We start from the raw sequence: 57255 nt of genomic DNA on the forward strand, positions 1-57255 counted from the left end.
GCCTACAGGATAAAATACAATACCTATAGGCCGCATGAGGCGCTGGGATATGATATCCCGGCTAATTATTATAAACTTGAAAATCTGGTGGGACTAACTTTAAACTCGAAATAGTTGTTCCGAAAAAGTCGAGCAGGACATCTGCTTCAGGGATTTTATCCTGATTAAGATAACCAAACCCTAACTTGTTAAAAATCTTATCAATAAATCTTCTTTCGGTGTTGGCTTCGTTTCCTTTTCTCAAGCCGACTATATTCTTATTATATACTTCTTGAAAAGCTTTATATGCAGAGAGTACTTCTTCGTCAGAAGGCCAGTTTTTTGGCCCTGCTTGCGGCAGGCGTTCCAAGAGATAATGGCTTGAAAAGACGCCGGAGGTTATCCAGAGGTTTTCAGTCAGTCTTTTCATTTATTCATTATTCGGGATAAACAGTCCTTCTATCTCGCTGATGACATTGGATAATTTGACATTGCCGGACTCGGCAATAGTCCCATCCTTAAGATGCTTGTGGTATGGAAATGTTTTTATATCCTTTGCTTTGGGATCAGGAGCATTGTCATATCTGAAAATACTATCCGACCCCTTACGGTAATTATAGCCATATTTATATTTCTCTATTCTGCCTTCGGATTCTTCAACGAACTCTTTATAGTCAAGTATTGTCCCGTCCCTGAAGTCAATCTTCCCTGAGACAAAGGCGATATCTGCTGTTTTGCGGTCAATGGTTAAATTGTATGAAGATACTATTTGGGAGGAATTAATGAGAGCTTCTAATTCTGCAATATAATCACTTATATTCAAAAGTTATTTCCTCAAGAGATTTCAAGTTTGCCTTTAATCTTTTCAGTGTCTCAAGTTCGCCTTCCCATTCGACAAGCTCCATATCGTTTACCTTGCCATAGAGGGAATCTCTGTCGAATTTTCCGTATTTATTCTCAAATTCCTGCAATTTAGACTGAGTTCTCTGGACTGCCTTTCTGAGCAAATCGGTTTCCGTATGTATAGCGCCCGCTATCTTCTTCTTCGTCCAATTATCATTTGTTTCCACAACTAATCTTGTCATTTTTTCACCCCTTTCGCTTAAGCCTTCTTTTATGCGTATTTTAGCATATTAGATACCACAAGAGAAAAGATTCCAGAGGTTATCCGGAGGAAGTTTCCGTGGAAAGTTTTTGTAGGCTAAATTTTTGCAGCGAGTTTCTTTTTAGTCCATTCCACAAGCCCGCCAGACGCAATCAGTTCCTGCATGAATGGAGGGATTGGGTTGGACCTATATGATTCGCCGCTGGTGATATTTCTTATTGCCCCTTTGTCTGCATCTATCTCAATCTCATCGCCCTCTTTTATCTTTTCAGACGCCTCTTCAGACTCAAAGATGGGAAGGCCTATGTTAAATGCATTCCTATAAAATATCCTCGCAAAGCTCTTTGCTATCACAGCCTGAATGCCTGCTGCCTTTATCGCAATCGGAGCATGTTCCCTTGATGAGCCGCAGCCGAAATTCTTGCCTGCGACAATAACATCTCCTGCCTTTACCTTGTTCGGAAAGTTCTTGTCGGCATCCTCCATTATATGCTTTGCAAGTTCTGCGGGGTCGGATGTGTTAAGATGCCGCGCCGGTATAATTGCATCAGTGTCGATGTCATTGCCGAACTTCCAGTTTCTTCCCTTGATTATCATGCGTCTATATTTCCATATCCCACAGTCTTGGGTCAAGTGCATCCCTCAGCCCTTCACCCACAAGATTGTAACTAAGGACAGTAATCAGTATGGCAAGCCCCGGAAAAACAGAGAGCCACCATGCGATTTCTATGTTGTCCTTTCCCAATGTGAGGATATTGCCCCAGCTTGGCGCCGGAGGCTGAACGCCTATGCCTAAAAAACTGAGCGCAGACTCTACAAGCACAGCGCCTGCTATTCCAAGCACGGCAGAGACAAACACGGGAGCCATGCTGTTTATCATTATATGTCTGAAGATGATATTCATATCCCCTGTCCCCAATGCTCTTGCTGCAAGGACAAATTCCCTTTCTTTTAATGAAAGGACTTCTGCCCTTACAAGCCGCGCCACGCCCATCCATGACGTAAGTCCGATCACTATCATAATATTCATGATATTAGGGTCAATGAGTATTACCCTTAAGCTTTCCCGTATCCAGCCCGGTATCGCAGAAGAACTCCAGATGTTAGGGTCAATAAACGCAATGACAGCGAGGATAAGAAAAAAGGTTGGGATTGTGAGCATTATGTCAATGAATCTCATGATTATGCTGTCAACCCATCCGCTGTAATATCCTGATATCGCACCTAAAAAAATGCCTATGAGTGTTGCTATGCCTACAGAAACAAAACCCACAGACAATGATATTCGCGACCCCAAAATCATCCTGCTCAATACATCTCTGCCAAGGTCATCTGTGCCCAGAGGATGTTTGAGGCTTGGAGATTCAAGTATATGTTTTCTGTCAATGTCGTCAGGGTTATGCGGAGATATAAAAGGCGCAAAAACAGCAACAAAAAACATCAGAACCACAATAACCCCTCCTGCTGCTGCAAGCCTGTTTTTTCTGAACCTCCTCCAGAAAACGTCATTTAAAGAATGTAAAGAATGCCCTTTCATTGCCTTGCCCGTATCCTCGGATCTGCAAGCATATAACCGATATCAGCAAGGAGATTTCCTAATAGTGTCAGCATGCCTCCGATTGTTAGAATACACATCACCATCGGATAATCCCTTGTCATAACACTCATGAAAAACAACTGCCCCATGCCCGGAATGCCAAAAACACTCTCTAAGATTACGCTTCCGCCTATAAGCCCGGGGACAGATAAACCAATCAAAGTAATAAGCGGAAGCAGGGCATTTCTGAGCGCATGTTTGTAGATAACCTTTTTCTCAGGGAGTCCTTTTGCCCTTGCCACTGTGACATAATCCTGCCTTATAACCTCAAGCATACTGCTCCTCATGAATCTTGAATCTGCTGCAAGGCCTCCGAATGCAGAGATAAAAATAGGGATTATAAGATGACTGGCTCTGTCCCATATTTTGCCGGGCAAAGGCAGTGCATCATAATTCAGAGATTTCAGTCCGGAAATCGGAAGCCAGCCGAGATATACCCCGAAGAACATCATTAAAAGAAGCGCTAACCAGAATGACGGCACTGCAAACCCGATGAAAACAGTTGTTGTCATTAACTTGTCATAAAGAGAATTCTGATGGGTTGCCGATGAGACACCTATCGGTATCGCTATAATAAGGATAATTGCAAACGTTATCAGATTTATCATCAACGTGATAAAGAGTCTTCTGTCAAGCAAGGACTGTTTCTGGTCCCATATCTTTTGCATAACAGGCCTTCTGTCAGTTGAAAATGATTCTCCAAAATCGAGTTTTACAATTCTTTTCAGCCACAGGCCGTATTGGATTATCACCGGCTTGTCAAGGTTGTAGAGTTTTTCAAGCCTTTCCCTTGCCTCAGGCGTTATCTTCGGATTTAATTCCGTGAGAATATCCGTAGGTTTTCCCGGAGCAAGATGAATGATGAAAAATGAGATTAAAGTAATCCCAAAGAGTGTGGGAATCATCTCAAGAAGTCTCTTAAAAAGATAACTGATCATATTTAACTAATTCCTTAATTCGTCATTCCGTGCTTGACACGGAATCCAGTGATTTCTGGATTCCCGCTTTCGCGGGAATGACAAGTATTTTGTAATAGATCATCTATTGCTCCACCTTATGTTTTTGCATTTTTTGCGGCACATACCATTTCGGAAGATTATAGGTTATGCCGATAGGCGAGGGCTTTATGCCCTTGAATCTTGCATGGACAACCGGAGTTGCATCAGGCACATATAAAAAAAGATACGGCAGTTCTTCTGCGAGTATTTCCTGAATTCTGAAATACGCCTTTTTCCGTTCTTCCATATTAAATGTCCTTCTGCCTTTTTCAAGGAGCTCATCAACTTCAGGATTGCTGTAGCTTATGAAATTAAATTCCTTTTCTTTTGTCTTGGATGAATGCCAGATGTCATACTGGTCAGCGTCAAGACCGATGCTCCAGCCGAGAATTACGGCCTCGAAACGTTTTTTATCAATGAACTCATTAATGAATGTGGACCATTCAAGCGCCCGTATCTCAACCTTTATCCCTATCTTTGCAAGCCTCCACTGAATAATCGTTGCAGCATTTTTTCTCAGCGTATTGCCCATATTTGTGAAAATCGTAAACCTGAACGGATTTCCGTCCTTGTCCAGCAAACCATCGCCGTTGGTGTCTTCCCATCCTGCCTCTTTAAGGAGCTCTTTTGCTTTCTCGGGATTGTATTCATATTTTTTTACATTGGGATTATAAGGCCATGTATTCGGGACATAAGGCCCTGTTGCAGGGCTTCCAAGCCCGAAAAGCACAACATCAATAATCTCGCTCTTGTCTATTGCATAGGCAATTGCCTGCCTTACACGCTTATCCTGAAAAAAAGGATGTTTAAGGTTAAATCCCATATAGGTATATGCGAAAACCGGGAAGCGGAATTTCTGAAAGTTATTTTTGAAAAAATCCGTGTTTGTCTGCTTTGTATATTGTATCGGCGTAAGCCCCATCATATCTATGCTGCCTGCCTTAAGTTCAAGAAACATTGTTGAAAGGTCAGGGATCAACCTGTAAACATACCTGTCTATGTAAGGCCTGCCTTCAAAATACTCTCTGTAAGAATCAAGAATCAGTTCCTGCCCCGGAGTCCACCTTTTGAGTTTATACGGGCCGAGTCCTATGGGATTTCTTCCGAATTCAATCTTTGTTATATCCTTTCCTTCAAGAATGTGCTTAGGAAGAACAACAATGCCGCTCCATGACGTGAGCGCAGGCGCAAATGGTTTTTCATAGGTGACCCTGAATGTGTATTTATCAAGAACCTCTGCTTTTTTTACCTGTAAAAAATCTTCCTTATACGCCGTGGGTGTTTTTTCGTTAATAATCGTATCGTACCCGAATTTCACATCGTCTGCCGTGAATGCAGCGCCGTCAGCCCATTTCACGCCTTTTCTCAGATGGAATGTTATGACAAGCCCGTCCTTTGAAATATCCCATGATTCTGCAAGGTCTCCGATAACGCTGAGGTCCGTGTGGTATTTTACAAGCCCGTTGAACATTAACCCTGCAATATCATGGGAAGCGCTGTCGCTTGCAAGCATGTATATCAGATTGCTCGGCTCTCCTATGGATCCGACTATAAGCGCATCGCCGTATGCAGGCTCGTGAGAGTTGTTTCCTGAGATGGTTTTGATTGTCGCAGCAGGTTTCTCTTTACAGCCCATGATATTGACGGCAATTAAAAGACTTAGAAGAAAAAGAAATGCTTTTTTTGTTATACAAGAAAACATGAAGGTATTATACAAAAATACAGGTAAGGAATAACTACTCTACGCACAAGAAAAGTGGAATTATTGCCAGCCTATGGGTTCGTAGCCTTTTTCCCTGAGACAACGAGACACAAAATTTTTATAGGCTGGGCTGGGCTTTGATGATTTTGATATTCCCCTGACAAGCCCGCCGGCAGCTCCGGCTGCGCCTCCTACCCCTGCGCCTTTACCGATATTCCCTGTCACGGCTCCGACAGAGCCTCCAACAACTGCTCCGGCAGCGCCTCCTGCTGCCGCACTGCCAGCCGCATCACCGCCGGGATTTGTCTTGATATATTCATTGGCAAGACGTTCGCACTCCCCAATATCCATTTCTGCCTGTTCTTTGCCAACAGCCTTTAAATGAGCATTCGGATACAGCACCGGGTTTTCCTGCCCCGCGCACCCTGCAAGAAAGACAAAAATTATTGAAACCAGAAGCAAGATTCTAATCATGTTTTCACCTCTTCGTCTTACTTTTTCGCTATCCTCTGCCAATCTCGTTTACGCAAATATTATACTTGAGAAGAAAAATATATTTCACATCACCTTTGGCTTACAAATAATACTCTTTCAGATACTTTCCTGTATATGATGTTTTGGATTTTATTATCTCCTCGGGTTTTCCTTCAAATATTATCCTGCCTCCCCTTTCTCCGCCTTCGGGCCCCAAATCAATAATCCAGTCTGCTGCCCTGATGACATCAAGGTTATGCTCTATAACCAGCACAGTATTGCCTGCATCAACGAGCCTCTGAAGCACATCAAGCAAAGCCTTCACATCCGTGAAATGAAGCCCAACAGTGGGTTCGTCAAGGACGTAAAGCGTTGACGAGTGACGAGTGACGAGTGACGAGTTAAGTTCAGAGCAGATTTTTATTCTCTGTGACTCGCCTCCTGAAAATGTTGTTGCAGGCTGGCCAAGCCTGAGATAACCAAGCCCGATATCTTTCATCAATGACAGCCTGCCTGTTACCTGCGGAGTATCAGAAAAGAAATCCAAAGCCTCATCAACCGTCATATTAAGGATATCATTTACATTTTTGCCTTTGTATGAAATCCTCAAAACCTCAGGCTTATATCTCTTTCCTCCGCACTCTTCGCATGTTACATAAAGGTCTTCAAAGAAATACATCTCCATCTTCTGATACCCTTCGCCCCTGCATGTCTCACACCTGCCGCCGGTTACATTAAATGAAAAAAAGCCCGGGCCGTATCCGTGTGCCTTTGCCTCATGCTGTTCTGAAAAAAGCCTGCGTATGGGGTCAAACATTTTAAGATAGGTAAGCACATTTGAACGCGGGCTTTTGCCTATCGCAGTCTGGTCTATAAGTTTTATGTTTCTTATATGTTCCATTCCCAGAATATCTTTATATGGCAATGTCCCGACCAAGTCGGGATCAACCTTAATAAAATGTTTTGCCAACGCCCTGTAAAATGTCTCAACCACAAGACTGCTCTTTCCTGAGCCTGAAACTCCGGTTACTGCTGTAAGAGTCCCTGCGGGGATTCTAAAGTCAACGGACTTCAGGTTATTGCCGGCAGCGCCAGTCAGTGATATGAAGTATTTAGGAGTTAGGGATTGGGGTTTAGTTTTACTAACCCCTAATCCCCAATCCCCAATCCCCGTTTTGTTGATGTATTGTGCCGTCAATGTGTCAGCTTTTAAAAACTTTTCCATTGCTCCTGAAAATACAACCTCTCCCCCGTTGCGCCCGCCTCCGGGACCAAGTTCCACCACCCAGTCAGCAGTTTTGATAATATCTTTGTCGTGTTCGACAACGATTATCGTATTCCCAAGCCCTGAAAGTTCCGACATTATCTTTGCAATCCTCTCTGTGTCCCTTGGATGAAGCCCGACTGTAGGCTCATCAAGCACATAAAGCGTTCCTGTCAGCAGTGAACTGAGCTGGTTTGAAAGATTTACGCGCTGATATTCTCCTCCTGAAAGCGTCTTACCCTGCCTGTTGAGACTCAGATAGTCAAGGCCGACTCTGCTGAGAAATTGAAGTTTTAGGCTTATCTGTCTGAGAGGTTCTTTTGCAAGGCCTCTCTTGAATAGTGATATGTCAGCATCCGTGAAAAACTTTATAAGCCCTGAGACAGGCAGTTCGCATACCCCGGCAATATCAAGGCCGGAAATCTTATACGCAAGCGATTCCTTTTTTAGCCTTTTGCCCTTGCAGGCATGACAGATAGCAGCCTTTCTGTACCTGCTCAAAAATACCCTCACATGCAGTTTATATCTTTTTGCCTCAAGCTCCTCAAAAAAATTATCTATCCCGTAAAAATCCGTTGTGCCCTTAAAGAGCTTGTCTTTTTCTTCCTTTGAAAGTTCATTGAAAGGTTTCTTTATATCAATTCCGGCTTTTTTAGCCCCTGCAATCATCTGTTTTTTCCACCACTTATATCCTGACTTTTCCCATACGCCTATGGCGCCTTCTGCGAGGGAAAGATATTTATCCGGGATTATAAGTTCTTCATCGTAAACAAGAATATTCCCGAACCCTTTGCATTCAGGACATGCTCCAATAGGATGATTAAAGGAGAACAGCAGAGGCGAAGGCTCAGGAAGAGAGATATTGCACTCATCACATACATTCTCCCCTGAAAAACGCAGGGTGATTTTTTCAGTCTCATGCAGAATTACAATCACCACTTTTTCGTTTCCTTCTTTCCATGCCATCTCTACGGAATCCGAAAGCCTTGGCTCATCTTTTATCACAAGCCTGTCAATTACAATTGATATAAATCCCCCCTTGCCCCCCTTTACTAAAGGGGGGATGGGGGGATTTTCATCCTTCAGCATGTCTGATACATCAACAATTTCATTCTCAACCCACACCCTGTGAAAACCCCTTTGTTTGAGGGTTTCAAGCCCCGAGCTGCTCGGGGAAGAATTGAAGATGATTATTGCCTTGCTTCCTGTGTATTTTTCGATTAATTCCGTGACTACCTGCGAGGCATCCCATTTCCGTATCTCCTTTCCGCACTGCGGGCAAAATGGAGTTGATATTTTTGAATAAAGAAGCCTCAGAAGGTCATAGATCTCCGTGAGTGTTCCAACTGTTGAGCGCGAGCCCTTTACGGGATTTTTCTGCTCAAGGGCTATGGCAGGACGTATATTGTGGATTGCATCAACATCAGGCCTGTCCAGTTTTTCAAGGAAAAGCCGCGCATAAGTTGATAGAGACTCAATAAACCTCCACTGCCCTTCTGCAAAGATTGTGTCAAATGCAAGAGATGACTTGCCTGAGCCTGAAACTCCGGTTACTGCTATGACCCTGTCATGGGGAAGGCGGAGCGTGATGTTTTTGAGGTTGTTCTGCCGCGCGCCCTCAATTATAAGCTCCCTGTTTGACATCTTGATATTTTAACACGGAAGATGCCGTTCACCCATTTTTTGAAGTTCATTAGCAATGATTTTCTCAAAATTCCTTGCTCCTTTAACTGAAAGACTTCCTGATTCTATTTGAACAGCTAACGCTTCAATTTTCCCTATTGGATGGGCAGAGCGTGAAATGTTTTCTACCCTTACAGTAGAGCAGCCAAGCAAAGACATCGCAATTATTACAACAGTGAATTTAAATCTTTTTATTTTCTTCTCCCCTTTGAAAATAAGATTTTGAAGGCTGATAGCTCATGTGTCTTTAAAATTTGACAGAAAGATGTTGATTTGGTAAATTTTAAGTAGATTCGGTATCCTACAAGAGGAGGTGATAATCCGATGTCTCAGATAATAACTGCTGTTTTTGAGAATGGAGTTTTTAAACCCCTTGAGGAAGTAAAAATAAAAGAACATGAGAAAGTGGAGATAAAGATACTCTCTCCTGATGAGTGGCAGAACAGGTTTAACCGCATTATAGAAAAAATCCATAAAAAAGCCTCTCTGTATTCCGCTGAAGAGATAGAGACAGATATAGCCGAAACCATAAAAGAGGTCAGAGCAGAAAAGCGTGGTTGTTAAGGCAGTTATTGACACTAATATCTGGATTTCTGCCTTAATCAATCCTTTTGGACATCCTGCGAGATTGAAAAAACACTTTGAAAACGGAGACCTCATAGCTGTTATTTCAGAACCTATACTAAATGAGATTGCTGATGTCCTTAGCCGACCGAGAATTAAAGATAAGTATGATATTACATCTGAAGATATACAGGAACTTCTGTCTCTCATAGAAGAAAAAGCGGAGCATGTCCTTGTTTCTGGAAGCATTAATATTTGTCGCGATAAAGATGATGACCTTATCATTGAAACCGCAATAAAAGGTAATGCGAAGTATCTTATTACAAGAGATGACGATGTTAAATTTGATAAAAAAGTCTCTGCGTTTTTATCGCAATATGACATATCCGTCCTTACAGTGGCAAAATTCCTAAAACTCATTGGATAAGCGCCATTGTATCTTTATGCCGCTAATCATTTTGTTTTTAGTTGCTCAACAATTGCTTTGGCTATCTTTATTTGAACATCGGTAATTTCGTAATCATAAGCTTCTACAGAGAAGCTTAATAGAGCGTGAAATGTTTTCTACCCTTACAGTAGAGCAGCCAAGCAAAATCATCGCAACTATCCATAGCAATTTTTTCATTTCAAACCTCCTGAAAATAAGATTTTAAGGGCTAATGGCCCGTGCACATTGCATTGACCTGACCCCCAAAGCCCTTCCCATCAATTTAATCCCCGTTGGCTTATATTGCCTCTGAATACTTGACAGAGGTATCTTTGCAAATTCATAATAGGCTATGAAACTTGATGCTACTCTTTTAAAAAGCATGAAAACAGTTGGACTTACTGAGCCGGATAATGTGGTCAGGGAGTCTATAGCCCTCTTCCTCTTCCAAAAAAAACTTACATCTATAGGTAAGGCTGCTAAACTTGCAAATATGAGCCTCGCACAGTTTATGGAATTTTTGGAGTCTTTGAAAATACCGCAAGCAGAATACACACAGGATGACTTCTTAATGGATTTAGCAACGATAAAGAAGTTAAGACGAGGAAGATATAAGAGTTGATTATTGTATCCAATGCAAGCCCACTTATAAACATATCCAGACTTAAGCTCTTTCATCATCTTCCTGCTCTATATGAAAAATTAGTCATTCCCAATGCTGTATTTAGAGAAGTAGTTGAAAAAGGCGCTGGGAGACCTGGTGCTACTGAGGTCTCAGATGGTTTAAAGTCAAAATTTATTGAAATAAAACGGCTCAACAATACCCTTGCAGCGTCCGCCCTTTCTGAATTTTTTGGAGATGGTGAAGCAGAGGCTATAGTCCTGGCATCTGAAATATCCGCTGATGCCATTTTGCTTGATGACAATAAAGCAAGAATAGTGGCGCAGTCCATGAATCTCTACCCGATAGGAACAATAGGTGTTTTGTTAGAACTTAAAGATAGAGGCATTATTCCTGAAATTAAGCCGTATCTTGACAAGGTTATTAAATATGGGTTTAGAATAAGCCTTGACCTATATAATAAAGTCTTACAAAAAGCTGACGAATAAGCGTCTATGTAATACTACCATCTCCATCTCACCCCGTCAGAACCTCCTCCTCTTTTTGTTCATCTTTTACGGTGATAATGCCTTTATTTCCTTCTCCACCGCATCAAAGAACTTCTTGTAGAACTCCGCATCCTCAACTGTTCTTTCTTCCTGCTTAACCTTTGTGGCTTCGCTTCCAACAGGGATTAGCCCGAAAAAAGTTCGGTCGGTTTTTGTTCTGACTTTTTCAACATGCTGCACCGCGCTGATATAATATAAATAGTAGCCTTATCGCTGCCTGCGGCTATTACATTTGCGTTAACAGTAAGGACAGTGCTGTCTTTGCCGTCTTCAAAGTATCTTGCTGCTGTAAATGATTTTGCCTGAGAATCCTCTTTTTCAATCCTGAAATTCTGGGTTAATCTTGCTTTTTTAACTGCGAGATAGCAGGTATCAACAGAGGCTCTGAAAGTCCTTACATTCGGGCCGCCGTCTTTGTTAAAGACATCCTTGTAAACCTGCGGACTGCCGCAGGCGGAAAGCAGAAAGATAAGCAATAGAAAAACAATTCTCCTCATAAAATCCTCCAGCAGAAAAAGGAAGGACTATATTGCGTCCTTCCTTTCATAGAACTGTTTAGAATGAATAGGTTAAAGCTCCGCCCATAGAGAATTTGCTTTTCATCTGACCCTCAACCTCAAGGCTAAGCCCTTTGCCGAGCGGCACTCTGACTCCTGCAAAACCGCCGATGTTGTTTTTCTCTTTGTAGGTTGTGGAAGCGATACCACCGCTTCCGGTTGTAAAGTTTTTTATGTCCTCTTCTGCTTTTGCCTTATTCCAGAAGGCAGCCGGGCCGCCATAGAGGATAACCTCGCCAATCTTAGCTTGAGCGCTAATTCCAAGATTAATATCCCAAGGTTTTTTCCACTTTGCCTTTGCATATCCCGAATCACTCCAACCAAGCTCCCTCAAAGTCCATTCATCCTTATAGCTTGAATATACGCTTGTCTGAATAAAAGGGCCTATGCCAAAGGATTTGTTATCGCTTTCATAGATAACCCCTTTTATTCCCAGTGTACCGAATGGTTTTAGACTGTCTTTTAAATCAACAGGACCGACATTGGTAATTGTTCGATCATCAAAAAATTTTTTGACCTTGATATCAGCGCCTCCAACTCTTAAATATGCCTCCCAGTTTTTTATAATGCCATAGCTTAACTGAAGGTATGTCTGGTTCTGATTGGCTTCTCTTTCTTTAAAATCCACTGTATTCTTTGGTTTCAATTTAGCTGAAGAATAGAAATAGCCAACCCCCAATGCTACCTTTCCATCTTTTGCAGCAGGCTCAGGCGGGCCGAATTGTCCTGCATATACCATACTGCCTGTTGCAAATATCGCTGTGATTGCAATTACCAGTATCAGTTTCTTCATGATTTCCTCCTTCTTTTAAGAGTGTTTGAAATAAAAACTGTTTATTTTGTAATGCCTCCTTTCCCCTCTGGATTAACCTTTCCATAATTTATACACTTTTTACATTGTATTGTCAATAAGAATTTTTACAATCTAAAACATTGTGGTAAGCAGAAGGTGAGGGTTGTTATAGTGGTTTATGTATAAAAAGAAGCTAAAAACGAGCAGGGCGATTGGTGAGAAAATTAAAGGGCGGAGGAGGGAACTCGGGATTTCACAGGAAAGACTGGCAGAGATATTGGGTGTTACATATCAGCAGGTGCAAAGATATGAAAACGGCATGAACAAACTCAACGTGGAAAACATCCAGACGGTTGCAGATACCCTAAATATGCCTGTCTCTTATTTCTTTGAAGGTGAAAAGCCATCAATGGTTGCCGAAAAGTCAGCTTTTTATCTATCCGCCAATGAAAACAGGCTTTTAAGGTATTTCAGAAAAATCAAAAGCAGCGCTTCTAAAAAAACAGTCATTCAGGTCGCCAGAATTGCAGCAAAGACAAATTAAAACCGCAGTTGTTGTTTATAAAAAGACATTTCATAGCCAAATTTAAATAACTCATCGGTTCGTAGAGGTTTTGAGACGCACATGCCTGCCAAGAGAGTATGGATAAAATGTGATAGGAGGCTGTGTTTGGATTAAGGCAAGATTCACGGGTCTGTCAGAATAGGGGCTGAAGTCGCAACGAAGTGGAGCGGATAGCCCCGCATTAAAACTTGTAAAAGGCTGCTATATAGCACTAACACCTGCACTTTCGCAAAGGTGTAGTTTAAGATTGCCGAAAGACAGACACAGCCTCCTTACTGGTCTTTTTACATCCTCTCAGGCGCGCTGAGTCCCAGAATCTCAAAACCGTCTTTCAGGACAATCCTTACTGCCTCGCATAAAGCAAGCCTTGCCTTAGTAATGGCAGCATCATCCGTAACCACCTTATGTCTGTGATAGTAAGGGTGAAACATCCCTGCGAGTTCCTGAAGATAAAATGTTATCCTGTGCGGCTCATGCGCTATGACAGCCCCTTCAAATGCCATTTGATATGCAAGCAGTTTCTTTATTATCCTTATCTCCTCAGGAAGAGATAAAAGGCTGAGATCCGCTTCATCCGGTTTTTCAATATTTATCCCCTGCTCCTTTGCGTGAGAGAATATACTGTTTATGCGCGCATTTGCATACTGCACATAAAAAACAGGATTTTCCGCTGACTGTGCTTTTGCAATCTCGAGGTCAAATTCAAGATGGCTGTCAGGGCGCCGCGTGAGGAATATGAACTTTGTAGTATCTGCGCCAACTTCGTCAATTACTTCTTTCAGGGTCACAAATTCCCCTGCCCTCTTTGACATCTGAACAGGCTTGCCGCCTCTCAAAAGCGACACCATCTGAACGAGAAGTATTTTCAGTCTTTCCTTTGGATAGCCGAGCGCCTGAATCACCGCCTGCATCCTTGGAATGTATCCGTGATGGTCAGCGCCCCAAATGTCTATAAGCTCATCAAATTCTTTCTCTACCTTATTCCTGTGGTATGCAATGTCAGGCGCAAAATAGGTATACTCTCCGTCTTTTTTAATCACAACCCTGTCTTTGTCGTCTCCAAATGCGGTTGACCTGAACCACACTGCGCCGTCTTCTTCATAGATATAATCACGCTCTTTCAGGTCGCTTATAGACTGCACTACCTCTCCTCTTTCATAAAGCTCTCGCTCGCTCTGCCAGGTGTCAAAAGCAATGCCGAATTCCTTTAAGTCCTGCTTTATGCCCTCGAGCATCAGCCTGTAAGAAAAATCCGCAAAAAATTCTCCTGCCTCTTCAATGGATGCCTCTGCATATTTATTGCCATAATTCTTTATCACTGTATTTGCAATGTCTTCAATGTAAAAACCCTTATAACCGTCTTCGGGAGATGGATAATCTATGCCGAGCAGTTGGTTATATCGCGCAAACACTGAAAGCCCGAGCAGTTTCACCTGTCTTCCGGCATCATTTACATAGAATTCCTTTTCAACTTTATAACCTGCAGCGCTCAGCAGATTTGACAATGCAGAGCCAACAGCAGCGCCCCTGCCGTGTCCGAGGTGTAAGGGCCCCGTAGGATTTGCGCTGACGAATTCAATCTGAATTCTTTTACCTCTTCCAATATCAGCCCTCAAAAATCCGGAGCGGTCCTTTATCAGGCTTTTTAACTCTGAGTAAATGTATTGCTTTGAGAAGGTAAAATTGATAAATCCGGGACCTGCAATCTCTATTTTCTCAAAAACATCTTTTTCAGCAATGGCATTTACAATATCTTCAGCTACTTTCCTCGGCGGTTTTTTGAGAATTTTTGACAAAGACATTGCAACAGGGGTCGCAAGGTCGCCGAATGATTCTTCCTTCGGCAATTCTATAATTATCTCCGGAATGGAAATGCCAAATTGTTTAACTGCTCCCTCTATAATGTCATGCAGTTTCTTTTTCATCGAGATTAAGTTTACCCCGTTGCGACAAAAAACATCAATATTATGATAACTGGTAAACTTGACACTAACTGACAATTTAGGTTATTTTAATCACTCTGGTTTTGCTCTTTTAAAGTTATTTCAGGCCGGTAAGGTGGTTTTGTTTGGGCCTATAGCTCAGATGGTTAGAGCGCGCGCCTGATAAGCGCGAGGTCGATGGTTCGATTCCACCTAGGCCCACCACGGGGGTGTAGCTCAGCTGGGAGAGCGCCTGGTTTGCAACCAGGAGGTCATCGGTTCGATCCCGTTCACCTCCACTTGATTTTTTCTATTTTTAAGTGTTAAAGTATAACCGCTTCTCAGAAATAAACTTTCTGGTAGCGTTACCGGAGGGGCCACACCCGTTCCCATCTCGAACACGGAAGTTAAGTCCTCCATGGCCGATGATACTTTGACCGCGAGGTCATGGGAAAGTAGGTCGCTGCCAGATTAAAGAAAGCCCGGATTAACCTTCGGGCTTTTTTATTTTATTCCCTTAGAGCTGCACTTCTCGCAATAGCCTTTCATCTCAAGGGTATGGCTGACACATCTGAAGTTCTCTTTCTTGCAGAGCTGCTCCTGCAGCTTTTCAAGCTTCTCTGAAAAAAGCTGTATTACCTTTCCGCATCTCAGGCATATAAGATGGTCGTGATGTTTGTGGCCAAAGGTATGCTCATAATGAGCGTGTTTATCAACCCGTTCCACCTGCTCTACAAGCCCGCATTCAAGAAGAAGCTGAAGCGTTCTGTAAATGGAAGCCCTTGACGCCTTCATCCCCTTGTCTCTGATTTTAAAGAAAAGGTCTTCGGGGTCAAAATGACCGTGATTGGAAAATACCTCGTTTAGAATAGCTGCACGCTCTTTTGTGAGTTTACACCCTTTTTTCTCAAGAAATTCTCTGAAAATCTTCTCTTCCATCTGTTTCATTGCTTAGAACGTTACGTTAAATACCTTTAATATCCAGTTGAGCAAGCCTCCGCCAAGGAATGCAAATGGGAAAACAACCGCAACAATCCCGAGCGCAGTCCTCATCCCGCGTTCCTTAACAATCATAAAGAAGTTTGCAAGGCATGGGATAAAGAGAGTGATGGTAACAAGGCTTACAACAGACTGAACAGGCGTCAGCATTCCCTTTTCCGCCATTGCAAACAGGCCTGCAGCGCCATAATCCCTTCTCAGAAAACCAAGGATAAACGATTCTGTTGTCTTTTCAGGCAGTCCCAAAAGATTTACAACTACAGGAGAAGCTACTGTCTCAAGCACACGCAGGAGGTCGAGCTTGTGAAGAACAAAAAGTATTAATGTCCCGAGTATAAAAAGCGGCACCGCTTCCTTCAGATACCATTCAATTCTACCCGCTGTTTTTACAAGAATATTTATAATATTTGGCCTTCTTATCGGTGGTATTTCAAGGAAGAATTCTGTCTTTTCTCCTTTTATAACTTTTGATGCAAGGTATCCTGAAAAAAGAAGGGTTAATAAAATAGTCCCTGACCAGACAAGTGTTGCCTTAAAAGATAAAGCTCCGAGCATTCCAAGTATCACTCCAAGCTGCGCAGAGCAGGGCACGGCAAGCGCAAGGAGAAATGTTATTATCAGCCGCTCTTTTTTTGTCTCGAGTATTCTTGACGTCATAACTGCCATCGTGCCGCAGCCAAGTCCCAAAACCATCGGCAGCACAGCCTTTCCGTTAAGTCCCATCAGATTGAATATCCGATTGCTCATTATTGCAAGCCTCGGCAGATAGCCGCTGTCCTCAAGGATTGCAAAGGCAATAAAAAAAGTCGCCGTAATAGGCAGGATTATGGCTATGGCATAGGTAAGGGCAACAGTAATCAGCCCGTATTCTCCTACAAGCAATTCCTGAATAAAACCCTCCGGCGCTATTGTCTGGACAACCTTTATCGCCATCGGGTTAAGGTATTTGCCGAATATTGTCTTTTCAAAAAAATCAACGAGAGTCCCTGCGCCCAAAACGCCTACAAATTGATATAGTCCGTAAAGCACAATCAGCAAAAGAGGAATTCCCCATAGAGGATGCATACTTATTCTGCCGATGAAAGATAACAGCTTTCCGCCTTCCGCCGGGATTTTTTTTAGGACTTTGTCCACTATCTCCCCTGCAATATTAAGGCGCTGCTTGTTTATCAAAAGACTCAAAGGCTCTTTTACCTTTGACTGGCATTCATCTCTAAGGGCTTCTATCTCTTTTATAACTTCTGCTTTAAGATTTACAATCAGCCATTTTTTAAGGCTCTCATCGCCTGAGAGTATCATTATGGATAACGCTCTTTTTGAGATGCTGATCTGAGGCAGCAGTGATGATATCTTTTCAATGTATTCTTCTATTACATCTTCGTATCTGACCTTAATGCAAGGTTTTACGGCGTGCGGGATAGCGGATTTAATCTCCTTTATGCCTTTTCTCTGGGGCGCTATAGCGCTTATCACCTCAGCGCCTATCAGTGTTTTAAGGTGATTAATATCTACAACTATCCCCCTGTCCCTTGCCTCATCCTCCATATTAAGGACGAGAATTGCCGGCAGTTCCATCTCCGCTATCTGCAGGGTTATAAGCAGGGACCTTTTTAAATTTTTTGTGTCGGCGACCTGCACTACAGCTAACGGTTCCTCCTGCAAAAAAATATCCCGCGTAACTTTTTCATCCTCGCTCATCGGAACCAGGCTGTTTACTCCCGGAGTATCGACAACAAGATATCCTTTATTGTCAATTATCATGTCTCCGTAGGAAACTTCCACTGTGGTGCCCGGATAATTTGATACAGTCACATATTTATTTGTCAGGAGCCCGAACATCACGCTCTTGCCGACATTCGGGTTGCCTACAAGAACAATCTTCTTGCCTGCGCGCATAATCCCTCAGCTTTCTTTTTTATATTGAGATTGATTCTCAATTACAATTGTACTTTAGTTGCGCCGGTTTTGTCAAAAGCCCCTGATAAGCAGGCAAGCCTGCTTATCATAAATTAAATAAGCGAAAAGATTGTCCCCTCTTAACACATGTAAATAGTGCTATAATAACAACAGATTACCCTGTATTCAGGTATGGCAAGGAGGGATATTTGAAAAAGATACTCATAGCCGACTCCCTAAAGCATCTTGTGTCAGGGGAAAATATCTTAAGCAGAGCCAACACCCAGATACTTACCGCCGCTTCCTCTCAAGAAATTCTCTCTATACATAAAAACGAAAAGGCAGATTTAATAGTAATTGACCTTGATATGCCCGGTATGCCGGGCGACGAGTTCTGCTCCCTGCTGCGTAAAGAGCCTGACTCTAATCTTGTAAAGATTCTTATAGCAACAGAGCCCAAAGAGACGGATATTAAACGAGCCGAGCGATGCGGCGCCAATACCTACATCACAAAGCCAATTAATTCTGCTTTATTCTTCAGTAAAATCGCTTCCCTTCTTGATGTCCAGACCAGAAAGGCTTACAGGATGCCGGTGAAAGCAACAGTTGCGGGAGAAATGGGGAACGTTAAGTTTACTGCCAGCACTATTAATATAAGCTCTACCGGCATACTTATTGAGTCTGCCCAGCCTCTTAATGTAAGAGATATCATCAATTGTTCTTTCCATCTGCCGGGGACCCTTACCATCTTTGTTACGGGGGAGGTCGTCCGCATACTTAAAAAACCCGCCGGAAATATTCATCAGTACGGAATAAACTTCACATCAATCAGCGCTTCTGCACAGCGGATAATAGAAGACTTTGTAAAGAGCCCCGATAAAATCGGGGTATAATTTGTTCCAAATTATCGGAAAAAGCGAAGGCTCGGATATTATATGTTAGGCGACAAAGATATTAAAGGATATGAGAGGCATTTAAGGCTGAATTTCATGCGCTTAGTTCTTCTACCACTGAGTTTATACATTCAAGCCTGATTCCGCAGCTTTCTACCCGCCCGCCACAACTTATTATCCTCCCAAAAAAAGCACTTGACAAATGACCATAGGTCACTTATAATTGACCAAAGGTCAGTTGGAGAAGGTGATGGTCATCAAGCAACGTGCAATAAGTAGTGACGAAAAACTGGAAAGGAGGGAGGCTATTCTGAACGCAGCGGTAGAACTTTTGGCCGGAGACGATTATCATGACATCAGCATCACCAGCATTGCCCGCAAAGCGGGCTTGGCTAAAGGAACGATTTTTCTGTATTTCAGGACAAAAGAGGAATTGTTTCTGCAATTGCAGATGAGGGAATATAAATCCTGGTTTGAGGATATCAACAGGCTCTTAGATACTTCATTGCAACATAAAAAGGAAAGCAGTATTGACGAATTTGTGAAAAATATTATGGCTTCCTTCGGGGATCATCCTATGATGATTCGACTGACACCCATCCTTCATGTCATTTTAGAAAGAAACATCGACTATAAAACTGCGTTGGAGTTCAAGAGTTTTTTGCTAAGTGAAATTCACACCACTGGCCAGTTGATCGAGCGATGCCTTCGTTTTCTGCGGAAGAACGATGGAGCCCGGTTCTTGCTGCATTTGCAGGTGCTGCTTATCGGGCTCATCCAGTTGTCCCGCCCGGCGCCAATCGTCAAACAAGTCATCGAGACAGAAAGAATGGAGGTATTTCAACTGAATTTTGAAGAAAAATTACTGGAAATGCTGGCACTGCTCATCAACGGAATAAAGGCAACCGGCAAGAAGTAAAATTTTTTTATCATTTAAATGACCATTGGTCACTTAGAGGAGAGCAATATGAAAAACAAGGATCAGAATAAAATGAGAACGGTTCTTATTACCGGAACTACAAGCGGAATCGGATATGAACTTAGTAAAATTTTTGCAATGGAAGGATTCAATCTGATTTTGGTTTCCAGAAATGAGCAAAAGTTGAAAGCGCAAAAAGAAAATTTGGAAAAGAGGCATAGAATAGAGGTTTACACCATTGCAAAGGATCTTTCGGAAACTAAGGCACCAGCAGAAGTTTTTTTAGATGTTCAAAGCATAGGGATTCATGTCGATATATTGGTAAATAATGCCGGCTTCAATGAAAGCGGCCCGTTCTACGAAACGAGCCTTGATAAAGAGCTGCAGATGTTACAAGTGCATATCGCATCTCTTACACACCTGACAAAGCTCTTTTTGCCGGGGATGATGAAAAGTAATTACGGTAAGATATTGAATTTAGGCTCAACCGGTTCATTTGTCCCATGCCCTCTGGATGCCGTATATGGCGCGACGAAAGCATACGTGTTAAGCTTCTCAAGCGCTCTCAGGGCTGAACTTTCAGGAACAGGAGTGACAGTATCGACATTGTGCCCCGGCGCAACGAAAACGGAATTTGCCAAAAAAGCAAATATGGAAAATGCATTGCTCTTTAAAAGATTCGTGATGGAGCCGCAAGAAGTAGCCGGGATCGCTTATCGCGAGTTTATGAGAAACAAAAAAATAATTATACCCGGATTATATAATCAGATGTTGGTTTTATCATTTCCGATCACGCCAAGTAAGATTTTGGAGAAGATAGGAATATCACTTCTTAAGAGGAGATAATCGCGAATCCGTTGAGTGGTGTGTAGTGTGGAGAATGGGGGCGGCGAACATTAAATGGAACTATAAGAATGCCTAACAAGTCGCTACCTTTAGGCAAATAAAGTCAAGCCTCTCCTTTAAAATGTTATATAAACCCTCCTTTCAGTCTTTTGGTGATTGCTCCTCAACTGGAAATTCTACCCGATTTTGGTCCTTGCTTTAATAATAATAGGGACAATAGACACGATAGGGACACAATAATAGATAGGGACACTGAGCTTGTCTAAAAACTACCATTTCAATATAAAGTCGTCATTTTCGCGAAGGCGGGAATCCAGTCTTTTCAATATGTTCTATATTCCCCGGTCAAGCCGGGGAATGACAAAATCTGAGTTTTTAGACAAGCTCCACATCCCATATTCTCTTGTATGTCAAGAGGGATGCGGCATAAAACTGCCGGTATAAATTGTTCCACGTGGAACAATTAAGATTAAAGGGGTAATTCCGGAACTGCAAAATGCCTCAAATCTGCCATGCTGATTTTATTGTTTACCTTTCTTAATACCTAATTTTTATGCTATATTGTTTCAACTAAAATGATAAAATAAAACATGTCTATTGCGGAGACAATGATTTGATAATTAAGGGGCTTATCTGGTTTGATGATATTAGGGAAACTATATGAGAAAACATAAAAGTTCGGTATCAGAGGCAACATCTTACAAGGAAATCGGTGAGTTTTGGGATGCCCATGATTTATCGGAATTTTGGGATAAAACCAGAGAAGCATCATTTGAAGTAGATATTAAGTCAGAGGTTACTTATTACGCTGTTGACAAAATGCTTTCTGAAAAAATTCAGGCTATCGCTCAAAAGCGTGGTGTGCCTGCTGACACTCTGATTAATCTTTGGGTACAGGAAAAACTTCAGGAACAAAGAGCATCTTAAGAAGACATTTGGTTAAAAGATAGGGGCGCAACTTCACATGACAACACAGTGGCGCAAGCCTAAGGGGAAATCCTGATAAATCGGGGGTTCGCTTCTGCGCAGCGGATTATAGAGGACTTTGTAAGGAGCCGCTTCGAGCCATCGGTATAAATTGTTCCACGTGGAACAATTTTGTGCTATATTGTTCCAAATTATCGGAAAAAGCGAAGGCTCGGATGGTATATGTTAGAGATCATCATGATAAAGGCATTTTGGCACGCGGAGCCGCCGCAGCCAGCCTCTTGGGAATATAAAATCTAAATCACCTATCAAAATGAGATATAGCAAAAAAACAGCAAATAAGCCCCCGAAAAATATAAATGGAGCAACAAGACAGAGATGACCTACAGTAATTTTTTTTCCGGCCTTGTTGGTACACTCTTTGGCGTCATTGCCACTCTTGCCATCTACCTGCACAGTCGATACACCGCTTCCAGAAGAGCCCTCGCCGACAGGCTCATTATTCTTCGCTATGATGTTTGGTGGAACTGCACTGACACCGACGTGTTCAAAACGTGGGACGCAAGCCTTAAGGATATCTGGATTCTCTACAACGCTTATTACGACGTTGCTCCGCTGTGGCGAAGGCGCAGCATTAAAAAGGCATGGGATAAATACAAAGGAGTAAATCACTACATATTGGATCACCTTCCCAATGTTCCTGATGTTAAAATGTTTCCAAAATCTAAGGAAGAATTTATTCAAAATATCACATCCTTTCTAAAGGCATTATGAAAAAGTTCGCTAACAAAGCACTCGTGCCGATTCGCTCCGCTCCCGGCACAGTTTCATCGTACGAAAAAATATATTTCAGAGAAAATGACATCGTCGTCAATGACCGAATTAAATAAAAATTTGGGACTGAGAAGGAGTGAAGTGTGGCAATAGAACCAGCCCCTTTTAATTACCATAATTATCTTGGAGATAGATATGTGGTTAATGATATTAAAGAAGGCGGTGCTGGCATTGTCTATCTCTGCTATGATAAGTTTCTCAAGGCGCCTGTTGCTCTCAAAACATTCAAGTTTAATAGCGATAAAGATTGGAAAACTGTTCTTGCTCATTTTATTTCTGAGGCAAAGAAGTGGATACATATTGGGCAAGACATTTACGTTGTTCAGGCGTATTATATTCACAACATTGAGATGGAACATGGTATTGTTCCTTTTGTAGCTATTGAGTTCATAGAAGGGCATGAATTATATGGAAACTCTCTCAGGGGTTTTATCGCGAAGGCATCCTTTAACTTAGAACTAATTTTGAATATTGCCATTTCAATTTGTAACGGCATGCTTCATATTCAAAATAAATTCTTGAACGCCATATTTGTACACTGTGACCTCAAGCCTGAAAATATATTGCTTTCAAAAGAAGGTAGTATAAAAATCACCGACTTTGGGATATCTAAGACTCTCTACGATAATTCAGATAGGCTTAGCTCCCTGAATCAATCTTCTATAGGCAGTGACGGTAGATTTTCTGTCGGGTTGACAAACAATATCTGTGGAACACCTCCTTATATGTCACCAGAGCAATGTTTAGGCTTAAAATCAATAGATCAATGTTCAGACATATATTCATTTGGTTGCATTCTTTATGAAATGTGTACAAAAAGGTTTGTTTTTCAAACACATGTCCTAAGTGACTTTTTTATAAGCCATATTAGTGAAGTGCCAATCTCACCTGATTTGCTTAATCCAGATATCCCAAGTGAATTATCAAAATTAATTCAACAATGCTTATCGAAAGACCCTAAAAATCGCCCGCAACAATTTAAGGAAGTAAGAGACATTTTAATGAATATTTTAAATCAAGAATATGGACAAGGAAGTGGCGTTAGATTTTTTACTTTTGGCTTCTCGGGATTTACTGATAAACCCAGAGTCAAATCTGATTACAACATGAGCAGGGAGAATGAGGCACTTCTTCTTGGAAAAACAATGGGTGTTGAATATGTTATAGACCAGGGCTTAGTAAGCAGTAAGAATGAATTTGATATGCTTGATGCAGACTATGAAAAAAACAGAGATAGTCAAAGAAAATTATCGGAATATAACAGACAAGTTGAAAAGGCGGAAGAACAGCTTCTTGCAGGTGATTCATTTTTAAAGCTTTATGAAGCGGCTGAGCCCGATGAAGGCTTAGAACTCATCAGGTCTGCTTTAAATAATTACTACTTTGCACAAAAAGTTCTATCCCTTGAACCTGAATTAAGCTTTAGGATCGGCATTGCAAATTTCAATCTTGCAGGAATACTAAGAAATGAATATAACAAGGTTTTGTTAAGTGATGATTATATTGCCATTGCCATCGGAGAATTTAATAGTGTATTAACAATAATGGAAGAACCAGAGCTAATTTCCATAGGCTCACAATTCTATCTTTTACCCTATGCAGCCTTGTTTTATCGCGCCGGTGCAAATGCTTTAAAAAACGAAAAAGACAAGGCATCAAATGATTTTAATAAACTGATAGCATGGCTTGAAAAAAGTAACATACCCAAATATGAAGGAATAAAAAAATATTTGATAGAAACTGCATCTGAAGGCTTGGAGTTACCGAATGATTAGAAAGCCAGCGTACAACAACCAAATCGAGGCGACAGGGGATAGCCTCTGTGGTTTTTTGCAAGGGCTGGTTGCCCCTGCGCCTCATTTAGTGCGTTAAACATATTAACCATATATGATAAAAATAACCTATAAAAATTTTAGCGGTGCGTTATTGGTTGCATGGCTTGTGCCTGTTGAGGCGCAAGGAGCGCCTGCGGATGGCGCGAAACGCCCCCGCTGATTTGGGTCTTTAGGCGTGCTATAATATTAAAAAAGGAGGAGATTATGTCTGCATTGATGCAAGAAGTAATAAATAAAGCTTTTAATTTATCTCCAGAGGAACGCGCAGAATTGGCACATGAGTTGATTGTAAGCATAGATGATGCCATAGACAATGAAGTTGAAACAACTTGGGACACAGAGATTGAAAGGCGTGTAAAGGAAATTAAAAGCGGCAAGGCGAAAGGGAGACAGGCAGAGGATATACTCGCAGAGATACAAGCTAAATATTCATGAAGCGCATCATTGTTCACAGTGAAGCAGAACTGGAATTGTGGCAAGCGGTAGAGTATTACGAAACCAAAAGCGTTGGATTAGGGTTGGATTTTGAGCAAGAGGTAAGCCGCGCCCTCGTCGATATTCAGGAAGCACCCAATCGGTGGCCTACAAGAAAATATGGAACGAGATGTCGTTTGCTCCGTCGATTTCCATATGCTATTTACTATTTGGAACTTCAAGATATTATTTGGGTAGTAGCTGTAGCACACACCAGCCGTAGGCCTTACTATTGGCGTAAACGATAGAAAAGAAGAATTATAATGAGTATCAACTCACTTCAGCCGACTCCGTTTCACTGCGCCGCTGAATTTAAGGCGTTAATCATACAATGCTAAAACAAGCCCTAAAAATCTTAGCAATAGCTGCGTTATTGATTGTATGGCTTGCGCCTGTTGAGGCGCAAGGAGCGCTAGCGGATGGCGCCGGATTTATTGAGCGGCGCGAAGGAAAATTGTTCCACGTGGAACAATTGGATTAAACATACCCTGTTACAGGGCCAACTTCGTATATTTCCTGCGGCAGAGCGCCTTCTTCTTTGGCAACCTTCAATGCCGGTGTTGCTGCCTGATTAGACCTCGCTATTGCAACAAAATCTCCTGCTTTTGAAACAGCGCCTATGTCAACGATAAATGCCTTGTCAGGCCCCACGCCTATATAGCTGTCTCCTATTCTTCCGTAAACAGGAACGTCAAAAACCAGATTGGCATTTTTGCCGTCAAAATAGATTCCTGTAACATCATAGACTCTTAAAACAAGCGTTCCTTTAATCTTTGACAGTGTATTTTCCTTTACTTCCCAGTAGGCAAAAAGTTTCCACGGGCCAACTGTCATTAATGTAATCCTGTCCTCGCCATATTCAACAGGAAAAGCTTTTTTTCCTGTAACTGCAACTCCGTACTCTTGCGTGGAGGCAAATCCCTTAACTTCTCTCCTCAGCGAGTCGCCCGAGGCGACCCTTTCTATTTTTTCTATGGTTCTATGCGGTATGCGCGCTATCTTTTTCGCGGGGAGGGCGATTCTTTTAGGTTCTTTTTTTATTGCCTTTTCTGTTGCTTTCTTCCTGACGGCCGTTTTTTTCTCTTTCTCTGCTTTTCTGACCGCCGGTTTTTTTGCGACCGCTTTTTTCTGTTCTTTAATCTCTTTCTTTGATTTTATTGGCTTTTTTGCCCTTGTCTTCCCTTTTGTAACAGCCTTCTTCTCTGTTTTTTTAGGGGATTTTTTATCTTTTATTTTTTCCGTCTTTTTTGACGGTTTTACAGTCTTTTTGCTCTTGCTCTTAACCCTTATTTTCATATCCACCTCCTCTATATAGAATACATTGTAGCAGATTTGTAAAAAATCTCAATGCGCCTCTGCCCAATTTCTTCCATGCCCGATATCAACCCTCAAAGGAACCAGTAGTTTTGCAGCGCCTTCCATCTCTCTTTTAATCATATCCCTTACACTGTTAAGTTCAGATTCAGGGGCTTCAAATAGAAGTTCGTCGTGTACCTGCAGAATCATCCTTGCATCAAGATGTCCTTCCTTGAGTTTTTTCCTGATATTTATCATCGCTATTTTTATTATGTCTGCTGCGCTGCCCTGTATCGGTGAGTTTACAGCCAGCCGTTCAGCCTGTGCCCTTGCGTTTGAATTCTGGCTACGTATCTCAGGTATCGGCCTTCGTCTGCCCGCCAATGTCACTGTATATCCTTTCTGCCTTGCCTCAGCCATCGCCGCCTCTATGTATTGTTTCACGCCGGGATGCCTCTCAAAATATTTTTCTATGTATTTTTTAGCTTCTTCATGCGGTATAGACAGCGCCGCTGAAAGCCCGAATGGCGACATTCCGTAGATGACGCCGAAGTTCACTGTCTTTGCAGTGCGCCTCATTTCATCTGTAACTTTATCAACCGTCACCCCGAATATCTCTGATGCTGTTTTTGCATGAACATCAATCCCCTTGCTGAATGCGTCAACCAATACCTCGTCTTTGCTTAGATGTGCAAGTATCCTGAGTTCTACCTGCGAGTAATCAGCGGACAGAAGAATATTGTCTTTGTCTGCAATAAAAGTTTCCCTGATTCTCTTGCCCCATTCTCCCTTGATGGGTATATTCTGCATATTGGGGTCGCTGCTGCTCAGCCTGCCTGTTGCTGTGGCAGTTTGGTTAAATGAGGTATGCACACGGCCTGTTTTAGGGTTTATAAGTACCGGCAAGGCATCCACATAAGTCGCTTTGAGTTTGCTAAGGCTTCTCCAGTTCAATATCTCACGCGGAAGTTCATGCGACATTGCAAGCTCTTCAAGCACGCTGACATCCGTTGAAAAGCCGGTCTTTGTTTTTTTGCCGGGCTTAAGCCCGAGGCTGTGGAATAGAACCTTTGCAAGCTGTTTTGGCGAGTTTACATTGAACTCCTCGCCTGAAAGGAAAAAAATCCTTCTCTGTGTGGAGTCCAGTTCCCTTGCCAGCTCTTTTGATATATCGTTCAACTTATCCACATCTATTTTCACCCCTGTCTCTTCCATATCTGAAAGCACAGGAATCAGAGGCACCTCTATATCAAAATATACGCGTTCAAGCCCGGCCTCTTTTAGCTTTTCAAATAAAATATCTTTAAGCTCAAAAGCAAGCAAAGCGTCTTCTGCCGAATACTTTGTCGCTTCCTCAACAAACACATCTGCAAATGACTTCTTTTTATTCAGAACCTCTGCAAATGTCTTTTTCCTTCGGGAAAGATACTCAAAGCCGACATCTTCAAGACTGTGATTGGGTTTATTCGGATTTATAAGATATGACGCAAGCATTGTGTCGTAAAGCCTGCCTTTTGTAACAACGCCTTCCTGTTTGAGCATCATGGTGTCATATTTAAGATTATGCCCTATCTTTGCTATATCGGGATTTTCAAAAATCGGTGCAAGTACAGCCGTAGTCTCCTTCATACCAATTTGTTCAGGCGCCCCTAAATAAGAATGCCGTAGAGGAATATAGTATCCTGTTTCCTTATCAGCGCTGACAGAGAACCCTACGATGCTGTCAGCCATCGGATTTTTGCCTGTTGCCTCAACGTCAAACGCAAACTCATCTTTAATGGCAGACACTATTTCCTTTAGTTTATCCGTAGAAAGCACAGCCTCATAATTCTTCTCTGCAACAGCTACTGAAGGCACAAGTTTCTTCAGACTGGTGAATTCAAATTCACTGAACAAAGACAAAAGCTTCAGCCAATCAGGCTCTTTAAGCCTGAAATCCCTCAGGTCAAAATCAATAGGGACGGATGTGTCTATTGTTGCAAGCCTTTTGCTCAGTCTTGCAATATCGGCATTTTCTGAAACAAGGCTTCTCAGCCTTTCCTTTTTTATCATCTCAGGGTGAGCAAGGAGTTCATCGAGCCCCTTAAATGCTGTCAGCAGTTCTTTTGCCGTCTTTTCTCCAATGCCCTTAATGCCGGGGATGTTGTCAGCAGCGTCTCCAGTTAATGCCATAAATTCAGGGACTCTCTCAGGGTCAAGCCCGAATTTTTCTTTTACATATTTATCATCAAGTATGCGGTCTTTCACAGGGTCGTATATCTTTATATTCTCATCTACAAGCTGGAGCATGTCTTTGTCGGCAGTAACTATAAAAACAGTTGACCTCTTTTTGCCTGCTTCTTTTGCAACTGTGCCGATTAGGTCGTCTGCCTCATATCCCGGCATCTCAAAAATACTGATATTAAAAGCCTTTATCATTTCCCTTATGCGCGGTAACTGCTGTACAAGTTCATTGGGAGTCTCCGGCCGATGCGCCTTATATTCCTTAAAAATCCTGTGCCTTTCAGTCAGCTCAGGCGTGTCAAAAAAAACAGCAACACCGTCAGGCTTTTTCTCTCTTATGATTTTAAGCAGCGTGGTGGTAAACCCGTAGATTGCGTTTGTTGGAAAGCCCTTGGAATTCGTCAGCCCTTTAATCGCATAAAATGCGCGGTAGACATAAGAATTCCCGTCAATGAGATAAATATTCATGCAGGAATTATACATGTATGGTTAGAATCATGTAAATCATCAAGCCCTATATAATAAATACTGATTCGGTATAATCATTATTCCTGTTGACTAATCAATTAATCGCCTTCTATAATCACAACAAATGTCGCAGCAGTATAAAATATAATGTTAACCCCACCTCTCCCCCAGCAAATCCCTTCCTGAAAAATTTTAAGCCTTCAGCAGTCAAAGCAGTGCTATGTTTTCAGTTGAATTGCAAAATAAGGCGGGGTTAGCTCTTCATAAGCTCCTCAAAGATTTTCAGAAAGCCATTGTTATCAGCAGACGCGTCAAACTCCGAAAGCCATTTTCTTATATACGCTGTGTCTATTTCAGGGTTTTTAAGGATTATTGACCTTGCGTCTTCAATGTCCCGCGGTCTGCCGGCAAAAACTTTATGGATTATGACGTCTTCGGGAGAAGCAAATGAAACATCCTGACCAAGGATTGATATTTTACGCGACCTTTTTATCGCCTGCTCTTCGTATGGCGTAAATGAAAAAATGAAATCAATTCTAATGCCTGAAGCTTCTTCAATTGCGGGCAGTACCATTGTCTGTTTTACAAATGATTCCACATCGTCGGGAATTGGGTTTAGTCCGAGTTCAGCTATAATTCCGGCAATTGTGCCGAGATTATCAATATTAACCCCGAGAGTAATGTCTATATCCCTCGTCAGCCTTGGCTCTCCGTAAATAAGGACAGCTTGTCCGCCGATTATCATATACGGCAGGGCGTGATTATGAAGGCATAAGCCTATTTTTGACAGGATTTCTCTGAACATGAGTTGAGAATGCTTGCTATTCTTATGTCAATATCAATACCGATGGAGTGTTCCTTCGGAGGCAAGACGCCGAGCGCCACGCCTTCAGCCCACAAGGACTCAACGATATCAAGCGACTGCTGGTATGAGAGCCTTTCCCTTTTTATGAAATTGTCTTCAAATTTCTTTACTATTTCAGGGTTTGTTATCATGCTGCTATTTTACCAGAAAGCTCCCGGTTATTTTCATATTTTTATCGTCTATCTAACTTCTGCCCCGGCATGTGCAATCCCCCTTAAATTGACTAAGTTTCCATATTATTTTATATTAAATGAATCACATGATTTACCTAAGGAGGATATTTTGCTTAAAGCAGTAGAAGATCTCAGCACAACAAAGAAACGCCTGAAGATAGAAATACCGTCTGAGGCTATTGAAAAAAAGATTAAAAACTCTCTTGAAAAAGCCCGTCAGAAAGCAAAGACACCCGGGTTCAGGCCAGGAAAAACACCTATGAACATTATAGAGAAACACTTTGGAAAGAGCGCTGAGGCAGAGGCATTGGAAGAAGTAATCCCTGAGTTTTATGACAGTGCATTAAAAGAAGCTGCTATTGTGCCTGTTACAAGGCCTGAGATTGAGGGAGGAGTAAACTTCGAGCGCAACAATCCGCTTTCGCTGTCTTTCACCCTTGAGATACGGCCGAAGATTGAAAACCTGAAATACGAAGGCATCAAAACAAAAGATATTCCCGTGACTGTCTCTGATGAAGAGGTTGAGAACGCATTAAAAAGGCTTCAGGAAGGCAAGGCCACCTATGAGATTGCAGACAAAGCGATAGAGGCCGGAGATTTATTGACCATTGACTATGAAATGAAATATGACGGCCAGACAACCACTGCAAAAGATCAGGTTTTTATGGTAGGCTTCACAGGCCTGCCAAAGGAAATCTCAGAGAGCCTCATAGGCAAAAAGGCAGGCGACGTCGCTGAGGTTGAGGCGCAATTCCCTCAGGATTTCCACGCAAAGGCCATTGCAGGGAAAAAGGTTCTGATAAAAAATACAGTCAATGCCGTAAAGAAAAAAATCCTTCCTGCCATAGACGACGAGCTTGCAAAAGACCTCGGGTTTGAAAACCTCGATGCGCTGAAGGCAGGCGCGAAGGAAGAGATTGAAAAGGCAAAAAAAGAACAGACACAAAAAATACAGAAGGATGAGATACTTGAATCTCTCACGGGTTCGCATAATTTTGATATACCTGAATCAATGCTTGAAAGGGAGCTGACAGCAATGGTTCACGAGGCAAAGACATTAAAGAAATCCGACAAGGATGAAGCTGTGCTCCGTGACGAATTAAAGCCCGATGCCGCAAAAAACGTAAGGGCAATGATCCTTCTCTCTGTTATCGGAGAAAAGGAAGGAGTAACAGTAACAGACGAGGAGATTAAAGAAAAGATACTTGAACTTTCACAACAGCTTTCTATGACGCCTGAATCCCTTATAAAGATATATGCTCAGAGAGACGGTTCGCTGGAGGGGCTCAGAAATAACATATATGAACAAAAAGTCTTAGGCCTCCTGCTTTCAAGGGCAGTTGTAGAGAAAGGAGAATAATGTGAGCATAATCCCATTTGTAATTGAGCAGACAGGAAGAACAGAGCGGGCTTACGATATCTACTCAAGGCTTCTTAAGGACAGGATAATTTTCCTTGGAACGGCAATTGATGACAGCGTTGCAAATGCAGTGATAGCGCAGCTTCTCTTTCTTCAGTCTGATGACCCGGATAAGGATATTCACATTTATGTTAATTCTCCCGGCGGCATTGTATCCTCAGGCCTTGCAATCTACGATACAATGCAGTATGTGAAACCTGATATTGCAACTTACTGTATCGGACAGGCAGCAAGCATGGGCGCGCTTCTGCTTACGGCAGGCGCCAAAGGCAAGAGGTTTGCGCTTCCTCATTCAAGGATTATGCTTCATCAGCCCATGGGAGGATTTCACGGACAGGCAACAGACGTGGAAATACATGCAAGGGAAATCTTAAAGATGAAAGACACCCTTAACAGGATACTCACCGCTCATACAGGACAGCCTCTGGAAAAAATACAGACTGACACAGACAGGGATTTCTTCATGTCAGGAGCCGAGGCAAAAGAATACGGACTTGTTGATGAGGTTATACATACTATTAAAAGCAAGTGAAAAGTTAGAAGTTAAAAGTTAACAAACTTCTGAAACTTTTAACTCTTAATTCTTAACTGTTAACTTTTTTGTTTGGAGGTTTGATGTCTAAGAAAGATGAAAATATCCTGAAATGTTCATTCTGCGGCAAGGGACAGGATGAGGTAAAAAAACTTATTGCAGGCCCTGCTGTTTACATATGCAATGAATGCGTGGAACTCTGCAATGAGATAATGGCTGACGAGCTTTTTCCAACAGCAGAAACAGCCGCGCTTAAAAAACTGCCTGCGCCAAAAGAAATCTATCAGTTCCTTGATGACTATGTTATCGGACAGGAAAAGGCAAAAAAGATACTTTCAGTTGCAGTGCATAATCACTACAAGAGGATTTATCCCGTCAAAGCCGGGACAAAAACAGATGTTGAACTGCAAAAAAGCAACATACTTTTGATAGGGCCCACAGGAACAGGAAAGACGTTGTTTGCTCAGACGCTCGCAAGGTTTCTTGATGTGCCGTTTACAATGGCAGATGCAACAACACTCACAGAGGCAGGATATGTAGGAGAGGATGTTGAAAATATAATACTAAAACTCCTTCAGGCGGCAAGCTATGACGTTGAAAGGGCACAGAGAGGAATAGTTTACATAGATGAGATTGACAAGATAGGCAGAAAATCAGAAAACCCCTCAATAACACGCGACGTCTCCGGTGAAGGAGTGCAGCAGGCGCTGCTTAAAATAATTGAAGGCACAATTGCAAGCATACCCCCACAGGGCGGAAGGAAACATCCGCAGCAGGAGTTTATACAGGTCAACACCTCAAACATACTCTTTATCTGCGGCGGAGCATTTATCGGGCTGGAGGATATAATCAAACAGCGGACCGGCAAAAAGACCGTAGGCTTTGGCGCTAAGGTTCTAAAGACTTCAGAAAGAAAAATCGGTGATGTCTTAAGCATTGCAGAGCCTGAAGACCTGATAAAATACGGCATGATACCTGAATTTGTTGGAAGGCTTCCTGTTGTTGCAACCCTTGATGAGCTTGATGAGGCAGCGCTCGTAAAGATACTCACAGAGCCTAAAAATGCCTTGATAAAGCAGTATCAGAAACTGCTTTCTTTTGATAATGTGCATCTGCGGTTTACAGACACTGCCCTAAGTGCCATAGCAAAAAAGGCGACGGAGAGAAAAACAGGCGCGCGCGGCTTAAGGGCAATCCTTGAAGAGATAATGCTTGACGTGATGTATGAGATACCATCACAAAAAGACATAACAGAATGCCTTATAAACGAAGATACAATAATTAAAAAGGAAAAGCCCATCCTTCTATACGAAAAACAGGCAGAGTCAGCGTAAGCTGCATACGCTTCTGAGTTTCTGTTTTCCCTTTCTTGCTTTTCTCCTACTGTAATAAATATAATCTACAATGCTTTCCAAGATTCTGAGCGCAAGCGTTGTGGGGATTGATGCACATCCTGTTGATGTTGAGGTTGACATTGCATCAAGGGGACTGCCGCATTTCAATATGGTCGGGCTTCCTGACGCTGCCGTAAAAGAGAGCAGGGACAGGGTAAGGGCGTCTCTGAAAAACATCGGGTTTAATTTCCCGTTAAAGCAAATAACCGTTAATCTTGCGCCTGCTGATTTGAAAAAAGAAGGCTCATCATTTGACCTTCCGATTGCAATAGGAATAATAACGGCAGAGGGCGTCATTGAGATGAATTCAACACAGGGCTATCTCTTTACGGGTGAACTGTCGCTTGACGGAAAGATAAAGCCTGTGCGCGGCGCGCTCTCAATGGCTATCACGGCAAAAAGCCTTGGGCTGAAAGGAGTAATACTTCCCGAGGAGAACGCATCAGAGGCGGCGGTTGTGAAAGGCGTATCTGTATTCGGGATGAAGAGCCTTCCTGAAGTGATAGATTTTCTGAAAAACGGCTCTTCTGGAAAAATATTCACCCTTGACCTGGATAAAGCATTTGAAGAATATTCCCTGTATGAAGATGACTTTTCTGAAGTCAAGGGTCAGGAACATGCAAAGAGGGCGCTGGAGGTCGCAGCGGCAGGAGGGCACAATGTTTTAATGATAGGGCCTCCGGGTTCAGGAAAGACAATGCTTTCAAAAAGGCTTCCTACGATACTTCCAAAGATGACCTTTGACGAGGCATTGGAGGCAACAAAGATCCACAGCGTTGCAGGCTTGCTGAAAACAGGACAGTCTTTACTTGCCACACGCACATTCCGCTCGCCGCATCACACCATATCCGATGTTGCGCTGATCGGGGGCGGCACTATCCCAAAACCGGGCGAGGTCAGCCTTGCACATAACGGCGTTTTATTTTTGGATGAGCTTCCTGAATTCAAAAGGAATGTGCTTGAGGTCTTAAGACAGCCATTGGAAAACGGGGAAGTTACAGTCTCAAGGGCAGTGGCATCAATAACCTATCCTGCGAATTTTATGCTCGTTGCCGCAATGAACCCGTGCCCCTGCGGTTATCTTGGAGATTCAAGGCATCAATGCACATGCACGCCCGGACAGATACACAGGTACAGGCACAGGGTATCAGGCCCTCTGCTTGACAGGATTGATATTCATATAGAAGTGCCTGCTGTTCCGTACAAAGAACTCTCAACAGAATATTCAGGAGAAAAATCAGTATCGATAAGAGAGCGGGTTATAAAAGCAAGGGATGCCCAGCTGGAAAGATTTAAAAGCGATAAGGTCTACTCAAACGGACAGATGAAAACAAGGCATATCAAAAAACACTGCAAGCTTAAACCTGACGCCCAGTCTTTGCTTGACAATGCGATGCAGAAGCTCGGACTTTCGGCAAGGGCATATACGAGAACGCTCAAATTATCCAGAACAATCGCTGATCTGGATTCATCAGAGAGCATACAATCCCATCACGTCTCAGAGGCGATTCAGTACAGGACATTGGACAGGGGGCAGTTTTGAGGCTTCGCTTACTACTTATTCCACAAGTAGTTTAAATGAGATGAATTAAGCCTTAACTGTAGAGACTCTTTTATACTGTATCACGGCTGCATACTCAATACGCGCATGGTCACTCTCAATGGCATCAGCAGTCCCGCTGCAATCAAGAGACCCGCTCTTCATCTTCTTATGAGCTTTAATCATATTGGTAACCACGGAAGTGAGGTCAAACCCGCCTCCTTCGCAACCCTTTATCATACAGTCCATTTTAAAATAGGCATACGAGGTAGGGCAGATATTAACAGTGCGCACCATAAGAAGAGGAATTGCCGCTTTGCGATAATATGTTATCTGAATTACGATGCCGGAAACTGTAGGGAATCGGTCCGAAACTAAACCCGCGGCAATATTGTCCTGCTTTTTTAATTCCATCTTTAAGACATGATTTTGTCTGTGATGTTGTCTGTTTGCCATTGTCCCCCCGTAAAATAAAATCCCCCCTGCAAAAGCAAGGGGGATTTTGCTTGTCAATTACAGCTTTGCTACATTGATCGCCTTGGGGCCTTTCGGTCCCTTTTCGGTGTCAAAGCTGACTGAGTCACCCTCGGCAAGGCTCTTAAAGCCGTTGCCCTGGATTGAAGTGTGGTGTACAAAAACATCACTGCCGTCTTCGCTTGTGATAAAGCCAAAACCCTTTGAGTCATTGAACCACTTTACTGTTCCATTAGCCATTTCTTTTACCTCCTTTTTTTAAACTCAAATCTCAGAAGGTCTCAACAAATAAAAAAACCACAAAGTCGAAAAGTCTTTGTGGCCTCATAAACTGCAAAAACTTCTAAAATCCTGTTTGTAGGATAGCATTCCCTCGCACAGTTTGTCAAGGAACTTATATTTTTGCTTGACAGGGGGTTCCCGAAGTGTTAGTGTTAAGCATTAAAACAACTGCAGTACGCGGATGAAAACTACGTCATTGTAAGCCCCGGAATACACCCTGGTTTTTTCCCCAAACGCAGAAAAAAGGAGTCTATGGAATTTAACAAGTTTAATTTTCACCCCCAAATCGCTGCCGGGATTAAGGCAGCGGGCTTTGTAACGCCAACCCCGATTCAGGAGCAGGCGCTTCCCCCCGTACTTCAGGGGAAAGACGTCATGGGCCTTGCCCAGACCGGAACAGGCAAAACAGCAGTCTTCGTGCTGCCGATCCTGGAGCGCCTGATAAACAAAGCGCGCGGCCGTATCCGCGCCCTCGTCATTGCACCAACGCGCGAACTTGCTGAACAGATCAACACTACCTTCTCGGACCTCGGCGGCACAACGCACCTGCGCAACATCACGATCTACGGCGGCGTAGCCATAAACCCGCAGATACAGAAACTGCGCGCAGGTGTCGAGATCGTCGTCGCCTGCCCCGGCCGCCTGCTCGATCATATCAATCAGGGAACGATAAACCTTTCGGGTGTAGAAGTCCTCGTACTGGATGAAGCGGACCGGATGTTCGACATGGGCTTTCTTCCTGATATCAGGAAGATCATCAAGCATATACCGGTCAGGCGTCAGACACTGTTATTTTCGGCAACAATGCCCGATGATATCCGTCGGCTGGCACGCGAGATACTGCAATCCCCTGTCACGGTGCAGGTCAATCACGCCGCACCGGCAAGCACGGTCGCGCATGCCCTCTACCCTGTGGATCAACACCTTAAGACCGCTCTCCTCCTCGAACTGTTGCGCCATACCGACACGGAGTCGATACTAATCTTTACGCGCACCAAGCACCGCGCCAAGCGCGTGGGACAGCAACTGGAAAAGGCAGGCTACAAGGCTGCATCGCTTCAGGGGAACCTGTCGCAGAACAAGCGCCAGGCCGCACTGGACGGATTCCGTGACGGCTCGTATCAGATTCTTGTTGCGACCGATATTGCAGCCCGCGGCATCGACGTCTCAAGCATTTCCCACGTCATCAACTACGACATGCCCGACACCACCGACGCCTACACACACCGTATCGGCCGCACCGGCCGGGCTGCGAAGACCGGGGATGCCTTCACATTCGTTACCCGCGAAGACGAGGATACAGTGCGCGGCATTGAACGTGTTCTCGGCGAAAAGATAGAACGGCGCACGCTGAAAGGCTTTGATTACAAAAAACCAGCGCCGGCGCGGGACAGCGAGTTTGCCCGTCCGCCGCGCGAACCGCAGCGCCGTAGGGAGCAGAAGAAACCCGAACCATTCGGGACTCGTACAGCCGCCGTTGGACCGCAGAAACGTCACCAGGTCCAGCCGACACGCGGGGTTGCTCACCGGGGTTCCGCTCCTCAGCGCCCCTCTGATTCAGCAACACTCAAGGACAGGGGGCACAAACCCTTCACCGGCCGCTGAGACTCATTTACTGAAAGTCTCAAATAATGACCGTGCCATGCAAACTATTGTCTGATTGTCATTATTCACTAAACCCTCTATACTGAATAGTCCCGAGCTGCTCGGGATAAAAATGGGGCGCCAATACGCTGAGGTGACACACATGGCAATTGAAACAAAAATCGAAGGGAATAAGCTTATTATCACTTGCGACTTGGAAAAGCCTACGCCAAGCGCATCCGGGAAAACACTTGTAGTAGTCAGCACAAGAGGCAATATAAAAACATCCTGCATGGTAGAAGGGAAACCATTAACAATCGGGCTGAACGCCTATATCCACAAATAGCGAAAACTTTTACAATGGGTGTGGAGCTAATAATTCCACATTGTCTTTCAGAAAGGGGATGAGCTTGCCAGTCAGGGAATTAATCGCCAATGTAAGCGTCCCTGTCACTTATTTCCGTAAACATCAATCTTTTGGCAATATCGCGCTATAGGACAAGTTCCGCATTTTGGTAGCCGAGCCGAACATTTATCTCTTCCTAACGAAACCATATTTACATGCAAAGACGGGCGCAATTTAGAAGGTATCATTTCCTGCAAAAGATCCATATTCCTTGAAGAACAGAATTGGTGCTTGCTGGTCGATTTTATCCAACCCAGTCTTTTTGAAATACGCCAGCAGTGCGAATCGACAGGAAAGACTTTCATATTTAGGGAATATAGCATTACACAGCGAGCAACTTTTTTCCCGATGCCAGGGAGACTCGTGAGATAACTCTCGCATTCCTCGTCTGACATCTTTTTGAGCGGGGCCAAAGTCGGTTTTCCGAAACTCTCTATCAGGCGTTTGATAATTTCTTTTGCTATAGCCGCCTTTTGATTTTGCAGACCGCCCCAGGAGATAGTTCTGCTTATCTTCTTAGTGGACGAAGCGGTAAGCAGTTCATATCTAGGGAAGTTTCGCTTTAGAGACTTAAAGGCTTCGAGATAGACCTTCTTGCTCCTTTTTGTGCTGCACAGGACAAAGAATAGCTCATCCAATGGGTTCTTTTTATTATGGTGGGCAAAGTCCTGATATTCCTTCTTTAATTCGAGTGCCACCTTTTCAACGTCTGGAGCATATGCCTTACTCATCATTCTCAGCCGCGTCGCCGCGCATTATAGAGTTCAAGACTACGTAAATGCCTTTGCATTCCAGCCGCGAAGGACTTGCCCTAATATCAAATAGTCCCGGTCTGGATAAAACTCTTTTCGTTTAGGAAGATTGATCGCATCGCGGCAGGTCTTTTTGAACTCAGACTCTCCACCATCCCACCCAAGCGCTCTCAGACGGTCGAATCGCTCCTCATTAAAAATAATCGAGTAGTTCCGCTTGATCCCGATAAGTCCTTGATCAAAGGCCCGATGATGAAGTGCGCTCAAACACAGGCCATTCCTGGTCTCATCCGTTCCTTTGGGGTGTTCTACCGGAATAATGTGCGCAGCATCAAGCAAATCGAGTTGCATGTCACTCATGGCGCACCTGAAGCCGTAAGCGAAAAGGATATTCTTCGCTTAGATGACGCATTCAAGTAAAGACTGCCAAGGAGTGTGCATGCATCAAAAAATCCAATCTCGGCAAGATCGATACAGGCCACAACTTCTTTTTTGCCCCTTCGTACAGCCCAAACACGGTTTCTTCCGTCAAGCCATTGGTTTCCACAAATAATAACTGGCGGTAATTGCTGGCCAATCATCGCTTTTGCATAAGCTTCATTTCGGTAGTCAGTCCACATTTTCACTTTTGGGAAGGCAGTAATGGTTAAATCGTAAATATTAAATCGATGCTTCTTCAGTTTTCTTATGCCCGGCTCGCCAAGATATTTTTCAACAAAGTCGAAAACCAATACCTGTAAATCGTCCGGCAATCCAGAAAACTTACACGTCTGCGAGGACATCAGCGTGACGATGTCAAATCCCAGCGCTTCCCGTCGAAAACAATCTGGCCTGTACGTTTGAGGTACTGCTGGGCATTTCGGACCGCATGCTTCCATCGCTTTCCAAAGTATTGTCCGTCGATGACCAACTCTACGGAATCGTCACACAAGTCCGGCAAAAGCTTCTGGATTCGAGGGTAAAGTTCTGTGGTGGGCATTGCGGCTCTTGCCAATATATAAAGTATGGCCTCGGAGAAAAGGCTATGTGCTGAGCGCTTTCCGACCTGAGCCCGCAAAAACTGATAATTTGCGGCGCGTAGTTTCTGAGAGAAGCGGCGTTTAATTTCCGTAGCAGCCGAATTCTGAACCTTTTTAAAATCTGCGCTAAGCTCGTTTGCCACACCTTCCAACTCTGTCAATACAGCGCGGCTTAAGACGTTTCCAAGCCGCGAGTAGGAATCAAGGTCTTGCCGCACATTTTTCACAAGCCTTGCATCTCTGAACTCAACGCCGTACTCAAAGTTAAAATCCATACCGCTTGGTGTAAGATTTGCGGATGTCACCAGAGCTCAGCTATGGTCGGCAACATAGACCTTTGCGTGCAAGCGGGGAAGGTTTATGACGACACTATTCGGGATTCGCTCAGTGAAGATGTTAAGCGCCTTGATGTCCAGTGACCCGCTAAGAACGTTAGCACTACGCACATCTGTCAGAACATGCAATTGTATCGGTAAGCTGGACTTTCTCTTGTAGAGTTCGTCGCAGACCCACTCGGCTTCAGATGTTTTTATATATGGCGATGCAATAACAAGCTCTTTGCTGACTGCATTCAAAACCTCCCTAACACCATTCCGCAGGGTAGAATTGTAGAGCTTCAACATGTCCTCTCCGTATGGGCAAGAGCAAGCAGGTTAGGCGGAATAGCGGCGCCGTTATCGGTGCCGAACTTATTCGAAATATCGTGGCCCGAAGGTCTCATTTTCGGCTTGTACCCCTTGACCAGAAGTTCTTTCATGCTTTCGGAATAGGGCTGCAAGACTCGCCGATTGCTTGCCTTCGGCCAGGGTGTCGGAGAAAGCCACCATACACAATTAACGGCGTCTTTGACGCGAATCCTTCGGACGGTCACCCACTCCGCCGGGGTAGGCAGCCGGGCGGGATTCCACCAGAAAAACTCCTGTGCGAGATGAAAGCCAAATTCCCGGCACAGCATGACCATGAGCTCATAGTGATAAAGACTTCGTGTCGGCTGGCCCTGAATCCAGGAGCCTCCGATATCGATGACCAGCGATCCGTGGGGCTTTAAAACCCGACGAAACGCCTCGGCAAATGGTCGAAACCATTCAACATACTTGTCGGCGGCCACATTCCCGTAATCTTTTTTCCTAACCAAGCCAAAGGGCGGACTGGTCATAATAAGATCAACGGACTGAGGCTGGACTTCATCGCGTAAAATAGCCAAAGAATCGCCTAGGAAAATACGCCCATGTTGTGTACGATAAAATAATTTTGCTATATCTGCTACGACTTTTTTAGCTATCCCCATATTGCATATAAGTTTAGCAGCTCACTTTGAGACTAAGCAATATCATTTCAACTCAACTACATTTAGAATCAAACACCTTCACAGACATAGCCTAGCCGGAGGGTCAGGGCTGCATATTGCACCGGCCAACTTTTTTTCTTCACTAATTCCCCTGTATCTCAACCCCGTTAGAAGCCCCGTGCGAGACAATGCCTCTAACGGGGTCAACTAACACCACCTTATCAGTCTCCTATATGTACTAAACCAGTACACGGAATTAGACAGTTGCTGTCACGTATGCTAAAATGTGCGATATGGCAGAGAACCTATATAATCTTTTACATTGTCCTGTTGAAAACCATGGAGGCATAAACGATACTACTATCAATAAAGGAGGTATCCGATGAGTAAAGAAAAAGACAAGAAAAAAGCAAGCGAAAAGAAAAAACCACAGCACACACTTAAAGAGAAAAGACAATTGAAAAAAGAAAAAAAGTCTCGCTAACAAAACGCAACGGCGCGGGGTCAGGTTATTGACTATTGACACGTGTATCTACATTGTTTATACTTAACTTGTCATAGTATTCGGGAGGTGGACAATGTTGACAAAGACCATGAAATGGGGAAACAGTCTTGCTGTAAGAATTCCTAAAGTCATCGGTACGGGGTGCGGGATCGAAGAAAATTCAAGTGTAGAGATAAGCCTCAGAGATAAACAGATAATTATTATGCCGGTGAAAAAAGAATATTCCCTCAAAGAACTTCTTGCCGGAGTAACAAAGGATAACATTCATTCCGAATTTGACACCGGCCGGCCAGTCGGCAAGGAAGCTCTTTAATGAGCTTTATCCCTGATCGGGGTGATGTTGTATGGATTAACCTTGATCCGCAGGCGGGCCATGAACAAGCAGGAGTCCGCCCTGTTCTTGTCCTGTCGCCTTCAGCTTATAACGGCAGGGTTGGGCTCATGGTTTGCTGTCCCATAACTACCCAGTCAAAGGGGTATCCATTTGAAGTTCTGATTAAGAACAACCTGAAGGTCAGCGGCGTTATCCTTGCTGATCAGGTGAAAAGCCTTGATTGGAAGGCACGCGGCGCAAAAAAGAAAGCAAGGATTTCTGAAGATGAGCTTTCTGAAACATTAAATAAACTCAAAACAGTTATTGATTTTTAGTCCCTCCATGCAAAAGTCTTTCTTCTAAACTCAATTCCCCATCTCTACCCCGCTGAGTTTTTCTTCAAACTCTTTGGTCTTGTCCTCAATTTCGATTTGCAGGGGTTCCAGTTCGGAGAAGAGGGAATCGATCTTTGCTTGTGAAGCGTGGAGCGCCTTGGACAGTTTATTGATTGCTGTGCCGTCGCCTTTAAAGGAAGCCTCCACAATATCTTTGTTGCTCTGCTCGGCCATCGCTTCAAGGCTTACGATCTCGCGTTCAATTTCAGCGATACGTTTCTGCAACGCCCCGAGGGTCTTTGATTTCTCATTGACCAGTTCAGCGCGGAGGCGCCGGAGGAGTTTCCTGTCCACGGTTTTGCCTCCATTCACTTTGGGGCCGCGCTTCAACGGAGGAATTTCATTATTCCATCCTACTCTATCAAGGAAGTCCTGATACGTGCCTTCAAAAAGGGTTGCCTTCCCGTTGTCAAAGACAATGAGCCTTGTCGCAATGGCATGGAGTATCATTTCACTGTGGGTTACGATAACTACGCCGCCGGGGAAGGCGTCTATCGCCTCAAGCAGAGACTCGGCGGACTCCATGTCAAGATGGTTCGTAGGCTCATCTAACATCAGCATATTGGCAGGGCTGACAAGCAGTTTACCGAGAAGCACCCGGCTCTTCTCGCCGCCGGAGAGGACGCTGATCTTTTTTAATGCATTATCGCCCGGAAACATCATCACTCCGCATATCTTGCGCGCTGCGCCCCTGTTATGGTCAGGGTGTGCTTCCATGATCTCTTCTTCCACGGTTTTCTGCAGGTTAAGCCTGTTTATATTTGTCTGTCCGAAATACGCAAACTTCAGGTCATTGTGATGGCGTACCTCGCCGCTGAGAGGAGCCAATTCCCCGGACAGAAGGTTCAGGAGCGTTGTCTTGCCCTTGCCGTTTTTCCCTATTATCGCAATGCGGTCCTTCTTTCCCGCATAAAAGCTCAACCCGTCAATTAACGGAGCGCCGGGATCAAATCCAAAAGACAGGTCTTTCACTTCCATAAGCTGTTTGCTGTTAAAGGGCGCTGAGTTAAAGGTAAAGTCAAGATTTTTTGTATCAGACAATTTTTCAAGCCGTTCCTTTTTCTGCAATGCCTTGACCCTCGACTGAACCGCCTTTGCCTTGGTCGCCTTGGCCCTGAAGCGGTTTATGAACTGCTCTATCTCCTTCCGCTTTTTCTCGTCGTTTACCCGTGTCTTTTCATGTATCTCTTCTTTAAGCAGTAATTGCTGATACACATTTTCCGTAGGCCCCGCTATCTTTCGTATCCCGCAGCGATGAATCGCCATTGTATGCGTGGTAACACTGTCCATAAATGAGCGGTCATGCGTAATGATGATAAGTTCTTTTTTCCAGGCGCGCAAGAACCGGACTAACCAGCGGAGCGACACGATATCGAGATAGTTTGTGGGTTCGTCAAGGAGGAGGAGATTTGGATTGGAGACGAGCACCTTCGCCAGGTTCAGCCTCACCTGAAACCCGCCGGATAACTGCGCAGGATTGAGAACGAGCTCGTCAGCGGAAAACCCAAGGCCCATCAGGATGGCTTCTGCCTTGTAACTTTCGTCCCTGCCGTCTTCGCGGTGCGGCAGGCTCAGACATGCTTCTTTCAATACGCTCTCTTCAATAAACCTGATGTGCTGGGCGAGATGCCCGATCCTGTAGCCGGCAGGAATGCTGATAGTCCCCGAGTCCTGATGCTCCTGTCCTAATATCAGCCTGAACAGGGTGGTCTTGCCGTGGCCGTTTCTGCCCACGAGTCCCACGCGCTCTCCGGGGTTGATCGTGAAACCGACCTTGTCGAAGAGCGCCTGACGCCCGTATGATTTTTCTAAATTGCTTACCTGTATCATTCTGTTATTCTGGCGATCGTTCAGTCATTCCGATCTAATGCCTTGTCATGCTGCTGCCGATTAGCAGTTTCTCTGAAGCGGGATTTTTGTGCGTAGTTCTTGTTAAGCAAAAAAACAGTCCGCAGTTAGTATTATATGATTTATGACGGAGTTAATTCAATATCTCTAAACTCTCCAAAGAAAGCCGTAACATCTGAGCACGTTTGTTCAGGTCATGAACCGCGTACGGCGATCCAGATCGTGTGCCGTCCTCCGCCACGGGGACCGCGAGCGTGTACACAGACCTCATCTACTGCGAAGCCTGCCTGCTTCAGACGCCGGGTAAAAGAACTATCGGAACTGACTGACCATACTGCTAGCACGCCCTCAGTCCGCAGTGCTGCGAAGGCTGCTTCCAGTCCTTCCCGGGCATAGAGCCAGTCATTGCTTTTGCGGGTCAGGCCCTCAGGCCCGTTATCTATATCAAGCAGGATTACGTCGTAGTCACGGCGCTTCTCTTTCAGCACCTGGGCAACATCGGCCTCGCGAATAGTAACCCGTGTATCCTGAAGGGGATGACCTGCCAGATCTGCGAGGGGTTTCCTGTTCCACTCTATCACTGCCGGCACCAGTTCGGCCACCACAACACGGGCCTTGGGACCGAGCCGGTTCAGGGCTGCTGCCAGGGTGTACCCCATACCCAGCCCGCCGATCAAAACCCTGGGCTTGGGACGGCCTGCTATCTTTGCACAGGCAAGTTCGGCCAGAGCGTCCTCTGACCCATGCGCAGAACTGTTCATGAGTTCACAACCGTTCACCCTGATAGAGAACTCCCTGCCTCGCTTGTAGAGGCGAAGCTCTCCGCTGTTTCCGGGTACCTGCACGCTGTCGAGCAATTCCCACGGAATCATGGCTGCCTCATGCGTTGTTCTCTATAATATTTATAGCGGCCTTAATGCCGTCAGCACCGCTGGATATTATACCCCCTGCGCAACCGCTCCCTTCTCCGGCTATATAAAGATTTTTAAATCCGGTGCAGCGGCTGTCCTTTTCCCGCAGTACCTGAATGGGTGATGAAGTCTTGCTCTCAACCCCCATTATGCTGCCTGTTTCAAATCCCTTTATTTTTCTGCTGAAATCCTTGAGCCCTTCCCTGATAGAACTGCTTACTTCAGCAGGGAGCAGATTCCATAAAGCCGCTGGTTTCAATTCAAGGGGATAACTTGATTCAACAATTTCTGCCGGTTCTTTCCTGTTTATAAAATTCTGTATACTGCAAAACGGGGCCTTAAAGCCATCTGAATATTGGTAAAAACTCTGTTCAAGGGCTTCCAACCAGTCAAGGGCTTCCCCCGGCAATGTCTCCCTGCCGATGAGTTTGTCAGGATGAACCCCGGCTACACAAGCCGCGTTTGCGAACTTCCCATCCCTCATATACAGGCTCATTCCGTTTACGATATTTGTATCCTGATATGCAGCCGCAGGAACAACAGTTCCGCCGGGACACATGCAAAAGGTATACACCGGAAGATTGCCGTCTCCCTGTGATGTAAGACGGTATTCAGCAGCCTTTACTCCGGGAAGCCTTTCCCTGCCCCATTGCGCCTTGTTTATAATTTCCTGGGGGTGCTCCACTCTGCTGCCTATGGCAAAATTCTTTGTACGGAACTGAACGCCTCTCCTGATCAACATCCGGTAGGTCTCATAGGCGGAATGCCCCGGGGCAATAATAAAATAATCCGCCTCGATTCCGCCTGATGTAGTGATTGCTTCAATGACTTTCCCGTCTGCAATTTTCAAGTCTTCCAGCATGGTTTCAAATAACACGCTTCCGCCTATATTGCTGAATGCGTCTCTGAGATTTCTAACAATCTTCCTGAGATTATCACTCCCGAGATGAGGATGTGCCATATATCCTATTTCTTCCGGCGCGCCCGCCTGAATATAACTGGACAATATAAACTGTCTTTCTTTTGATATATGCTTGGACCTTGAAGTGAGCTTTCCATCGGAAAAGGTCCCTGCGCCGCCCTCACCAAAGGCGTAATTGCTGACAGGATTAAAAACACCGGTCTTTTCAAATTCCCTGATTCCTTCGGCCCTTTTATGAACATCTGTGCCACGTTCGATTATCGTTGTATGGAATCCTGCCTTCTGAAGAATAAACGCTGAGAAGAATCCTGCCGGACCGCTTCCGACAACAACCGCCTTCTCTCTTCTTTTCCGATACGGAATATCTAAAGATTGGGATTGAAGGGGAACATCGCCCTCAACTTCAACTGATAAAACTGAGACCCTGACCAGCCAGTGGATGTTCTCTTTTTTTCTCGCATCAAGGCTTTTATTTTCTATCTGCCAGGAGAATTCTTGTATCCCCAGTTCTTTCCCGATGCCTTTTCTCAGCTCGTCCTCATTGTAATCAGTGGGCAGCTTTAATGAAATTTCTCTGTATCCCATAATATTAGTTTAACTTTAAATAGCTTAAAAACAGAATATGTCCCCGCCGGTTGACTGAAACCTTCAAGACAGCAATCTGCTATAATGATGTAGATTGCAACGTGAACACCGATAGTGTTGAGCAACCCGACAAGGCCATTTCCCTTGTTGATGACCGTCAGGAACACTCTGTTGAGGTGAGGATACCTGTTACAGGAGGTTAGCATTTGGAAATAGGAGTTTTACCTGCATGGAAGGGGACATCCCGGTGACCTCGTCAAGGAACGCTTGACAGAGGAATGTTTTAATCAGCGGCTAATCTCTGATGCAGTTGATATCATGGGAGTTTCAGAATCCTTTCACTTCGCCATATGCGTACAATCCGCACCTTTTTTTTATCGCACCTATACACAATACGGAATGGAGGCTTAATGACTTCGCGCAGATATTCAATATTAAATTCAGGCACTACGCGCCCGCTTTTGGGATGATCCACAAGCCGCTCAATAGCTGAGACTAATTCTTCTATCAAACGCCTTCCTGTCGCTGCTGTGCCTTCGCTGTCGTAATATGCCTGAATACCCTCCAAATCAGAAACAGCAGATTCCGCAAATGAAACTGGTGTCTTTCCTGCCATTACTTTATTTCATCCCAAGCTTTTTCTTCACGTCTTTAAGGGATGCTTCCCGCCCCTCTTCCAGATCCATCAATCCCTTTACAACGCCCCGCATAAAAAGACGCTGTTCGCTCTCTTCCTCATAGTCTTTGAGCGCCTGCACAACCGCAATGCCGCGCCCCCTGCTTGTCAGCAGTATCGGGCGGTGAGTTTCAGCTACATGAGAGACGACCTTGCCGGGATTTACCTTCAAATCACTGAGAGGGACAATATCTTCAGAAAACTTGATGCCCATAATCCGACCTCCTAACTGGACTTGTTAACTGGTCTAATTATAGCACCTGTCACTTGATATGTCAATGCAGTGTATATATGCAGTGCAACCTTTTTCATTCGCTTGACTATATCCCTTCCCTTCACTATAATTCATCGTATTATTGAATCAACATAAAATATAATGTTAGGCTCATGCTTCTGGGGGAGGTGACACTTGACAGAGCGAGAACAAACCGCAGCGCAATTGTGTCGGATAGCTGCCGATGACTTCAGATACGGCGAAAAGGCGCAGATGCAGGCTATTGAGTCACTCGCCAACTTCACCGAATTCCCGTTCGTCCTAGCGACATTGCGCAGGATGGCTGGCGACGATTTCACTTATGGAGAGAGGGCTTCCCTCAAGGCAATGGAGATTCTTGGTCGTGTTCGATAGATCGAAAATTCTACTTCTGCGGTCATGCCCAAGCCTAACCCTGCATTCGAGAGGGACTGCGCAAAAGCGGCGCAGCCCCTCAATTTGAACGTTAGATACCTAAAATCTTTAATAGTCTTGCAAGTTGTGTAAATCTCAATTCCCGCATGTCTGAAATCCCTGTTATTGCTCCAGATTGGAATTCCCAATTGAAACAATCAGACATACTGTTTTCTTAAAAATGCGGAGTTCTGTGAGAAATCCTATTATAGAATGTGGCTCTTTTCTATAGGACACTTTCTGTTGATTCTTTGAGACGTGTTAAACAGCGCCTGTCGCTCTTCAAGAAATTGCAAATAACTATCAACATCTTCAGCACTGGGCAAATGGCGCTTATTCCGCCTCATCGTTTCGGTGGCAGTGTTAAATGCAGCTAATTCAGCTTCTGTAATATCACCTAAAACTAAGGATTTTCTCATATGCATTCTCCATATCGGTTATCTTACAATAGTGCCTGATTTTTTCCCAGTCAAGATCATCGCCAATAATCTCAACTATAGACTGAATATCCGCCCAGTCCTTCATTTCCCTTTTGGGATTGTTACGGATGCCATCAAGTTTCATCCCGATGATATCCTCGGGCAGTGCAACCTGCATGTCTACGCTACCGCTTTGAAATGTCCTGCTTGACTCTATTATCCCTTTTTCTCTACGTGTATAAAGAAAGTCTATTAACCCCATGTTTTTTAGACTATGTGAAAACTGGTCGGCAAATTTGGAACTTACCACATGGTCATAACCTAAAGACTTTATTAATGCTATAACTTTTTCTCTGTCTCTCTCTTTTACAAGTACATCCACATCTATCGTATCCCTTTGCACTCCCCAGAACCCCATTGCAACAGCTCCAATCAGCGCATAAGGGATATTATGTTTATCCAGTTCGAGAAGAATGGTTGTGATGACTTTTTTGAACTCCATTTTATGCGCAATCCCACACACACACAATTATATATCTATATTCCTTGCCTCTAAGGCGTGCTTGGTAATAAAATCCTTTCTCGGCTCAACCTGATCGCCCATGAGAATTGTGAATATCTCGTCTGACTGCACTGTGTCTTCTATCTTCACCTGAAGGAGCGTCCTTTTCTCGGCGTCCATTGTCGTTTCCCAGAGCTGTGTCGGATTCATCTCTCCAAGTCCTTTGTACCTCTGAATCGTGAGCCCTTTTTTGGCAACGATGAGCACATAGTCCTGAAGCTCAGAACTTGAGCCGAGTTCTTTTATCCCTTCTTTTGTCTCTGCCTTATACGGCAGCTCCCCAAGGTCCTTTACAATGCTGTAGCTGTTTTCAAGCTCTTTGAATTCAGGAGACATCAGGAAGTTCATGTCTATCAGGACTTTTTTGTTCTGCCTTTTTATCTCAACGCTGTATGCCTGATGTTCTTCATCAGAATTAATCTCGCCTATTGAAATGTCAGGCAGCGCTTTCTCTATTGCTTTTATAAGTTTCTCAAGCGCATTTTGATTTTTCAGCAGCTCTTTATTTATCCCCGCATTTAAGATAATCTTTAAAACATCTGCGTCCTTTCTCCTTCTGCTGAACCATTCCATGAGCCGTTCAAACTTGGAAAGCCTCTTTAGATGCGGAATCAGCGCCTTTCCTTTTACAGTCTGCCCTTTTATCGGAATCGCAAGGTCGTCTGCCGCAAGCTCAAAGAGCATATTCTGCATCTCTGCCTCGTTCTGGACGTATTTTTCTGTCCTTCCTTTCTTGACCTTAAACAGGGGCGGCTGTGCAATGTAAAGATAGCCGTTTTCTATAACCTGAGGCATCTGCCTGTAAAAAAACGTAAGCAGGAGCGTCCTTATATGTGCGCCGTCAACGTCAGCGTCTGTCATCAGGATTACCTTGTGATAGCGGATTTTTGATATGTCAAATTCTGTATCGATGCTTGTTCCAAGCGCTGTTATGAGAATTTTTATTTCCTCTGAGGCAATCATCTTGTCAAACCGCGCCTTTTCAACATTCAGTATCTTTCCTCTGAGAGGCAATATTGCCTGGGCGCGCCTGTCGCGTCCCTGCTTGGCAGAGCCGCCTGCAGAGTCGCCCTCAACAATGAATATCTCGGATAATGCCGGGTCTTTTTCAGAGCAGTCCGCAAGTTTGCCTGGCAGTCCTGTGTCGTCAAGAATCCCTTTTCTCCTTGCAAGTTCCCGTGCCTTTCTTGCAGCCTCTCTTGCCCTTGCCGCCTGCACAGCCTTTTCTATAATCTTCTTGGCAACAGAGGGGTTTTCCTCAAAATAGGCGCCGAGCGTATCATTGACTATTGACTCAACTATCCCTTTTACCTCGCTGTTTCCGAGCTTCATCTTTGTCTGGCCTTCAAACTGGGGATTGGGAAGCTTAACGCTTATAACCGCTGTGAGCCCCTCTCTTATATCATCTCCTGAGAGCCCTTCTTTGCCGTTCTTCAAAAGCCCTGAGGATGCAGAATAGCTGTTTGCTGTCCTTGTCAGTGCGGATTTGAATCCTATGAGGTGCGTTCCGCCTTCTTTTGTGTTTATATTGTTTGCAAAGGTGAAGATGCTCTCTGCATAACCGTCATTATACTGAAGCGCGATCTCTGCTGTGATTCCGTCTTTTTCTCCTGATATGTATACAGGCTTTGGATGAAGCGGCGCTTTGTTTTTATTAAGATGCTCAACAAAAGAAACAATCCCGCCTTTATAAAGAAACTCCTGTTTTTTGTCTGTGCTTTCATCCTGTATGGAAATCTTAAGCCCGCTGTTAAGAAATGCCATCTCTCTCAATCTCTGTGAAAGGACGTCATAGCTGAATTCTGTTGTTTCAAAAATCTCTCCGTCTGGTTTGAACGTGATCTTGGTTCCCCTGCCTTTTGTCTTTCCGACAACAGCGAGCGCTCCTGCCGGCACGCCTCTGTCAAAGTGCTGCTGAAACACCTTTCCGTTCTGCTTTATCTCAACGTCAAGCCATTCGGACAGGGCGTTTACAACAGAGACCCCGACGCCGTGGAGCCCTCCTGATATCTTGTAAGCCTTTGATTCAAACTTTCCTCCGGCATGAAGTTCTGTAAGCGCTATCTCAGCTGCCGTCCTTCCTTCAGGATCTCCGGGGTGCTGGTCTGTGGGTATGCCCCTTCCGTCATCTATTACAGTACAGCTTCCGTCGTGGTGGAGTATTACCTCTATGTCTTTACAAAAACCCGCAAGGGATTCGTCAACGCTGTTGTCCACAACCTCGTATGCAAGATGATGCAGCCCCTCGGGCCCTGTTGAGCCTATGTACATCGCAGGCCTTTTTCTTACAGCGCTCAGCCCTTTTAGTATCTTGATGTCCTCAGCGCCGTAGGATTCAACCTCATTATTTATCTGTTCTTTTTCTTCCATTTACACCCTCATCGGCATTATCACACATTTATAATTATCATCCTTTTCTTCTTTTAAGAGCGTAGGGCTTAACGGATCCTGAAGTTCAAAGACAACTTTTTCTCCACTCATGGCATTCAAAGCGTCTATCAGATACCTTGCATTAAATCCAAGAGAAAGCGCTTCTCCTTTATATTCAATCTTCACTTCGTCTTTTGCCTCGCCGAGGTCAGGATTTGAGGCAGAGAGCGATAGTATTCCGTCTTCAATATCCGCCTTAATCGCATTGCTCTTTTCCCTGCTCATTACAGAGACCCTTCTCAACGCTTTTATAAATTCATCTTTGCTTATTATGACTTTCTTTTCATTGCCTGACGGTATCACCTGTTCATAGTTAGGGTATGTGCCTTCTATAAGCCTTGTTAAAAACTCCACTTCCTCTATCTTAAACATTACATGGCTTTTGCCTATGATAACTGTGAGGTTCTCCGTGTCCCTGTCAAGAAACCTTTTGATTTCTGCTGCTGCCTTACGCGGGATAATCACTTTTTTCTCTTCCTTTAACGGCGTGTTTATCTTGCCGGTTATGCTTGACAGCCTATGGCCGTCCGTTCCGACAACGGTCATTTCGCTGCTCCCTTTTTTTGCATGAAAGAGCAGGCCGTTCAGCGTATATCTTGTATCGCTCTCTCCTGCGGCATAAAGGCTCTTTTCTATCATCTCTATAAGGTTTTTTGTATCAATCTGCATTTCTTCTATATTTTCCATTCCGGGCCAGGCGGGGAATTCGTCTGCTGAGAGGCAGGCAAGCTTGAATTTGCTGCGGCCTGCGTTTACTTTGAGCCACTGTCCGTCTTCGGTCTCCATTGTGATGTCTCCGTCCACCTCTTTAACTATCTCGAACATTTTCCTCGCAGGGATGCAGAGCTTCCCTTCTTGTTCTACTTTAACCTGAAGCGGTTCTTTTATTGCCGTCTCAAGGTCAGTGGCGACAATATGCGCCTTCTTTTTGCCGGCATCTAAAAGGAAATGGCTCAGCACAGGCATTGTATTCCTTTTTTCTACAATATTCTGGATGTTTGAAAGCTTTTCCTGCAGTTCCTCTTTTGAAACGCTCAGTTTCATAACCCCTCCTTAAGGTTTTATTTTTCGCAACAGGGTTTCTACCATCCTGTTAAAGTTCTCGTCTTTAGCCCTTTTGTCTTCTACCTGTTTGCAGGCGTATATGACCGTTGCATGGTCTTTGCCTCCCATGCTCTTGCCGATATCGTTCAGCGAGCCGTCCGTGAGCTGTCTGCTCAGGTACATCGCTATCTGCCGGGGCTGTGCTATCTCCTTTGTCCTCTTCCGCGCTTTTATGTCCTGAATTTTTAAGCCGAAATATTCGCAGACTGTTTTCAGTATCTGCTCTGAGGTTATAGGTTTTTCTTCATCCTGGATAAAATCCTTCAGGACCTTCTTTGCCATCTCCACATCTATCGGGCTTCCCGTAAGAGCTGCCTGTGCGCCAAGCCTGATAAGACAGCCTTCCAGCTCCCTTATATTTGTCTTTACTTTTGCCGCAATGAAATTAATAACATCCTCTTTCAGCCCTAGCCTTTCCATGTCTGATTTTTTATGTATTATCGCTACCCGGGTCTCGTATTCCGGCGGTTGTATATCAGCGATGAGTCCCATACTGAAGCGGGACCTGAGCCTGTCCGTTATAGTCTTGATCTCCTTCGGCGGCCTGTCGCTGGAAATGACTATCTGTTTCTGTTTCTCGTAAAGCGTGTTGATAGTATAAAACAACTCCTCCTGTGTTGCCATTTTATTTTCTACAAACTGGATGTCGTCTATCAGAAGCAGGTCCACATTCCTGTATTTCTTTTTCAGCTCCTCTGTTTTTCCGTGCCGCACTGCCGATACTACCTCGTTTGTAAACTGCTCTGATGACACATAAAGCACATTGTAGTCCTGCTTGCTGTCTATTACGCTGTTCCCGATTGCGCTGAGCAGATGAGTTTTTCCAAGGCCCACGCCTCCGTAAATAAATAACGGATTGTAAACTTTTCCCTGTGTTTCCGCCACTGCCTTTGCCGCTGCATGGGCAAACTGGTTGCTCTGTCCGCTTATAAAATTTTCAAAGGTATATTTTGGGTTGAGGTATATTCCTCTGCTTGCAAGCCTTGTTTTTCTGTTTTCAAGCCGGGCTTCTATTCTCTTTATCTCTGCTGCCTGTTTCTCGGCAACCCTGTATTTTAAAGTTACAGCGTGGCCTAACAGGCCTTCCAGTATTTCGGTTATTAAGGTTGGATAGTAATCCTCTATCCATTCTTTAAAGAACCTGTTTGGCACCTCTAATGTGAGCTGCTGCTCTTTGAGCTGGACAGGCTTTATGGGCTTTATCCACAATTCAAATATGCTGATCCCTATTTTTTCTTCTATCTTTGAAAGGCTTTTTTCCCAAATATCTTCTAAAATCATTTCCCAACCCTTCAGTTATTAACAGTTTATTAATAGGTGTTAGTAATCCCCAGTGGGAGGTGCACTATTATATCGCATCTCTTAAACTACAAGCAAGAAAACTGTTGGTTTTCTGTTAATATTTTGTTCTTTCTTTCCGCAGTTCTTTTTTGTTAAATATATAATCACTTTTCTACGCATTTTATAAACACTAAAAACTCTTTTAAAAAAGCGGGTTCGGCCTATTTATAATTACTAACACCTTCTACTGCTACTACTAAAAATATTTTATATATAAGAAGTAGTAGAACTTATGTATTCTTTTTTCTAAAAAGGCCTTTATGAATTTGTCTATGTCTCCGTCAAGAACTGAATCTACGTTTCCACTCTCAATGGATGTTCTGTGGTCTTTGACAAGCCTGTAAGGTTGAAGAACATAAGACCGAATCTGATTTCCCCAAGCTATGCCCTTCTTATCGCCCACTATTTCCTTCATCTTACTTTTCTGTTCACTTAGTGAGAGATTGTAAAGACGTGATTTCAGTATCTTCAGAGCCGTAGCTTTGTTTTTATGCTGGGAGCGTTCATTCTGACAGGAAATAACTATACCTGAAGGCATATGGGTTATCCTGACAGCAGAGGATGTTTTATTTACATGCTGTCCGCCGGCGCCTGATGCCCTGAAGGTGTCAATCCTTAGATCATCAGTTTTTATTTCTATATTTATATCATCTTCTATTTCAGGATAAACAATAACTGCGGCAAAAGAAGTATGCCTTCTTTTGTTTGCATCATAGGGTGATATGCGGACCAGCCTGTGAACGCCGGCCTCGGCTTTGAGAAAGCCGTAAGAATAAGGGCCGTTGACTGTAAATGTTGCGCTCTTTATGCCAGCCTCTTCTCCGGGCAGAAGGTCTATAACATGAGTCTTAAATTTATGCTTTTCCGCCCAGCGCAGATACATCCGCAACAGCATCTGGGCCCAGTCCTGACTCTCTGTGCCGCCCGCGCCGGGATGAATAGACACAATGGCATTGTTCTTGTCCAGCTCTTCGGACAGCAGGTGCCGCAGTTCCAGTTCTTCGATCGCTGCGCTCAGGGCTGTAATCTCTGCTTGAATTTCTTGCAGAAAGACCGCACCCTCCTCCTCGTCCAATATTTTTATGGATTCTTCAAGGTAAGCTGTTTTTTCTGACAGCGCTTCGAAGGGGAAAAGTATGTCCTCTACGTATGCCTTTCTCTTCTGCAGTTCATGCATTTTACGGGGAGAATCCCACGAGGAAGAGAGGGAGAGTTCTTTGTCTATTTCTTCTATTTCCTGTTTAAGCTTTGGGACATCAAAGATAACCTCTAAGGGCTTCGATCTTTGCGCTTAAGGCTGAAAGTTCTTCTCTAAGTTCTGACTGCACCAACATATTACCTCCGGGATACATTTATTAATAATAAAACCGTTATCACAATGCACAGATACGAAAACAGGTCGCCGTAGCGTGAATAAAAACTTCTTCTTGCATCGGTTACCACATCCATTGTCATGGCTGTTCGCTGAAACAGGGATGTTGTCCCCAACACTTTTCCTCTACTGTCAATAAAACCTGAGATTCCCGTGTTTGCGGCTCTGATTACAGGTTTTCTGTTTTCTATGGCACGGAACACAGCCATGCTGAAATGCTGATAGGGCCCCGCTGTTTTTCCAAACCAGGCGTCATTGGTTATTGTTACTATAAAATTCCCGCCGCGCGAATACGATTTCCTTACCAGCCCGGGGAAGATAATCTCATAACAGATAAATACCCCAAAACTCCCGTACGGCGTTTCAGCCCTTATCTGGTGTTCCCCCGGAATATAATCCCCTATCCCTGCAACAAGCTTGTCTAAGAAAAACAGAACTCTTCTGAGGGGGACGTATTCACCGAACGGGACTAAATGTATTTTATCATAAATTAATGAAGGCTTTCCATCAGGCGCAAGGAGGAGTGCGCTGTTTGTCAGAAGGTTTTTACCGCTGCCATCAGCAGGTTCTTTGATAAGTACGCTGCCGAATAAAAGAGAAGTGTTCAATGCCTGCTGAAAGCTGATCAGTTCCTGAGTAAAGGCCCGGTCAGAATTAAAATAAAAAGGCGCCGCGCTTTCCGGCCAAACAACCAGCGAGGGAGAAAGAACAGCTGCCGCCTGCGTTAAATTTTTGTAGGTATCAAAAACTTCCCGCTGATAAGCCAAGTCCCACTTTCTGTCCTGCTCTATATTCCCCTGAATAACGCTTACCCTAACGTGCTTGCCGGAAGGGGTCTCATTTAAACGCCAGAATCCGTAGAAAAATACAGCAAGAATAGAAACAGAAAGCAGGGCAATGCCTATCACCGTCTGGGAAAGCGGAAACAGGGGCATGGCGCGAAGGCGTTTTTTGATGATGAAGAAATCGGCAATGGCGCCGTTTACAGCCACAATTAGAAAAGATACGCCGTAAATGCCGGTAATATCGGCAAACTGGATTACGGGTAAAAACATGTGCTGGGAATAGCCAAGGCTTGACCATGGGAACCCTGTTAAGGCATAGGAACGCAAAAACTCAAGCGTTACCCAGACTACAGGTGCTATAAGAAGCGCCGGCAGACGGGTAGTTCCAATCTTCCATGAAAAAAGCACGGCAAAGAGCCCGGTATAAAGGCTCAGATACAGGCTCAGGAGAAAGACAAGCGCAAGGCTTGGGATTAAAGGGATATTGCCATAGTGGTTTATTGAATGATATATCCAGTACAGCGTGCCAAAAAAATAGGGGATACCGAGGTAAAAACCGGAGCGAAAAGCCTCAGATGGCTTTTTATCCACGATGGAAATTAAGAACGGCGCAAGCGCAATCCAAGCAAGGAAGAAAAGATTAAAAGTCGGGAAACAAAATATGAGAAGGGCGCCTGAAAGTATAGAGGGCCCGTAAATATAGAGCTTTTTTGCTATAAAATTTCTCATGCCTTGACAATAAAAAACTTAAAAGTGTAAAGTTAAAAGTTAACTGAGCAAGGTTGCATTTAAGATTTAACCTACAACCTTTAACTCTAAACTTAATCGTACGGGCAGTTAGCTCAGTCGGTAGAGCAGAGGCCTGAAAAGCCTCGTGTCCGCAGTTCGATTCTGCGACTGCCCACCATGATTTTATTCTTATGGCCAATGTTGAGTCAAGAACAATCGCAACCCTTAAGACTTTTGGGTTAATAGAGCTTGCAAGAAAGCGCCTTTAAAATGCCGGATATCCTAAAAATCTCCGCTGTCTTTGTCCCTTATACTCATTCTTTTAAGAAAGAAAATGAACATAGGTTATGTCCTGCTGATCGCCTCCGGAGTCCTTGCAATTTTATATCTTATGTCCCCGCTCTCAATGGCGTCTGCAATAAAGGCTGCGTTTCTGGATAAAGTTACAATCAAGCTTGCGCTGGCCCTGACCCTTATAAGGGCTTTTGAATTAATACTCAGAGAGAAAGATGTGCTGTCAGAAATGATGAAGGCCTCGCGGCTGTTGTTAAGAAGAAAGAAGGCAGTTGTGGTCTCAATGCCTCTGCTGATAGGGCTTCTGCCCTCTGTGGGAGGAGCGTATTTTTCAGCGCCTATGGTTGAGGAATCTGCAGAAGGCATGAATATGTCACAGGAAGAAAAGGCATTTGTAAATTACTGGTTCAGGCATCCGTGGGAGTATATCCTTCCGCTTTATCCCGGAATATTGCTTGCCGCAGCAGTGTCAAACATAGAGCTGAGGAATTTAATTATTGCAAATATGCCCTACGCTGTTTTTATCGTGATAACAGGATTCATGTTCAGCATGAGAGGCGCTTCAGGCAGATTTTCAGAGGCCGGAAACATATCAAGAAAAGGGCTCTTCAGTTTTGTCCCCATAGCGATAGTGCTTCTGCTGGTTGTTTTCTTTCATATAGAGCTTCACTATGCCCTGCTCATTGTAGTCCCGGGGCTTTTTATCTTTTACAGGTTTGGGCTGAAAGATGTAGTAAGGGCAGTTAAGCACGGGTTGTCGCTTGATGTCATCATGCTTATAGCAGGCATCATGATATTTAAGGAAATCATGGAGGCGTCAGGCGCGGTAAAAAACCTCAGCGAGTTCCTGAGGTTAAACGGCATTCCTGCTGCTCCGCTGCTTTTTCTGCTGCCGTTTGTCAGCGGCCTGCTGACAGGCGTGACAGTCGGATTTGTCGGGAGCACATTCCCGCTGCTACTGAGCATTGCGGGAGAATCATCTGCCGGAATAATCTCGTTTGCATTTGCCTCTGGTTTTTTCGGGGTTCTGCTTTCTCCTGTTCACATCTGCCTTGTGCTTACGAGAGAATATTTCAAGGCGGATATGTGGGGTGTTTATAAGAAGATAATCCCCGCCGCCTCTGTCGTGTTTCTTGTTGCTGTCGCCGAGTATCTGATTTTAAGGTAGCGTGTTCTTTATCTTGATTAAATCCACGGTGAACGGTTAGTATAATAATCAAATTTTTCTCTCCTCCCCCGATATTATCGGGGCAGGCAG

At 44.0% G+C, this 57255-nt stretch carries 59 protein-coding genes, 3 tRNA genes and 1 rRNA gene; 26 read left to right on the forward strand and 37 right to left on the reverse strand.

Annotated elements, in window-relative coordinates:
* Positions 1-61: 61 nt before the first annotated feature.
* From HY035_11725 to uvrA, 9 genes are all read right to left on the reverse strand, one after another.
* Complete coding sequence (locus HY035_11725; GenBank protein MBI3379051.1) at positions 62-409, reverse strand: hypothetical protein; 348 nt, start codon at positions 407-409, stop codon at positions 62-64.
* Complete coding sequence (locus HY035_11730) at positions 410-802, reverse strand: hypothetical protein (protein ID MBI3379052.1); 393 nt, start codon at positions 800-802, stop codon at positions 410-412.
* Positions 789-1064: a hypothetical protein gene (locus tag HY035_11735; protein ID MBI3379053.1), complete on the reverse strand. Its 276-nt coding sequence runs from the start codon at positions 1062-1064 to the stop codon at positions 789-791. The genes HY035_11730 and HY035_11735 overlap by 14 nt, the downstream gene beginning before the upstream one ends.
* 116 nt (positions 1065-1180) lie before the next feature.
* Positions 1181-1681, reverse strand: a complete 501-nt coding sequence (gene leuD, locus HY035_11740; protein ID MBI3379054.1) for a 3-isopropylmalate dehydratase small subunit — start codon at positions 1679-1681, stop codon at positions 1181-1183.
* 4 nt (positions 1682-1685) lie between these two features.
* Positions 1686-2621, reverse strand: coding sequence for an ABC transporter permease (locus HY035_11745; protein MBI3379055.1), 936 nt, complete (start codon positions 2619-2621; stop codon positions 1686-1688).
* Positions 2618-3619 (reverse strand): ABC transporter permease, encoded by a 1002-nt coding sequence (locus HY035_11750; protein ID MBI3379056.1) that lies wholly within the window; start codon positions 3617-3619, stop codon positions 2618-2620. The genes HY035_11745 and HY035_11750 overlap by 4 nt, the downstream gene beginning before the upstream one ends.
* Before the next feature lie 103 nt (positions 3620-3722).
* Positions 3723-5315, reverse strand: a complete 1593-nt coding sequence (locus HY035_11755; GenBank protein ID MBI3379057.1) for a peptide-binding protein — start codon at positions 5313-5315, stop codon at positions 3723-3725.
* A 126-nt stretch (positions 5316-5441) separates the two neighbouring features.
* On the reverse strand, positions 5442-5855 hold the full coding sequence (locus tag HY035_11760; protein ID MBI3379058.1) for a cell envelope biogenesis protein OmpA: 414 nt from the start codon (positions 5853-5855) through the stop codon (positions 5442-5444).
* Positions 5856-5955: 100 nt separating this feature from the next.
* Entirely contained in the window at positions 5956-8763 is a 2808-nt protein-coding gene (gene uvrA, locus HY035_11765; GenBank protein ID MBI3379059.1) for an excinuclease ABC subunit UvrA, read from the reverse strand.
* Between the two features lie 363 nt (positions 8764-9126).
* Here uvrA and HY035_11770 point away from each other — a divergent pair, with 363 nt between their 5' ends.
* The 4 genes from HY035_11770 (at position 9127) to HY035_11785 (ending at position 10903) form a co-directional block, all read left to right on the forward strand.
* On the forward strand, positions 9127-9366 hold the full coding sequence (locus HY035_11770) for an antitoxin family protein (GenBank protein MBI3379060.1): 240 nt from the start codon (positions 9127-9129) through the stop codon (positions 9364-9366).
* On the forward strand, positions 9356-9793 hold the full coding sequence (locus HY035_11775; GenBank protein MBI3379061.1) for a putative toxin-antitoxin system toxin component, PIN family: 438 nt from the start codon (positions 9356-9358) through the stop codon (positions 9791-9793). The genes HY035_11770 and HY035_11775 overlap by 11 nt, the downstream gene beginning before the upstream one ends.
* A 352-nt stretch (positions 9794-10145) precedes the next feature.
* Positions 10146-10415: a UPF0175 family protein gene (locus HY035_11780; GenBank protein ID MBI3379062.1), complete on the forward strand. Its 270-nt coding sequence runs from the start codon at positions 10146-10148 to the stop codon at positions 10413-10415.
* The gene (locus HY035_11785) at positions 10412-10903 is read left to right on the forward strand and encodes a DUF3368 domain-containing protein (protein ID MBI3379063.1); all 492 of its coding nucleotides are present in this window, start codon (positions 10412-10414) and stop codon (positions 10901-10903) included. Before HY035_11780 ends, HY035_11785 begins: the two co-directional genes overlap by 4 nt.
* Before the next feature lie 185 nt (positions 10904-11088).
* On the opposite strand, the gene HY035_11790 is transcribed toward HY035_11785, so the two are convergent.
* Together HY035_11790 and HY035_11795 are read right to left on the reverse strand one after the other, a co-directional pair.
* Complete coding sequence (locus HY035_11790) at positions 11089-11460, reverse strand: hypothetical protein (GenBank protein ID MBI3379064.1); 372 nt, start codon at positions 11458-11460, stop codon at positions 11089-11091.
* A 58-nt stretch (positions 11461-11518) separates the two neighbouring features.
* Positions 11519-12313 (reverse strand): hypothetical protein, encoded by a 795-nt coding sequence (locus HY035_11795; GenBank protein ID MBI3379065.1) that lies wholly within the window; start codon positions 12311-12313, stop codon positions 11519-11521.
* Positions 12314-12491: 178 nt separating this feature from the next.
* Between HY035_11795 and HY035_11800 the strand changes: the two genes are divergently transcribed.
* Positions 12492-12857 carry a helix-turn-helix transcriptional regulator gene (locus HY035_11800; GenBank protein ID MBI3379066.1) on the forward strand — a complete coding sequence of 122 codons (366 nt, stop codon included), beginning with the start codon at positions 12492-12494 and terminating at the stop codon, positions 12855-12857.
* Between the two features lie 305 nt (positions 12858-13162).
* Here HY035_11800 and HY035_11805 read toward each other — a convergent pair whose 3' ends face one another.
* Complete coding sequence (locus HY035_11805; protein MBI3379067.1) at positions 13163-14803, reverse strand: arginine--tRNA ligase; 1641 nt, start codon at positions 14801-14803, stop codon at positions 13163-13165.
* A gap of 145 nt (positions 14804-14948) precedes the next feature.
* On the opposite strand from HY035_11805, the gene HY035_11810 reads away from it, so the two are divergent.
* From HY035_11810 to rrf, 3 genes are all read left to right on the forward strand, one after another.
* A tRNA-Ile gene (locus tag HY035_11810) sits at positions 14949-15025 on the forward strand.
* 1 nt (position 15026) lies between these two features.
* Positions 15027-15099 (forward strand) — tRNA-Ala (locus HY035_11815).
* 56 nt (positions 15100-15155) lie between these two features.
* Positions 15156-15272, forward strand: a 5S ribosomal RNA gene (gene rrf / locus HY035_11820).
* Between the two features lie 32 nt (positions 15273-15304).
* On the opposite strand, the gene HY035_11825 is transcribed toward rrf, so the two are convergent.
* Entirely contained in the window at positions 15305-15739 is a 435-nt protein-coding gene (locus HY035_11825; protein MBI3379068.1) for a transcriptional repressor, read from the reverse strand.
* A gap of 12 nt (positions 15740-15751) precedes the next feature.
* A complete protein-coding gene (gene feoB / locus HY035_11830; protein ID MBI3379069.1) occupies positions 15752-17695 on the reverse strand; it encodes a ferrous iron transport protein B in 1944 nt (647 codons plus the stop codon).
* Between the two features lie 209 nt (positions 17696-17904).
* Here feoB and HY035_11835 point away from each other — a divergent pair, with 209 nt between their 5' ends.
* From HY035_11835 to HY035_11870, 8 genes are all read left to right on the forward strand, one after another.
* A complete protein-coding gene (locus tag HY035_11835; protein ID MBI3379070.1) occupies positions 17905-18588 on the forward strand; it encodes a response regulator in 684 nt (227 codons plus the stop codon).
* A 250-nt stretch (positions 18589-18838) separates the two neighbouring features.
* Complete coding sequence (locus tag HY035_11840) at positions 18839-19507, forward strand: TetR family transcriptional regulator (GenBank protein MBI3379071.1); 669 nt, start codon at positions 18839-18841, stop codon at positions 19505-19507.
* A 72-nt stretch (positions 19508-19579) separates the two neighbouring features.
* Positions 19580-20353 carry an SDR family oxidoreductase gene (locus HY035_11845; GenBank protein ID MBI3379072.1) on the forward strand — a complete coding sequence of 258 codons (774 nt, stop codon included), beginning with the start codon at positions 19580-19582 and terminating at the stop codon, positions 20351-20353.
* Between the two features lie 660 nt (positions 20354-21013).
* On the forward strand, positions 21014-21280 hold the full coding sequence (locus HY035_11850; GenBank protein MBI3379073.1) for a hypothetical protein: 267 nt from the start codon (positions 21014-21016) through the stop codon (positions 21278-21280).
* Positions 21281-21658: 378 nt separating this feature from the next.
* Complete coding sequence (locus HY035_11855) at positions 21659-22054, forward strand: hypothetical protein (GenBank protein ID MBI3379074.1); 396 nt, start codon at positions 21659-21661, stop codon at positions 22052-22054.
* A 143-nt stretch (positions 22055-22197) separates the two neighbouring features.
* Positions 22198-23889, forward strand: a complete 1692-nt coding sequence (locus HY035_11860) for a serine/threonine protein kinase (protein ID MBI3379075.1) — start codon at positions 22198-22200, stop codon at positions 23887-23889.
* A gap of 264 nt (positions 23890-24153) precedes the next feature.
* Positions 24154-24384, forward strand: coding sequence for an addiction module protein (locus HY035_11865; protein ID MBI3379076.1), 231 nt, complete (start codon positions 24154-24156; stop codon positions 24382-24384).
* Entirely contained in the window at positions 24381-24671 is a 291-nt protein-coding gene (locus HY035_11870) for a type II toxin-antitoxin system RelE/ParE family toxin (protein MBI3379077.1), read from the forward strand. The genes HY035_11865 and HY035_11870 overlap by 4 nt, the downstream gene beginning before the upstream one ends.
* A gap of 229 nt (positions 24672-24900) precedes the next feature.
* Here HY035_11870 and HY035_11875 read toward each other — a convergent pair whose 3' ends face one another.
* The 4 genes from HY035_11875 to HY035_11890 form a co-directional block, all read right to left on the reverse strand.
* Positions 24901-25719 (reverse strand): DUF4912 domain-containing protein, encoded by an 819-nt coding sequence (locus tag HY035_11875; protein MBI3379078.1) that lies wholly within the window; start codon positions 25717-25719, stop codon positions 24901-24903.
* 48 nt (positions 25720-25767) lie between these two features.
* Positions 25768-28410: a DNA polymerase I gene (polA, locus tag HY035_11880; GenBank protein MBI3379079.1), complete on the reverse strand. Its 2643-nt coding sequence runs from the start codon at positions 28408-28410 to the stop codon at positions 25768-25770.
* A 253-nt stretch (positions 28411-28663) separates the two neighbouring features.
* The gene (locus tag HY035_11885; GenBank protein MBI3379080.1) at positions 28664-29215 is read right to left on the reverse strand and encodes a hypothetical protein; all 552 of its coding nucleotides are present in this window, start codon (positions 29213-29215) and stop codon (positions 28664-28666) included.
* Positions 29188-29406, reverse strand: coding sequence for a hypothetical protein (locus tag HY035_11890; protein MBI3379081.1), 219 nt, complete (start codon positions 29404-29406; stop codon positions 29188-29190). Before HY035_11890 ends, HY035_11885 begins: the two co-directional genes overlap by 28 nt.
* A 151-nt stretch (positions 29407-29557) precedes the next feature.
* Here HY035_11890 and tig point away from each other — a divergent pair, with 151 nt between their 5' ends.
* The 4 genes from tig (at position 29558) to HY035_11910 (ending at position 34337) form a co-directional block, all read left to right on the forward strand.
* Positions 29558-30808 carry a trigger factor gene (gene tig, locus HY035_11895; protein ID MBI3379082.1) on the forward strand — a complete coding sequence of 417 codons (1251 nt, stop codon included), beginning with the start codon at positions 29558-29560 and terminating at the stop codon, positions 30806-30808.
* A gap of 7 nt (positions 30809-30815) precedes the next feature.
* A complete protein-coding gene (gene clpP / locus HY035_11900) occupies positions 30816-31400 on the forward strand; it encodes an ATP-dependent Clp endopeptidase proteolytic subunit ClpP (protein MBI3379083.1) in 585 nt (194 codons plus the stop codon).
* Between the two features lie 83 nt (positions 31401-31483).
* A complete protein-coding gene (gene clpX, locus HY035_11905) occupies positions 31484-32734 on the forward strand; it encodes an ATP-dependent Clp protease ATP-binding subunit ClpX (GenBank protein ID MBI3379084.1) in 1251 nt (416 codons plus the stop codon).
* A 70-nt stretch (positions 32735-32804) separates the two neighbouring features.
* Positions 32805-34337 carry a YifB family Mg chelatase-like AAA ATPase gene (locus HY035_11910; GenBank protein ID MBI3379085.1) on the forward strand — a complete coding sequence of 511 codons (1533 nt, stop codon included), beginning with the start codon at positions 32805-32807 and terminating at the stop codon, positions 34335-34337.
* Between the two features lie 45 nt (positions 34338-34382).
* Here HY035_11910 and HY035_11915 read toward each other — a convergent pair whose 3' ends face one another.
* Together HY035_11915 and HY035_11920 are read right to left on the reverse strand one after the other, a co-directional pair.
* A complete protein-coding gene (locus tag HY035_11915; GenBank protein ID MBI3379086.1) occupies positions 34383-34790 on the reverse strand; it encodes a hypothetical protein in 408 nt (135 codons plus the stop codon).
* Between the two features lie 57 nt (positions 34791-34847).
* Positions 34848-35048 carry a cold-shock protein gene (locus HY035_11920; protein ID MBI3379087.1) on the reverse strand — a complete coding sequence of 67 codons (201 nt, stop codon included), beginning with the start codon at positions 35046-35048 and terminating at the stop codon, positions 34848-34850.
* 294 nt (positions 35049-35342) lie between these two features.
* Between HY035_11920 and HY035_11925 the strand changes: the two genes are divergently transcribed.
* Together HY035_11925 and HY035_11930 are read left to right on the forward strand one after the other, a co-directional pair.
* A complete protein-coding gene (locus HY035_11925; GenBank protein ID MBI3379088.1) occupies positions 35343-36695 on the forward strand; it encodes a DEAD/DEAH box helicase in 1353 nt (450 codons plus the stop codon).
* 142 nt (positions 36696-36837) lie between these two features.
* Complete coding sequence (locus tag HY035_11930; protein MBI3379089.1) at positions 36838-37020, forward strand: hypothetical protein; 183 nt, start codon at positions 36838-36840, stop codon at positions 37018-37020.
* Between the two features lie 104 nt (positions 37021-37124).
* On the opposite strand, the gene HY035_11935 is transcribed toward HY035_11930, so the two are convergent.
* Genes HY035_11935 through HY035_11960 form a run of 6 tightly spaced genes read right to left on the reverse strand, consistent with a single transcriptional unit; the run spans position 37125 to position 40139 of the window.
* Positions 37125-37814, reverse strand: coding sequence for a hypothetical protein (locus HY035_11935; GenBank protein MBI3379090.1), 690 nt, complete (start codon positions 37812-37814; stop codon positions 37125-37127).
* A gap of 36 nt (positions 37815-37850) precedes the next feature.
* Positions 37851-38192, reverse strand: coding sequence for an HNH endonuclease (locus tag HY035_11940; protein ID MBI3379091.1), 342 nt, complete (start codon positions 38190-38192; stop codon positions 37851-37853).
* Positions 38189-38584, reverse strand: coding sequence for a hypothetical protein (locus HY035_11945; GenBank protein ID MBI3379092.1), 396 nt, complete (start codon positions 38582-38584; stop codon positions 38189-38191). The genes HY035_11940 and HY035_11945 overlap by 4 nt, the downstream gene beginning before the upstream one ends.
* 29 nt (positions 38585-38613) lie before the next feature.
* Positions 38614-39156, reverse strand: coding sequence for a hypothetical protein (locus tag HY035_11950; GenBank protein MBI3379093.1), 543 nt, complete (start codon positions 39154-39156; stop codon positions 38614-38616).
* A 6-nt stretch (positions 39157-39162) separates the two neighbouring features.
* Complete coding sequence (locus tag HY035_11955) at positions 39163-39426, reverse strand: hypothetical protein (protein ID MBI3379094.1); 264 nt, start codon at positions 39424-39426, stop codon at positions 39163-39165.
* Positions 39427-39467: 41 nt separating this feature from the next.
* The gene (locus tag HY035_11960; GenBank protein MBI3379095.1) at positions 39468-40139 is read right to left on the reverse strand and encodes a site-specific DNA-methyltransferase; all 672 of its coding nucleotides are present in this window, start codon (positions 40137-40139) and stop codon (positions 39468-39470) included.
* A gap of 578 nt (positions 40140-40717) precedes the next feature.
* Here HY035_11960 and HY035_11965 point away from each other — a divergent pair.
* Together HY035_11965 and mazF are read left to right on the forward strand one after the other, a co-directional pair.
* Positions 40718-40957 (forward strand): AbrB/MazE/SpoVT family DNA-binding domain-containing protein, encoded by a 240-nt coding sequence (locus tag HY035_11965; GenBank protein MBI3379096.1) that lies wholly within the window; start codon positions 40718-40720, stop codon positions 40955-40957.
* Positions 40957-41292 carry an endoribonuclease MazF gene (gene mazF / locus HY035_11970; GenBank protein MBI3379097.1) on the forward strand — a complete coding sequence of 112 codons (336 nt, stop codon included), beginning with the start codon at positions 40957-40959 and terminating at the stop codon, positions 41290-41292. Before HY035_11965 ends, mazF begins: the two co-directional genes overlap by 1 nt.
* A 30-nt stretch (positions 41293-41322) precedes the next feature.
* On the opposite strand, the gene HY035_11975 is transcribed toward mazF, so the two are convergent.
* The 11 genes from HY035_11975 to lnt form a co-directional block, all read right to left on the reverse strand.
* Positions 41323-43182 (reverse strand): ATP-binding cassette domain-containing protein, encoded by a 1860-nt coding sequence (locus tag HY035_11975; GenBank protein MBI3379098.1) that lies wholly within the window; start codon positions 43180-43182, stop codon positions 41323-41325.
* A gap of 212 nt (positions 43183-43394) precedes the next feature.
* Entirely contained in the window at positions 43395-44072 is a 678-nt protein-coding gene (locus HY035_11980) for a hypothetical protein (GenBank protein ID MBI3379099.1), read from the reverse strand.
* A 7-nt stretch (positions 44073-44079) separates the two neighbouring features.
* Positions 44080-45618: an FAD-dependent monooxygenase gene (locus HY035_11985; protein MBI3379100.1), complete on the reverse strand. Its 1539-nt coding sequence runs from the start codon at positions 45616-45618 to the stop codon at positions 44080-44082.
* A 316-nt stretch (positions 45619-45934) separates the two neighbouring features.
* On the reverse strand, positions 45935-46234 hold the full coding sequence (locus HY035_11990) for a type II toxin-antitoxin system RelE/ParE family toxin (protein ID MBI3379101.1): 300 nt from the start codon (positions 46232-46234) through the stop codon (positions 45935-45937).
* 4 nt (positions 46235-46238) lie between these two features.
* Positions 46239-46508 carry a type II toxin-antitoxin system Phd/YefM family antitoxin gene (locus tag HY035_11995; GenBank protein MBI3379102.1) on the reverse strand — a complete coding sequence of 90 codons (270 nt, stop codon included), beginning with the start codon at positions 46506-46508 and terminating at the stop codon, positions 46239-46241.
* Positions 46509-47354: 846 nt separating this feature from the next.
* Positions 47355-47882, reverse strand: a complete 528-nt coding sequence (locus tag HY035_12000; GenBank protein MBI3379103.1) for a hypothetical protein — start codon at positions 47880-47882, stop codon at positions 47355-47357.
* Positions 47883-47909: 27 nt separating this feature from the next.
* Positions 47910-50312 carry a DNA topoisomerase (ATP-hydrolyzing) subunit B gene (gene gyrB / locus HY035_12005; protein ID MBI3379104.1) on the reverse strand — a complete coding sequence of 801 codons (2403 nt, stop codon included), beginning with the start codon at positions 50310-50312 and terminating at the stop codon, positions 47910-47912.
* Entirely contained in the window at positions 50313-51416 is a 1104-nt protein-coding gene (locus HY035_12010) for a DNA polymerase III subunit beta (GenBank protein MBI3379105.1), read from the reverse strand.
* Between the two features lie 9 nt (positions 51417-51425).
* Positions 51426-52757: a chromosomal replication initiator protein DnaA gene (dnaA, locus tag HY035_12015; protein MBI3379106.1), complete on the reverse strand. Its 1332-nt coding sequence runs from the start codon at positions 52755-52757 to the stop codon at positions 51426-51428.
* 256 nt (positions 52758-53013) lie between these two features.
* Positions 53014-54081, reverse strand: coding sequence for a peptide chain release factor 2 (gene prfB, locus HY035_12020; protein ID MBI3379107.1), 1068 nt, complete (start codon positions 54079-54081; stop codon positions 53014-53016).
* A gap of 71 nt (positions 54082-54152) precedes the next feature.
* Positions 54153-55703 (reverse strand): apolipoprotein N-acyltransferase, encoded by a 1551-nt coding sequence (gene lnt / locus HY035_12025; GenBank protein ID MBI3379108.1) that lies wholly within the window; start codon positions 55701-55703, stop codon positions 54153-54155.
* Positions 55704-55805: 102 nt separating this feature from the next.
* Here lnt and HY035_12030 point away from each other — a divergent pair.
* Positions 55806-55881: transfer RNA gene (locus HY035_12030), tRNA-Phe, on the forward strand.
* A 156-nt stretch (positions 55882-56037) separates the two neighbouring features.
* Positions 56038-57165 (forward strand): DUF401 family protein, encoded by a 1128-nt coding sequence (locus HY035_12035; protein MBI3379109.1) that lies wholly within the window; start codon positions 56038-56040, stop codon positions 57163-57165.
* Positions 57166-57255: the final 90 nt, after the last annotated feature.

The sequence above is a fragment of the Nitrospirota bacterium genome (genome assembly GCA_016195565.1).
GTDB lineage: Bacteria > Nitrospirota > Thermodesulfovibrionia > Thermodesulfovibrionales > UBA1546 > UBA1546.

Excerpts from the sequence above, each read along its gene's own strand:
- HY035_11725 (MBI3379051.1), bottom strand. The coding sequence starts at position 409 with ATGAAAAGACTGACTGAAAACCTCTGGATAACCTCCGGCGTCTTTTCA.
- HY035_11735 (MBI3379053.1), bottom strand. The coding sequence starts at position 1,064 with ATGACAAGATTAGTTGTGGAAACAAATGATAATTGGACGAAGAAGAAG.
- leuD (MBI3379054.1), bottom strand. The coding sequence starts at position 1,681 with ATGATAATCAAGGGAAGAAACTGGAAGTTCGGCAATGACATCGACACT.
- HY035_11745 (MBI3379055.1), bottom strand. The coding sequence starts at position 2,621 with ATGAAAGGGCATTCTTTACATTCTTTAAATGACGTTTTCTGGAGGAGG.
- HY035_11750 (MBI3379056.1), bottom strand. The coding sequence starts at position 3,619 with ATGATCAGTTATCTTTTTAAGAGACTTCTTGAGATGATTCCCACACTC.
- HY035_11755 (MBI3379057.1), bottom strand. The coding sequence starts at position 5,315 with ATGGGCTGTAAAGAGAAACCTGCTGCGACAATCAAAACCATCTCAGGA.
- HY035_11760 (MBI3379058.1), bottom strand. The coding sequence starts at position 5,855 with ATGATTAGAATCTTGCTTCTGGTTTCAATAATTTTTGTCTTTCTTGCA.
- uvrA (MBI3379059.1), bottom strand. The coding sequence starts at position 8,763 with ATGTCAAACAGGGAGCTTATAATTGAGGGCGCGCGGCAGAACAACCTC.
- HY035_11770 (MBI3379060.1), top strand. The coding sequence starts at position 9,127 with ATGTCTCAGATAATAACTGCTGTTTTTGAGAATGGAGTTTTTAAACCC.
- HY035_11780 (MBI3379062.1), top strand. The coding sequence starts at position 10,146 with ATGAAACTTGATGCTACTCTTTTAAAAAGCATGAAAACAGTTGGACTT.
- HY035_11790 (MBI3379064.1), bottom strand. The coding sequence starts at position 11,460 with ATGAGGAGAATTGTTTTTCTATTGCTTATCTTTCTGCTTTCCGCCTGC.
- HY035_11795 (MBI3379065.1), bottom strand. The coding sequence starts at position 12,313 with ATGAAGAAACTGATACTGGTAATTGCAATCACAGCGATATTTGCAACA.
- HY035_11800 (MBI3379066.1), top strand. The coding sequence starts at position 12,492 with ATGTATAAAAAGAAGCTAAAAACGAGCAGGGCGATTGGTGAGAAAATT.
- HY035_11805 (MBI3379067.1), bottom strand. The coding sequence starts at position 14,803 with ATGAAAAAGAAACTGCATGACATTATAGAGGGAGCAGTTAAACAATTT.
- HY035_11825 (MBI3379068.1), bottom strand. The coding sequence starts at position 15,739 with ATGGAAGAGAAGATTTTCAGAGAATTTCTTGAGAAAAAAGGGTGTAAA.
- feoB (MBI3379069.1), bottom strand. The coding sequence starts at position 17,695 with ATGCGCGCAGGCAAGAAGATTGTTCTTGTAGGCAACCCGAATGTCGGC.
- HY035_11840 (MBI3379071.1), top strand. The coding sequence starts at position 18,839 with ATGGTCATCAAGCAACGTGCAATAAGTAGTGACGAAAAACTGGAAAGG.
- HY035_11845 (MBI3379072.1), top strand. The coding sequence starts at position 19,580 with ATGAGAACGGTTCTTATTACCGGAACTACAAGCGGAATCGGATATGAA.
- HY035_11850 (MBI3379073.1), top strand. The coding sequence starts at position 21,014 with ATGAGAAAACATAAAAGTTCGGTATCAGAGGCAACATCTTACAAGGAA.
- HY035_11855 (MBI3379074.1), top strand. The coding sequence starts at position 21,659 with ATGACCTACAGTAATTTTTTTTCCGGCCTTGTTGGTACACTCTTTGGC.
- HY035_11865 (MBI3379076.1), top strand. The coding sequence starts at position 24,154 with ATGTCTGCATTGATGCAAGAAGTAATAAATAAAGCTTTTAATTTATCT.
- HY035_11870 (MBI3379077.1), top strand. The coding sequence starts at position 24,381 with ATGAAGCGCATCATTGTTCACAGTGAAGCAGAACTGGAATTGTGGCAA.
- HY035_11875 (MBI3379078.1), bottom strand. The coding sequence starts at position 25,719 with ATGAAAATAAGGGTTAAGAGCAAGAGCAAAAAGACTGTAAAACCGTCA.
- polA (MBI3379079.1), bottom strand. The coding sequence starts at position 28,410 with ATGAATATTTATCTCATTGACGGGAATTCTTATGTCTACCGCGCATTT.
- HY035_11885 (MBI3379080.1), bottom strand. The coding sequence starts at position 29,215 with ATGTTCAGAGAAATCCTGTCAAAAATAGGCTTATGCCTTCATAATCAC.
- HY035_11890 (MBI3379081.1), bottom strand. The coding sequence starts at position 29,406 with ATGATAACAAACCCTGAAATAGTAAAGAAATTTGAAGACAATTTCATA.
- clpX (MBI3379084.1), top strand. The coding sequence starts at position 31,484 with ATGTCTAAGAAAGATGAAAATATCCTGAAATGTTCATTCTGCGGCAAG.
- HY035_11910 (MBI3379085.1), top strand. The coding sequence starts at position 32,805 with ATGCTTTCCAAGATTCTGAGCGCAAGCGTTGTGGGGATTGATGCACAT.
- HY035_11915 (MBI3379086.1), bottom strand. The coding sequence starts at position 34,790 with ATGGCAAACAGACAACATCACAGACAAAATCATGTCTTAAAGATGGAA.
- HY035_11920 (MBI3379087.1), bottom strand. The coding sequence starts at position 35,048 with ATGGCTAATGGAACAGTAAAGTGGTTCAATGACTCAAAGGGTTTTGGC.
- HY035_11925 (MBI3379088.1), top strand. The coding sequence starts at position 35,343 with ATGGAATTTAACAAGTTTAATTTTCACCCCCAAATCGCTGCCGGGATT.
- HY035_11930 (MBI3379089.1), top strand. The coding sequence starts at position 36,838 with ATGGCAATTGAAACAAAAATCGAAGGGAATAAGCTTATTATCACTTGC.
- HY035_11935 (MBI3379090.1), bottom strand. The coding sequence starts at position 37,814 with ATGATGAGTAAGGCATATGCTCCAGACGTTGAAAAGGTGGCACTCGAA.
- HY035_11940 (MBI3379091.1), bottom strand. The coding sequence starts at position 38,192 with ATGAGTGACATGCAACTCGATTTGCTTGATGCTGCGCACATTATTCCG.
- HY035_11960 (MBI3379095.1), bottom strand. The coding sequence starts at position 40,139 with ATGGGGATAGCTAAAAAAGTCGTAGCAGATATAGCAAAATTATTTTAT.
- HY035_11965 (MBI3379096.1), top strand. The coding sequence starts at position 40,718 with ATGTTGACAAAGACCATGAAATGGGGAAACAGTCTTGCTGTAAGAATT.
- mazF (MBI3379097.1), top strand. The coding sequence starts at position 40,957 with ATGAGCTTTATCCCTGATCGGGGTGATGTTGTATGGATTAACCTTGAT.
- HY035_11975 (MBI3379098.1), bottom strand. The coding sequence starts at position 43,182 with ATGATACAGGTAAGCAATTTAGAAAAATCATACGGGCGTCAGGCGCTC.
- HY035_11980 (MBI3379099.1), bottom strand. The coding sequence starts at position 44,072 with ATGATTCCGTGGGAATTGCTCGACAGCGTGCAGGTACCCGGAAACAGC.
- HY035_11985 (MBI3379100.1), bottom strand. The coding sequence starts at position 45,618 with ATGGGATACAGAGAAATTTCATTAAAGCTGCCCACTGATTACAATGAG.
- HY035_11990 (MBI3379101.1), bottom strand. The coding sequence starts at position 46,234 with ATGGCAGGAAAGACACCAGTTTCATTTGCGGAATCTGCTGTTTCTGAT.
- HY035_11995 (MBI3379102.1), bottom strand. The coding sequence starts at position 46,508 with ATGGGCATCAAGTTTTCTGAAGATATTGTCCCTCTCAGTGATTTGAAG.
- HY035_12000 (MBI3379103.1), bottom strand. The coding sequence starts at position 47,882 with ATGGAGTTCAAAAAAGTCATCACAACCATTCTTCTCGAACTGGATAAA.
- gyrB (MBI3379104.1), bottom strand. The coding sequence starts at position 50,312 with ATGGAAGAAAAAGAACAGATAAATAATGAGGTTGAATCCTACGGCGCT.
- HY035_12010 (MBI3379105.1), bottom strand. The coding sequence starts at position 51,416 with ATGAAACTGAGCGTTTCAAAAGAGGAACTGCAGGAAAAGCTTTCAAAC.
- dnaA (MBI3379106.1), bottom strand. The coding sequence starts at position 52,757 with ATGATTTTAGAAGATATTTGGGAAAAAAGCCTTTCAAAGATAGAAGAA.
- lnt (MBI3379108.1), bottom strand. The coding sequence starts at position 55,703 with ATGAGAAATTTTATAGCAAAAAAGCTCTATATTTACGGGCCCTCTATA.
- HY035_12035 (MBI3379109.1), top strand. The coding sequence starts at position 56,038 with ATGAACATAGGTTATGTCCTGCTGATCGCCTCCGGAGTCCTTGCAATT.